This is a genomic window from Pseudarthrobacter sulfonivorans (assembly GCF_024391045.1).
Classification (GTDB): domain Bacteria; phylum Actinomycetota; class Actinomycetes; order Actinomycetales; family Micrococcaceae; genus Arthrobacter; species Arthrobacter sulfonivorans_B.
Map to the genome: position 1 here is coordinate 112,996 of NZ_JANFCZ010000005.1, position 57,671 is coordinate 170,666.

Annotated in this window: 44 protein-coding genes and 1 pseudogene (1 of these 45 running past the window's edge); 25 read left to right on the top strand and 20 right to left on the bottom strand. The window is 66.7% G+C overall.

What is annotated here, in order from left to right; translation table 11 throughout:
* Positions 1-24: 24 nt before the first annotated feature.
* Together NQJ30_RS05350 and NQJ30_RS05355 are read right to left on the bottom strand one after the other, a co-directional pair.
* Positions 25-3,528, bottom strand: coding sequence for a bifunctional proline dehydrogenase/L-glutamate gamma-semialdehyde dehydrogenase (locus NQJ30_RS05350; protein WP_255768717.1), 3,504 nt, complete (start codon positions 3,526-3,528; stop codon positions 25-27).
* 366 nt (positions 3,529-3,894) lie between these two features.
* Entirely contained in the window at positions 3,895-5,358 is a 1,464-nt protein-coding gene (locus NQJ30_RS05355; protein ID WP_255768718.1) for an amino acid permease, read from the bottom strand.
* 164 nt (positions 5,359-5,522) lie between these two features.
* Here NQJ30_RS05355 and NQJ30_RS05360 point away from each other — a divergent pair, with 164 nt between their 5' ends.
* From NQJ30_RS05360 to NQJ30_RS05375, 4 genes are all read left to right on the top strand, one after another.
* A complete protein-coding gene (locus tag NQJ30_RS05360) occupies positions 5,523-6,437 on the top strand; it encodes a LysR substrate-binding domain-containing protein (protein WP_255768719.1) in 915 nt (304 codons plus the stop codon).
* Between the two features lie 111 nt (positions 6,438-6,548).
* Complete coding sequence (panD, locus tag NQJ30_RS05365; protein ID WP_255768720.1) at positions 6,549-6,974, top strand: aspartate 1-decarboxylase; 426 nt, start codon at positions 6,549-6,551, stop codon at positions 6,972-6,974.
* A 51-nt stretch (positions 6,975-7,025) separates the two neighbouring features.
* Positions 7,026-7,952 (top strand): AEC family transporter, encoded by a 927-nt coding sequence (locus NQJ30_RS05370; protein ID WP_255768721.1) that lies wholly within the window; start codon positions 7,026-7,028, stop codon positions 7,950-7,952.
* A gap of 90 nt (positions 7,953-8,042) precedes the next feature.
* Positions 8,043-9,251, top strand: coding sequence for an FAD-dependent oxidoreductase (locus tag NQJ30_RS05375; RefSeq protein WP_255768722.1), 1,209 nt, complete (start codon positions 8,043-8,045; stop codon positions 9,249-9,251).
* 17 nt (positions 9,252-9,268) lie between these two features.
* Here NQJ30_RS05375 and NQJ30_RS05380 read toward each other — a convergent pair whose 3' ends face one another.
* Both NQJ30_RS05380 and NQJ30_RS05385 read right to left on the bottom strand, forming a co-directional pair.
* Complete coding sequence (locus NQJ30_RS05380; RefSeq protein WP_255768723.1) at positions 9,269-10,786, bottom strand: MDR family MFS transporter; 1,518 nt, start codon at positions 10,784-10,786, stop codon at positions 9,269-9,271.
* 79 nt (positions 10,787-10,865) lie between these two features.
* Positions 10,866-13,496 carry a trehalase-like domain-containing protein gene (locus NQJ30_RS05385; RefSeq protein ID WP_255768724.1) on the bottom strand — a complete coding sequence of 877 codons (2,631 nt, stop codon included), beginning with the start codon at positions 13,494-13,496 and terminating at the stop codon, positions 10,866-10,868.
* A 232-nt stretch (positions 13,497-13,728) separates the two neighbouring features.
* On the opposite strand from NQJ30_RS05385, the gene NQJ30_RS05390 reads away from it, so the two are divergent.
* From NQJ30_RS05390 to NQJ30_RS05425, 8 genes are all read left to right on the top strand, one after another.
* A complete protein-coding gene (locus NQJ30_RS05390; RefSeq protein ID WP_255768725.1) occupies positions 13,729-15,051 on the top strand; it encodes an ABC transporter substrate-binding protein in 1,323 nt (440 codons plus the stop codon).
* 45 nt (positions 15,052-15,096) lie between these two features.
* On the top strand, positions 15,097-16,050 hold the full coding sequence (locus tag NQJ30_RS05395) for a carbohydrate ABC transporter permease (protein ID WP_255768726.1): 954 nt from the start codon (positions 15,097-15,099) through the stop codon (positions 16,048-16,050).
* Entirely contained in the window at positions 16,047-16,994 is a 948-nt protein-coding gene (locus NQJ30_RS05400; protein ID WP_255768727.1) for a carbohydrate ABC transporter permease, read from the top strand. Before NQJ30_RS05395 ends, NQJ30_RS05400 begins: the two co-directional genes overlap by 4 nt.
* Before the next feature lie 2 nt (positions 16,995-16,996).
* Positions 16,997-19,129 (top strand): beta-galactosidase, encoded by a 2,133-nt coding sequence (locus tag NQJ30_RS05405; RefSeq protein ID WP_255768728.1) that lies wholly within the window; start codon positions 16,997-16,999, stop codon positions 19,127-19,129.
* A gap of 9 nt (positions 19,130-19,138) precedes the next feature.
* Positions 19,139-19,948, top strand: a complete 810-nt coding sequence (locus NQJ30_RS05410; RefSeq protein WP_255768729.1) for a DeoR/GlpR family DNA-binding transcription regulator — start codon at positions 19,139-19,141, stop codon at positions 19,946-19,948.
* A gap of 65 nt (positions 19,949-20,013) precedes the next feature.
* Positions 20,014-22,302: an alpha-galactosidase gene (locus NQJ30_RS05415; RefSeq protein ID WP_255768774.1), complete on the top strand. Its 2,289-nt coding sequence runs from the start codon at positions 20,014-20,016 to the stop codon at positions 22,300-22,302.
* A 1-nt stretch (position 22,303) separates the two neighbouring features.
* A complete protein-coding gene (gene galT, locus NQJ30_RS05420; RefSeq protein WP_255768730.1) occupies positions 22,304-23,494 on the top strand; it encodes a galactose-1-phosphate uridylyltransferase in 1,191 nt (396 codons plus the stop codon).
* An 80-nt stretch (positions 23,495-23,574) separates the two neighbouring features.
* Positions 23,575-24,600, top strand: a complete 1,026-nt coding sequence (locus NQJ30_RS05425; protein WP_255768731.1) for a DUF808 domain-containing protein — start codon at positions 23,575-23,577, stop codon at positions 24,598-24,600.
* Positions 24,601-24,626: 26 nt separating this feature from the next.
* On the opposite strand, the gene NQJ30_RS05430 is transcribed toward NQJ30_RS05425, so the two are convergent.
* Positions 24,627-25,616, bottom strand: coding sequence for an LLM class flavin-dependent oxidoreductase (locus NQJ30_RS05430; RefSeq protein ID WP_255768732.1), 990 nt, complete (start codon positions 25,614-25,616; stop codon positions 24,627-24,629).
* A 139-nt stretch (positions 25,617-25,755) separates the two neighbouring features.
* On the opposite strand from NQJ30_RS05430, the gene NQJ30_RS05435 reads away from it, so the two are divergent.
* Positions 25,756-26,625, top strand: a complete 870-nt coding sequence (locus NQJ30_RS05435) for an aldo/keto reductase (protein WP_255768733.1) — start codon at positions 25,756-25,758, stop codon at positions 26,623-26,625.
* Between the two features lie 46 nt (positions 26,626-26,671).
* Entirely contained in the window at positions 26,672-27,370 is a 699-nt protein-coding gene (locus tag NQJ30_RS05440) for a type 1 glutamine amidotransferase domain-containing protein (protein ID WP_255768734.1), read from the top strand.
* A gap of 98 nt (positions 27,371-27,468) precedes the next feature.
* Here the strand turns inward: NQJ30_RS05440 and NQJ30_RS05445 are convergent, their stop codons facing one another.
* Positions 27,469-29,802, bottom strand: coding sequence for a chromosome segregation ATPase (locus tag NQJ30_RS05445; protein WP_255768735.1), 2,334 nt, complete (start codon positions 29,800-29,802; stop codon positions 27,469-27,471).
* A 332-nt stretch (positions 29,803-30,134) separates the two neighbouring features.
* On the opposite strand from NQJ30_RS05445, the gene NQJ30_RS05450 reads away from it, so the two are divergent.
* Entirely contained in the window at positions 30,135-31,130 is a 996-nt protein-coding gene (locus NQJ30_RS05450; protein ID WP_255768736.1) for an ABC transporter substrate-binding protein, read from the top strand.
* A gap of 72 nt (positions 31,131-31,202) precedes the next feature.
* Here NQJ30_RS05450 and NQJ30_RS05455 read toward each other — a convergent pair whose 3' ends face one another.
* Positions 31,203-31,643 carry a MarR family winged helix-turn-helix transcriptional regulator gene (locus NQJ30_RS05455; protein WP_255768737.1) on the bottom strand — a complete coding sequence of 147 codons (441 nt, stop codon included), beginning with the start codon at positions 31,641-31,643 and terminating at the stop codon, positions 31,203-31,205.
* 76 nt (positions 31,644-31,719) lie between these two features.
* Between NQJ30_RS05455 and NQJ30_RS05460 the strand changes: the two genes are divergently transcribed.
* A complete protein-coding gene (locus tag NQJ30_RS05460) occupies positions 31,720-32,961 on the top strand; it encodes a multidrug effflux MFS transporter (protein WP_255768738.1) in 1,242 nt (413 codons plus the stop codon).
* Positions 32,962-32,973: 12 nt separating this feature from the next.
* On the opposite strand, the gene NQJ30_RS05465 is transcribed toward NQJ30_RS05460, so the two are convergent.
* Genes NQJ30_RS05465 through NQJ30_RS05495 form a run of 7 tightly spaced genes read right to left on the bottom strand, consistent with a single transcriptional unit; the run spans position 32,974 to position 39,380 of the window.
* Entirely contained in the window at positions 32,974-33,108 is a 135-nt protein-coding gene (locus NQJ30_RS05465; RefSeq protein ID WP_255768739.1) for a hypothetical protein, read from the bottom strand.
* Positions 33,108-34,496, bottom strand: coding sequence for an NtaA/DmoA family FMN-dependent monooxygenase (locus NQJ30_RS05470; RefSeq protein WP_255768740.1), 1,389 nt, complete (start codon positions 34,494-34,496; stop codon positions 33,108-33,110). Before NQJ30_RS05470 ends, NQJ30_RS05465 begins: the two co-directional genes overlap by 1 nt.
* Positions 34,493-35,590, bottom strand: a complete 1,098-nt coding sequence (locus tag NQJ30_RS05475; RefSeq protein ID WP_255768741.1) for an LLM class flavin-dependent oxidoreductase — start codon at positions 35,588-35,590, stop codon at positions 34,493-34,495. The genes NQJ30_RS05470 and NQJ30_RS05475 overlap by 4 nt, the downstream gene beginning before the upstream one ends.
* The gene (locus NQJ30_RS05480) at positions 35,587-36,420 is read right to left on the bottom strand and encodes a DUF1684 domain-containing protein (protein ID WP_255768742.1); all 834 of its coding nucleotides are present in this window, start codon (positions 36,418-36,420) and stop codon (positions 35,587-35,589) included. Before NQJ30_RS05480 ends, NQJ30_RS05475 begins: the two co-directional genes overlap by 4 nt.
* Complete coding sequence (locus tag NQJ30_RS05485) at positions 36,417-37,436, bottom strand: transporter substrate-binding domain-containing protein (RefSeq protein ID WP_255768743.1); 1,020 nt, start codon at positions 37,434-37,436, stop codon at positions 36,417-36,419. Before NQJ30_RS05485 ends, NQJ30_RS05480 begins: the two co-directional genes overlap by 4 nt.
* 10 nt (positions 37,437-37,446) lie before the next feature.
* On the bottom strand, positions 37,447-38,289 hold the full coding sequence (locus NQJ30_RS05490) for an amino acid ABC transporter ATP-binding protein (RefSeq protein ID WP_304663843.1): 843 nt from the start codon (positions 38,287-38,289) through the stop codon (positions 37,447-37,449).
* The gene (locus NQJ30_RS05495; RefSeq protein ID WP_255768744.1) at positions 38,286-39,380 is read right to left on the bottom strand and encodes an amino acid ABC transporter permease; all 1,095 of its coding nucleotides are present in this window, start codon (positions 39,378-39,380) and stop codon (positions 38,286-38,288) included. Before NQJ30_RS05495 ends, NQJ30_RS05490 begins: the two co-directional genes overlap by 4 nt.
* Before the next feature lie 266 nt (positions 39,381-39,646).
* Here NQJ30_RS05495 and NQJ30_RS05500 point away from each other — a divergent pair.
* Both NQJ30_RS05500 and NQJ30_RS05505 read left to right on the top strand, forming a co-directional pair.
* Positions 39,647-41,602, top strand: a pseudogene (locus NQJ30_RS05500) (FAD/NAD(P)-binding protein); the annotation flags it as partial.
* Positions 41,603-41,686: 84 nt separating this feature from the next.
* The gene (locus NQJ30_RS05505; RefSeq protein ID WP_255768776.1) at positions 41,687-42,163 is read left to right on the top strand and encodes a GNAT family N-acetyltransferase; all 477 of its coding nucleotides are present in this window, start codon (positions 41,687-41,689) and stop codon (positions 42,161-42,163) included.
* On the opposite strand, the gene NQJ30_RS05510 is transcribed toward NQJ30_RS05505, so the two are convergent.
* Positions 42,149-42,847 carry a maleylpyruvate isomerase family mycothiol-dependent enzyme gene (locus tag NQJ30_RS05510; protein ID WP_255768745.1) on the bottom strand — a complete coding sequence of 233 codons (699 nt, stop codon included), beginning with the start codon at positions 42,845-42,847 and terminating at the stop codon, positions 42,149-42,151. The genes NQJ30_RS05505 and NQJ30_RS05510 overlap by 15 nt on opposite strands.
* A 280-nt stretch (positions 42,848-43,127) precedes the next feature.
* Here NQJ30_RS05510 and NQJ30_RS05515 point away from each other — a divergent pair, with 280 nt between their 5' ends.
* From NQJ30_RS05515 to catC, 4 genes are all read left to right on the top strand, one after another.
* Entirely contained in the window at positions 43,128-44,513 is a 1,386-nt protein-coding gene (locus tag NQJ30_RS05515; RefSeq protein ID WP_255768746.1) for an MFS transporter, read from the top strand.
* A gap of 199 nt (positions 44,514-44,712) precedes the next feature.
* The gene (locus tag NQJ30_RS05520) at positions 44,713-45,669 is read left to right on the top strand and encodes a LysR family transcriptional regulator (protein WP_255768747.1); all 957 of its coding nucleotides are present in this window, start codon (positions 44,713-44,715) and stop codon (positions 45,667-45,669) included.
* The gene (locus NQJ30_RS05525; RefSeq protein WP_255768748.1) at positions 45,666-46,769 is read left to right on the top strand and encodes a mandelate racemase/muconate lactonizing enzyme family protein; all 1,104 of its coding nucleotides are present in this window, start codon (positions 45,666-45,668) and stop codon (positions 46,767-46,769) included. The genes NQJ30_RS05520 and NQJ30_RS05525 overlap by 4 nt, the downstream gene beginning before the upstream one ends.
* A 28-nt stretch (positions 46,770-46,797) precedes the next feature.
* Entirely contained in the window at positions 46,798-47,076 is a 279-nt protein-coding gene (gene catC / locus NQJ30_RS05530) for a muconolactone Delta-isomerase (protein ID WP_255768749.1), read from the top strand.
* Positions 47,077-47,130: 54 nt separating this feature from the next.
* Here the strand turns inward: catC and NQJ30_RS05535 are convergent, their stop codons facing one another.
* The 5 genes from NQJ30_RS05535 to benA form a co-directional block, all read right to left on the bottom strand.
* Positions 47,131-49,956, bottom strand: a complete 2,826-nt coding sequence (locus NQJ30_RS05535; protein WP_255768750.1) for an ATP-binding protein — start codon at positions 49,954-49,956, stop codon at positions 47,131-47,133.
* Positions 49,957-50,026: 70 nt separating this feature from the next.
* A complete protein-coding gene (locus NQJ30_RS05540; RefSeq protein ID WP_255768751.1) occupies positions 50,027-50,854 on the bottom strand; it encodes a 1,6-dihydroxycyclohexa-2,4-diene-1-carboxylate dehydrogenase in 828 nt (275 codons plus the stop codon).
* On the bottom strand, positions 50,854-52,425 hold the full coding sequence (gene benC, locus NQJ30_RS05545; RefSeq protein ID WP_255768753.1) for a benzoate 1,2-dioxygenase electron transfer component BenC: 1,572 nt from the start codon (positions 52,423-52,425) through the stop codon (positions 50,854-50,856). The genes NQJ30_RS05540 and benC overlap by 1 nt, the downstream gene beginning before the upstream one ends.
* A 139-nt stretch (positions 52,426-52,564) precedes the next feature.
* Positions 52,565-53,098, bottom strand: coding sequence for a benzoate 1,2-dioxygenase small subunit (benB, locus tag NQJ30_RS05550; protein WP_255768754.1), 534 nt, complete (start codon positions 53,096-53,098; stop codon positions 52,565-52,567).
* A gap of 35 nt (positions 53,099-53,133) precedes the next feature.
* Positions 53,134-54,516 (bottom strand): benzoate 1,2-dioxygenase large subunit, encoded by a 1,383-nt coding sequence (benA, locus tag NQJ30_RS05555; RefSeq protein WP_255768755.1) that lies wholly within the window; start codon positions 54,514-54,516, stop codon positions 53,134-53,136.
* Positions 54,517-54,834: 318 nt separating this feature from the next.
* Between benA and catA the strand changes: the two genes are divergently transcribed.
* The 3 genes from catA to NQJ30_RS05570 form a co-directional block, all read left to right on the top strand.
* Positions 54,835-55,731 carry a catechol 1,2-dioxygenase gene (gene catA, locus NQJ30_RS05560; RefSeq protein WP_255768756.1) on the top strand — a complete coding sequence of 299 codons (897 nt, stop codon included), beginning with the start codon at positions 54,835-54,837 and terminating at the stop codon, positions 55,729-55,731.
* A gap of 108 nt (positions 55,732-55,839) precedes the next feature.
* Positions 55,840-57,177 carry a benzoate/H(+) symporter BenE family transporter gene (locus NQJ30_RS05565; protein ID WP_255768757.1) on the top strand — a complete coding sequence of 446 codons (1,338 nt, stop codon included), beginning with the start codon at positions 55,840-55,842 and terminating at the stop codon, positions 57,175-57,177.
* Between the two features lie 9 nt (positions 57,178-57,186).
* Positions 57,187-57,671: the 5' portion of a helicase HerA-like domain-containing protein gene (locus tag NQJ30_RS05570; protein WP_255768758.1), read on the top strand. Its footprint extends 1,225 nt past the window's final position; the window shows 485 of its 1,710 coding nt (coding positions 1-485); the start codon lies at positions 57,187-57,189; its stop codon lies beyond the right edge, outside the window.

Here is a 57,671-nt window from a genome sequence, read left to right on the forward strand (position 1 = left end):
CGCGCCCGGCGGGCCGCCGGGGGCCTAGATCAGCCCGTCCGAAAGGTGGTTCGGGGTGCCGAACCGGTGGGCGGTGATGCTGATGGCCTGTTCGTGCAGGAACGGCAGCAGTTCCACGCGGCCGGCCTCGGTCACGGGGTGGGAGTAGACCGCCACGTCCGGGCGCCCGTCGATGGCCTCCGCGAGGGCGGTGGCGTCGCCGCCGATGAGCCGGATCCGCGCGCCGGACAGTTTGCCTGCCTTGGCGAGGCGGCCCGCCGAAGCCAGCCAGCCGGCGTCGGACTCTACAGCCACCTCGATGTCCAGCCCGGTGAAGACGGCGCGCAGCTGGGCGGGAAGCTCGACGGCGGTGGACACGGTGAGTGCCGAACCCGCCTGAATGCCGGCGGCCACAGTCCGGGCCAGGTGTGCCAGCGGGGCACCGTCGGAGAGACGGACAGTGACCGGAAGCGGACGGTAGCGGAAGATGTTCCGCTCGGCGGTCAGCCCGGTGACATCCTTGGCGGTGCCGAACTCGTCGGCCCAGGCCTGGGCGTCGGAGGCGAGCGAGCGCTGGAGGAACCTCAGTTCACCCGGCTGGAGGACGCCGGCGGCCGCATTCAGGACACGCCGCACGGCCGCGTTGCTGACCGTGGCAGTGGCCGAGCTTTCCTTGCTGGTCCAGTCGCCCAGCCCGGCCAGGTAGTTGGGTCCGCCCGCCTTGGTGCCGGCGCCTACGGCCGACTTCTTCCAGCCACCGAAGGGCTGGCGCTGCACGATGGCGCCGGTGATGCCGCGGTTCACGTAGAGGTTGCCGGCCTGGATGGAGTCCAGCCAGGTGCCGAGCTCGTCCGGGTTCAGGGAGTGCAGGCCGGCGGTGAGGCCGTACTCGATCTGGTTCTGGATGGCGATGGCCTCTTCGAGGGTCTCAGCGGTCATCACGCCCAGGACCGGGCCGAAGAACTCGGTGAGGTGGAAGTAGGATCCGCGGCGGACGCCGTAGCGCACACCCGGGCTCCACAGCCGGCCGGTTCCGTCCAGTTTCCGGGGCTCCACGGCCCAGCTCTCGCCGTCACCCAGCGTGGTGAGGGCGTTGAGGAGCTTGCCGCTCGCGGGCTCGATGATCGGGCCCATCTGGCTGGTGGGTTCCTGCGGGTAGCCCACCTTAAGCGAGGTGACGGCGTCGATCAGCTGGTTGTGGAAACGCTTTGACTTGGCCACGGAGCCCACCAGGATCACCAGCGAGGCGGCGGAGCACTTCTGGCCGGCGTGCCCGAACGCCGAGTAGGCCACGTCCTTGGCGGCCAGGTCCAGGTCGGCGCTGGGGGTGACGATAATGGCGTTTTTGCCGCTGGTTTCGGCCAGCAGCGGCAGGTCCTTGCGGAAGGACCGGAACAGTTCGGCGGTTTCGTAGCCGCCGGTGAGGATCACGCGGTCCACGGCCGGGTGGCTGATCAGCTGCTGGCCGAGCTCACGCTCACCCAGCTGCACCATGGTCAGCACGTCCTTCGGCACACCGGCTTCCCACAGCGCATCGATCATCACGGCGCCGCTGCGGCGGGCCTGCTTTGCTGGTTTGATGACGACGGCGGAGCCGGCGGCGAGTGCCGCGAGGGTGGACCCTGCCGGGATGGCGACCGGGAAGTTCCAGGGCGGGGTCACTACGGTGAGTTTCGCCGGAACGTACGTGGCGCCGTCGACCGTTTCCAGCTTGCGCGCCGATTCTGCGTAGTAGTGCGCAAAGTCCACGGCTTCGCTGACCTCGGGGTCGCCCTGGTCGATGGTCTTGCCGGTCTCGCTGGCCATGACCTCGAGCAGGTCCGCGCGGCGGGCTTCGAGGACCTCGCCGGCGCGGTGCAGGATTTCGGCGCGTTCGTCGCCGGACAGGGCACCCCAGGCCTTGCCCTTGTCGACGGCCGTTGTGATGACCTTGTCCAGGGTTTCGGCATCGGTGATGGTGGCGTTTTCCACCGCGGCGTTGCCCAGGGTGGAGGTGGGCACACGGTCCAGGATGGCCCGGCCCCAGGCACGGTTCGCGGGCAGTGACGGGTCGGTGTCCGGGGTGTCCTTGAACGAATCGTGCGGCAGGGGCTGCGGCGGGAGGCTGCGGTTCTGCTGCCGGTTGGCCGGTGGAATTTCGTCGTCGAGCTTGTCCAGGGAGGCGAGGAAGCGCTGCTTTTCGCGCTCGAACAGCTGCTCGTTCTCACTGAGCTCGAACACGGCGGACATGAAGTTGTCCTGGCTGGCGCCTTCTTCGAGGCGGCGGATCAGGTAGGCGATGGCGACGTCGAACTCGGCGGGGTGCACCACAGGAGTGTAGAGGAGCAGCGAGCCGACGTCCTTTTTGACGGCTTCGGCCTGCCCCTGCGCCATGCCCAGCAGCATCTCGAACTCGATACCCTGCTGCGCCGTATCCGCAATGCCGCGCTGCTTCGCGAGCAGCCAGGCAAAGGCGATGTCGAAGAGGTTGTGGCCGGCGACGCCGATGCGGACGTTCTTGATCCGGTCCGGGTGCAGGGCATAGTTGATGACCCGCTTGTAGTTGGTGTCCGAGTCCTGCTTGGTGTGCCAGGTGGCGAGCGGCCAGTCGTGGAGGGAGGCTTCCACCTGTTCCATCGGCAGGTTGGCGCCCTTGACCACGCGGACCTTGATGGCGGCGCCGCCGTTGGCACGGCGTTCGGCGGCCCACTTCTGCAGCCGGATCATGGCGGAGACGGCGTCCGGGAGGTAGGCCTGGAGCACGATGCCGGCTTCGAGGTCCTTGAATTCGGGCTTGTCCAGGATCCTGGTGAAGACCGCGATGGTCATGTCCAGATCCTTGTATTCCTCCATGTCCAGGTTGATGAACTTGGCCTTGCCGCCGGTGCTGCTTCCGGCGGCGGCGAATGAGTTGGCGCGCTGGAAGAGGGGCGTGAGCTTCTCGACGACGTGTTCCACGGCTTCGTCGAAGGCCCAGACGGAGTGCGGGGCAACGGTGGAGGAGACCTTAATGGAGACGTAGTCGACGTCGGGGCGGGCCAGCAGCGTGTGGGTGCCCTCGAGGCGGCGGGAGGCCTCATGCTCACCGAGGACGGCCTCGCCCAGCAGGTTGACGTTGAGCTTGATGCCGTCTTTCTTAATCTTCGCGATGGCCGGGCCCAGCTTGGCGTCGGTGGCGTCCACGATCAGGTGCCCCACCATTTCACGGAGTACCCTGCGGGCAACCGGGATGACAACCTGCGGCAGGACGGGGGCCATGGTGCCGCCGAGCGCTACCGCACGGCGCATGTACCAGGGCAGGAACGCCGGGACTTTGGGGGCGAGGGCGGCCAGGTTGCGGGCGGCGACGTTGAGGTCTTCGGGGCGGACCACGCCGTCGACGAATCCCACGGTGAATTCCAGACCGTTCGGGTCCTTCAGCACACCGGCGAGCTGCTGGGCCGAGGCGTCCACCGGAACCTTGGAGGCTTCGGTGAGCCACCGGCGGACCAGGGCGATGGTGTCCGCCGCGAGGGCACGGGCCTGCGGGACGTCGGTGTGCCCGGAGATTTCCGTTGCAGTGTGGGTCATGATTTCCCGATCTTTCCTGGGGTTGGGAGGGTCTTTCCACCAGTATGAGCTTCGGGTCACTTAAGATAAAGCGATCTTTTCTAAGCAATACAGATTAGAAAATCCAACGCTTCCGCACCCCCAAAAACCCTCTCGCACTCCCTGCACCTTTTCGGGCAACCCTCTCCCATTCCCTGCACGTTTCCCGGCAACCCTCTCGCACTCCCGCGCTGCGGTTCCGCGCCGCGGTTCCGCGCCGCGGTTCGGCGTCCAACGAACGAACCCTCCCCCACCGGCAGGTGAGAGAGGGTTCGCCAAAAAGCCACAGGATCTGCAAGAGCGTCCCGTTATTTGCTGCAGGTAGTGAGAGAGGGTGCCGGGGCGGGATCAGGTGAGGGGGCGGTGCATCTCCACAATCTCCTCGTGCCGCGGGCTGTTCGGGTTCATCAGCGAGTGCTTGCGGCCGTAGAAGAAATAGATCGCCAATCCCACGATGAGCCAGACGACGAACCGCACCCAGGTCTCCCACGGCAGCTGGGTCATGAGGAACCCGGAGGACAGGATGCCGAAGGCAGGGACCACGGGCATCAGCGGGAGCCGGAAGGTGCGCGGAGCGTCCGGCCTCTTGTAGCGGAAGATGATGACCGACAGGCAGACGACCACGAAGGCGGCCAGAATGCCGATGTTGGTCAGGTCGGCCACTTCCTTGATCGGGAAAACCCCGGCCAGGAACGCGGACGTGACGCCGGCGATCCAGGTGACGCGCTGCGGCGTGCCATGGCGGTCCGTCTTGGCGAACCAACCGGGGAGCAGCCCGTCGCGGCTCATGGAGAACCAGACGCGGGTGACACCCAGCAAGAAGGTCAGCATCACGGTGAGGATGGACAGGACGGCGAACACCGAAATGATGGTGGCGACCACCGGCAGGCCCACGGAGGTGAAAGCGGACGCGAAGCCGGCCTTGGGGTCGATGTCCTTGTAGTTCTGCATGCCGGTCAGCACCAGGGTGGCGGCAACATAGAGCAGCATGGCCACGATGAGCGAAAGCACGATCGCCTTGGGCATGTGCTTTTTGCCGTCGGTGGCTTCCTCCGCGGCGGTACTCATGGCGTCGTACCCGAACACGGCGAAGAACACGGTGGCCGAGCCTGCCACCACAGGACCGAAGCCGCTGGGCATAAACGGGTTGTAGTTGTTGGTGTCGATATAGAAGACGCCCAGCCCGATGATGAAGAGGATCAGCACCACCTTGATGGCGACGGCCACCAGCTCGAACCGGCCGAAGGCCTTGGTGCCGCGGGACAGGATCCAGGTCACCAGGAGGCAGACCAGGATGGCGGGGATGTTGACGATGCCGCCCTTGCCTTCGTCCACGGTGGAGGTCATCCACGCGGGCATGTGGATGCCAATTCCTGCGAGGAAGGCGTCAAGGTAGCCGGAAATGCCGATGGCCACCACCGCCACGATGGCGATGTATTCCAGCAGCAGGTCCCAGCCGATGAACCAGCCGATCACCTCGCCCAGCGCCACGTAGCCGTAGGTGTAGGCGGAGCCGGCGCGGGGAATCATGCCGGCGAACTCTGCATAGGAAAGCGCGGCTGCCGCGGATGCCAGGCCTGCGATCAGGAACGAGATCAGCACGGCTGGCCCCACTCCCGGGTTGTCTCCGCTGCCCGCGGCCACCAGCCCGGCGAGGGAGAAGATGCCGACGCCGATAATGCCGCCGACGCCGATGGCCGTGAGTTGCCACAATCCGAGGGACTTGAACAGTCCGCTGTGCTTGTTTTCTTCTTCGATATCGTCGATGGGCTTGCGCCGCATGATCGACTGGGTCATGTCTCTTGCGCTCATCAGGAACTCCTGCGTGGGGTGCGGCCCCCACACGGCGCCCTGGCGACTGGCTGCGGGGGGCTGTGACGGGGGTAACTCAGATATCCCAGTATGCAAGCGGGATTGCATTAGATAAAGTGACTACTTCTAACCAATATTCATTAGATTCATCAAGGAATGTGGCCATGCTCGACGTTCGGCGCCTCAGGCTGCTCCGCGAACTGAAAATCCGGGGGACGCTGGCGGAGGTCGCGGAGGCACTGCAGTACAGCCCGTCGTCGGTCTCGCAGCAACTGGCCCTGCTCGAAAAGGAAGTGGGCGTTGAGCTGCTCCGGAAGACCGGGCGCCGCGTCCAGCTGACGCCGCAGGCGGAAGTCCTGGTGGCCCATACCGCCCAGCTGCTCGAGACCCTGGAACAGGCCGAGGCGGACCTGGCGGCGTCGCTGACTACCGTCACGGGAACGGTGCGGATCGCCGTCTTCCAGTCCGCGGCGCTTGCCCTGATGCCGGAAACCCTGACGCGCATGACGGCGGAGTACCCGGAGGTCCGGATCGAAATGACGCAGCGGGAACCGGAAACTGCCCTGCACGAGACCTGGGCACGCGATTTCGACCTGGTGATTGCCGAGCAGTACCCTGGCCACGCCGCGCCGCGCTACCCGGAACTGGACCGCGTCAAACTGACCACCGACGCCATCCGCCTCGCCGTTCCGCCAACGCCCGACGGCGGTCCCGCCATCCGCGCGCTCGAGGACACTGCGGCGCTCCCCTGGGTCATGGAACCCCGCGGCGCCGCCTCCCGCCATTGGGCGGAGCAGGCCTGCCGGAGCGCGGGATTCGAGCCTGATGTGCGGTTCGAAACGGCCGACCTGCAGGCCCAGATCAGGCTGATCGAGTCCGGCAACGCGGTGGCCCTGATGCCGGACCTCGTCTGGACCGGCCGCGGCACCACCGCAAAGCTGCTGGATCTGCCCGGTGATCCGCACCGCACCGTGTTCACCTCGGTGCGCCGCTCCAGCGCGTCCCGGCCCGCCATCCTCGCCGCCCGGAAAACGCTGGCCGCCACCGCCGCGTCAGTCAGCGGACCGTCGGAGCGGTGACGAACGACGGCGGTGACGGACGACGGCGGTCCGGCAGCCGCCGTCGTACGCGCGTCCGTGTTTAGTACGTCACAGCGCAACGCGGGAGCCCGGCGATAGACTGGACTCCTTATGAATCGCACAATGTTCAAGTCCAAAATCCACCGGGCCACCGTCACGCACGCTGACCTCCACTACGTAGGTTCGGTCACCGTTGACCTGGACCTCCTTGAGGCTGCCGATATTCTGCCGGGCGAGCTCGTGGCAATCGTGGACGTCACGAACGGTGCGCGCCTGGAGACCTATACCATTGCGGGCGAGCGCGGCTCGGGCGTGATCGGCATCAACGGGGCGGCTGCGCACCTGATGCACGAGAACGACATCGTAATCCTGATCACGTATGCCCAGATGACGTCGGAGGAGGCCGCGGCCTATGATCCCAAGGTTGTCCATGTGGACAAGGACAACCGGATCGTCCAGATCGGCAACGATCCGGCAGAGGGCCACACCCCGGGCCTGATGCGCCCGCCGCACGCCCTGAATAACGCCGTCCTGTAACCGGAGCGTGAGTCCCGGCACACCCCGCCCCCGCACCCTCGGAGGCTGCCAGTGGTAGGCGTGCTGCAGGGCTTTTTTGTGGTCTGGGCCATCATCATGGTGGGCTGGTTTGCGGGCCGGCAGCGGATCCTGGGCGAGAACGCCCGCCAGGTCCTCAGCGCCCTCACGTTCTTCGTCGCCAGCCCGGCCCTCCTGTTCGAAACCCTGAGCAAGGCACAGCTGCGGGAGGTCTTCGCCGAGCCGCTGCTGGTGACCGCGGTGGCGGCCATCTCCAGCGCCCTGGTGTTCTTCAGCATCGTGAAGTTCGTCCTGAAGCGTGCCCTGCCGGAGGCGCTGATGTCCGCGATGGCGGCATCCCTGGCCAACTCCGCCAACCTGGGCATCCCCATTGCCGTCTATGTACTGGGCGACGCCAGTTACGTGGCGCCGCTGCTGATCTTCCAACTGGCCTTCTTCACCCCGCTTTTCCTGATGATCCTGGATGCCAGCACCAGCAGCCACCGCACTACGCTGGTGGGCTTTATCCTCATGATCCTCAGGAACCCGATGATTGTGGGGTCCGCGCTGGGCCTGCTGGTGGCCGGGATGAAGTGGCAGGTCCCTGCCCTCATTTTGGAACCCATCCACCTGATCGGCGGCGCGGCCATCCCTGCCATGCTGATCGCGTTCGGCATGAGCCTCCACGGCAGCAGGCCCCTGCAGGCCGCCGCCGCCAGGCGGCTGGACACCATCCTGGCCAGCATCTTCAAGCTGGTGGTGCAGCCGGCCATTGCCTACCTTTTTGCCCGCTTCGTGCTGGGCCTCGACGGCCACGCCCTGTTCGCGGTGGTAGTGGTTTCCTCCCTCCCCACGGCGCAGAACGTTTTTGTTGCCGCCAGCCGCTACTCCACCGGCCTCACCGTGGCCAAGGACACCGTCCTGATCACCACGGTGGTGGCCGTACCTGCCATGATCGGCGTGGCCCTGCTGCTGAACTGACCCGTGCTCCGAACTCTCTGAACTGACCTTGCTGAATTAACCCGCTGCGAACTGACCCCGCTGCCAACCGAACGGACCCTGAGGAGCCACATGGGAACAATGCTGGACACTGTTGTGATTGGCGGCGGCGCAATGGGCTCCGCGGCCGCCTGGGCGCTGGCCCGCCGCGGGCGGCAGGTCACCCTGCTGGAACAGTTCGGGCCGGGCCACCACAACGGGGCTTCACACGGCAGCACCAGGAACCTGAACCCGGGCTATCACCGGCCGGAGTATGTGGCCATGCTGGCCGAGGTGATTGCCCTCTGGGACGAACTTGAGCAGGACAGCGGCGAGCGCCTGCTTAACCGGACAGGGATCGTCAACCATGGTCCTGATCCGCGGCTTCCCCTGGTTCAGGCCGCACTCACGGAGGCGGGTATCCGGGCTGAGCCGCTCCGCCCGGAAGAGGCCGCCGAGCGGTGGCAGGGCATCCGCTTCGACCAGCAGGTGCTCCACATGCCCGACGGCGGCCAGTTGAACCCGGAGGCCGCGCTCCCCGCTTTCCAGCGGCTCGCCGCCGCCCGAGGAGCAGAGATCCGGCACCACACCAAGGTGCTGGACCTGGAAATTATGGACGACGGCGTGCGGCTCACGTTGGAGACCGCCGACGGCGGGATATCCGAGGGCGGGACGCGCGGGGCTGCGATGCCCGGCGTCGCGGACATGGTCCCCCCTGCCGCCGGCACCACCGAGGTGGTCACCGCCGCGCAGGCCATAGTGACCGCCGGTGCGTGGACGGAGAAACTGCTGTCCGGCGCCGCAGGCCGCCGGAAGCTGCGCATCCCCCGGCTCACGGTGACACAGGAACAGCCTGCACATTTCCAGATCGCAGATGAACTGGCCGTGTGGCCCGGCTTCAACCACACGCCCGGGCCCGGCGGCGCCTACCAGGACTGGTACTCACCGGTGTACGGGATGCAGACGCCCGGTGAAGGCATCAAGGCGGGCTGGCACGGGGTTGGCCCCGTGGTGGATCCGGACAGGCGGTCCTTCCTGCCGGAACCCGTCCAGCTCGCCGCGCTGCAGGAGTATGCGCGGACCTGGCTGCCCGGCGTCGACGCTGATTCCTTCGAGCCAATCAGCTGCACCTACACCACCACACCGGACGAGGACTTCATCCTTGACCGGATCGGCCCGGTGGTTATCGGCGCGGGTTTCTCCGGCCACGGATTCAAGTTCACCCCGGTGGTGGGGCGGATCCTCGCGGACCTTGCCACCGGCACCCGGCCGGCGCCCCAAATCTTCTCCGCCTCACGCTAGCGGGGCTGGGCGGCCGGTCAGGGCAAGCGGCGCCGGGCCCTATGCTCTTCGGCGTCCGTTTCGACGTGCGCTTCGGCATCCGCTCCGACGTCCTCCCCGACGTCCCCCTCGACATGGACCGTCGCATCGCGGGCTTGCATGCCGGCGGGCATCGCGATCACGGCAGCGACGGTCAGCACTGCACCGGCGAGCACCGTGAGGAAGACGGCACCGGACGCGACCACCACGGTGTGTTCATCGCCGTGCCCGCCGGCGCTGCCGGCATAGATGGCGTTGGCCACCGCGCCGAACACTGCCACGCCAAGCGCGCTGCCGATGGATCGGGCAAACAGGTTGGTGCTGGTCACCACCCCGCGTTGGTTCCACGGAACGCTTGACTGGGCAGCGATCAGGGTGGGTGTGGCCACCAGCCCCAGGCCAAGTCCCACCACGAAGCAACTGACGGCGATCAGCGCCACGTTGGGCGTGGCGGAGGTGAAGGTCAGAACAGCCAGCCCCACGACGGAGACAGCGATGCCGATCAGTGCGGTCGCCTTGAAGCCGATCCGCAGGTAGAAACGCCCGGCCTGTGATGCACTGATCGGCCAGCCGATCGTCAGCGCTGCGAGCGCCAGGCCGGCCACCAGCGGCGAAGTGGACAGCGCCCCGTCCAGGTAGGTGGGCACATAGGAGGTCAGCCCGATCATGATGGTTCCAACGCCGAAGGAAACCAGTGCAGTGCTGGCAAGGAGGCGCCGGGACACGACCCACGGCGGCAGGACCGGCTCCGCTGCACGCCGTTCAACCACAAGAAAGAGGACCAGGAGCACCCCGCCGATTCCGAAGGCCGCAACGCTGGGCGGCGAATTCCAGGCCCACGCCTGGCCGCCCTCCAGGGCTCCGAGGATGAGCAGGCCCAGTGAACCGGCCAACAGGGCTGCCCCCGGATAGTCCACCCGGTGCCGGGCGCGTTCGATGTTCTCGTGCAGCGCCCGGACCAGCATCCAGCCCGCCAGGACGCACAGCGGAACATTGACCAGGAAGATCCCGCGCCACAGGCCCAGGGACGCGAACATTCCGCCAAGGGTGGGCCCCACCACTGAGGAAACCGCCCAGACGCTTGCCAGGTAACCCTGGACCCTGGCGCGCTCCTCCAGGGAGTAGATGTCGCCGGCGATGGTGACGGCCACCGGAAGGACGGCCCCGGCCCCCAGGCCCTGCAGTGCACGGAACGCGATCAGGGCAGGCATGCTCCAGGCGATTCCGCAAAGCACCGAACCCAGCAGGAAGAGGCCGATGCCGGCCAGGATGATCGGTTTGCGGCCCACCATGTCTGACAGCTTCCCGTAAATGGGCACGGAGACGGCCTGTGCCAGAAGATACGCGGAGAAGAGCCAGGGAAATGAGGAGAACCCGCCGACGTCGGCCACGATGGAGGGGACTGCGGTGGCCACGATGGTGGCATCAATGGCAACGAGTCCCGTAGCGAGCATCAGGGCAATGAGAATGGGCCCCCGCTCGGAACGGAACCCCACTCCTTGTGCTTGGTCTGTCATCGCTCGGTCCCGTCCCGGTCTCGGTGTCCCTCGCAGGGGCCCTTATTATCTCCACTCTAAGGACCCTGCGCCGTGGCCACTACCTTCTCCCCTGGTGCCTGTCCAGGAGCCGGGCGCAACGAATGAAGCCCAGGTGCGAGTAGGCCTGCGGATGGTTCCCGAGGTGCGTTTCGCTGCTGGGGTCGTACTCCTCCGGGAGCAACCCGGTGGGACCGAAAAGGTTCACCAGCTGATCGAACAGGTCCCAGGCCTCCTCGATCCGGCCCACCGCAACGTACGCCTCAATGAGCCAGGTGGTGCAGATGTGGAAGCCGCCCTCCAGACCCGGCAGGCCGTCGTCGTACCTGTACCGGAACACGGTGGGCCCCACCCGGAGTTCGCGTTCCACGGCCGTGACCGTGTCCAGGAAGCGCTGGTCGTGGGTGTCCAGCAGCCCGGACAGCCCGATGTGCAGGACGGCCGCATCCAGGTCCGGGCTGTCGTAGGCAACCGTGTAGGAGCGCGCCGAGTCGTCCCAGCCCTCACGCAGCACCTCGTCACGGATGGCCTGCGCCGTGGGCTCCCACGCGGGCTCCGGCGTCCTGCCGAACCGGGCGGCAGTCCTAAGTGCCCGGTCCAGCGTCACCCAGCACATCACCTTGCTGTACACGTGGTGCCGCGGCGGGCGCCGGGCTTCCCAGATGCCGTGGTCCGCCTCATGCCAGCGGGCCAGCACGGCGGACGCCATCTTCACCATCAGTTCCCAGTGGTCATCCGCCAGGGTGCCGGTCCGCTCGCTGAGCGCGGCGATGAGTTCGGCCACCGGTCCAAAGACGTCCAGCTGGACCTGGTGGTCGGCGGCGTTCCCGATCCGGACCGGACGGGAGCCCGCGTAGCCGGGCAGGCTGTCGATGACAGCCTCGGTGGACAGCTGCGCGCCGGTGACCGAATACAGCGGATGCAGCCACTCCGGGCCGGGCGCGTGCTCCAGGATCCGGCCCAGCCAGGTCAGGAAGCCGAGGGCCTCCGCCGTTGAGCCCAGGTCCACCAGTGCGTTCACGGTCATGGAGCCGTCCCGCAGCCAGCAGTACCGGTAGTCCCAGTTCCGCGTCCCGCCGATCCCCTCCGGCAGGGATGTGGTGGGCGCGGCCAGCACGGCGCCTGTCGGCTCATGAACCAAGGCGCGCAACACGAGCGCGGAGCGTCGGACCAGCGACGGCTTCACGGCCGGCAGTTCCAGGTCCTGGACCCAGCGGCGGGAGTCCAGGGCCACCCCTGCACGCCGGCCCACCTCTCCGTCCGGGTCCGCGGCACTGGGTTCCGTGTCCCCGCAGCGGAGGTTGAGGATTCTTGGCCCGTCCTGCAGGTTCACTGTGGCCGTGGCCGTCGCATGGCGTCCGTCGGAGCTGATCACAAAGCTGACGCCCGGCGCGGAAAGGACAATGGGATCAGCCGTGCCCACAATATGCAGTTCGTCGCCGCGGGCCTCCATGCTGAACGGCACATTGGCGTAATCCGGCCGCGGCGCAAAGACAATCCTGGCGGCGCCGGTTCCGGAAAGGACCCGGACCAGGCTGGTAATTCCTTCGGGGGCCGGTTCCAGGTAGTCCGTGACGGTCACGTCCGCCCACCGGGTTTCCACGATCATGGTGCTGTCCACATACCGCTGGCCCAGCACCGGCGATCCCTTGACCGGTTCCACGGAGAAGTGCCCGGCGGCATCGCCGCCAAGGATGTGGGCGAAAAGCGAACCCGAATCCGGCAGTGGGTGGCTCATCCAGCAGATTTTCGCGTCCGGGGTGAGCAGCGCAGTGGAGGATCCGTTGCCCATCAAGGTGTGCCGCTCGAGGCCCACAGCGTCTTCACCGAACAGCCACGCGCGCCTGAGCTCGAACAGGATGGCCAGGACCCGGGCAAACGATTCCGGGTCACGGAGCCGGTGTTCGGCGCGGGTATCCCCCGGCCCGACGTGCACGCCCAGGTCAGGGCCGCGGAGGGTGGCGATGGCCAATTCATCACTGTAGGCATCGCCGGCGTACAGTGCAGCGCTGGCGCCAAGCCGGGACCGGAGGCTTTCCAGGGCGTCGGCCTTCGACGGCTCCACCACGGAGAGGTCCAGCACCGACCCGTCCACGATGAAGAACAGGCCGTTGTCCCGCGCGATGTCCCGGGCAGTGTCCGTCACGGCCTCCACAACATCCGGCGCCGCCGGACGGGTGTGCACGGAGACCGCAACCGGCTTGCGTTCAATCCAGACACCTTCCTGGAAGCCCACGGCTTCGGACAGGGCGGTGCTGACTTTCTGGAGGATCATCTCAGTGGCCAGCGGCTGGATGTGGGCGAACTGCATGTCAGCTTCGGCACCGTGCGAGCCCACCAGATGGACTTCCGCGGGGAGGCGGGAGACGGCGGCGAGATCACGCAGCGAGCGCCCCGAGATGACGGCGGCATGGGTGTTGGGGAGGGCGGCCAGGGCGCGAAGCGCGATCGCGGCGCTGCCCAACGGCAGGGTTTCGGTTGAGATTCCTTCGGCATCGCACAGGGTGCCGCCGTAGTTGCAGGCCACCAGCAACCCGGGGACCCGCGCCAGGACTTTGAGTTCTGCCAGCAGCGTGGGGGTGAGCCCTTCGTCTGCGGCATCTGACTGGACGAATGCGCGGAGCAGGCCCAGTGGCAGGGACTTGGTCAGGAGCGCGGTATCCGCCACGCTCTGGTTGAACGGAGTAGGCATTTGCATAACCCTTCCAGCGGAAACGGCCGGGACTGCAGCCGCTCTCCCAATTCTCCGCCGTCCCGGTTTCCCGCAAAAGTCCCCGTGATTGCGTCTTTGTAAATCCGTAGTCGGCTCCACTGCACCTTTCCATAATGTTCGGCTTTGCCTCTTGACGTTCCTTATTGTGCGTTTATGATAGATATCACTGTGAGATGCTTCACACCACCCGCACTGTTTCGAAGGAGAAATCATGACCATGCACGAGGACGCATTGCGCAGGGCTTCCAGCCAGGGCGGGTGGGACAGGCGGACGCTGCTGAAGACGTTTGGCGCAGGCGCCTTTGCCATTGCCAGCGCCCCGATGCTGGCGGCGTGCACCGGTGGTAGCGGCCCCTCGGGCGGGGGCACCGGCAGCAAGACGGTATCTTTCGGGTCGGGTTCTTCGGATGAAGTGCCCAAGGCGGCCTATAAGGCGGTCACGGATGCGTTCACCAAGAAGTCCGGCGTCACCGTCAACACCAACGTGGTGCCCCACAATGACTTCCAGAACAAGATCAACACCTACCTCCAGGGCAGCCCGGACGATACCTTCACCTGGTTTGCCGGCTACCGCATGCAGTACTACGCCGGCAAAGGCCTCCTGGCCCCGATCGACGACGTGTGGGAAAAGATCGGCGGCAACTACTCCGATGCCATGAAGAAGGCATCCACCGGCGCCGACGGCAAGATGTACTTCGTCCCCAACTACAACTACCCCTGGGGCTTCTTCTACCGGAAGAGCCTCTGGGCCGACAAGGGCTATGAGGTTCCCACCACCTTCGATGCCCTGACGGCGCTGGCCAAGAAAATGCAGGCAGACGGCCTTATCCCGATCGAATTTGCCGACAAGGACGGCTGGCCGGCGATGGGCACCTTCGACTACCTAAACATGCGTTTGAACGGTTACCAGTTCCATATGGACCTCACGGCGCACAAGGAATCCTGGGACCAGAAGAAGGTCAGCGATGTCTTCGACACCTGGAAGGCGCTCCTCCCCTTCCAGAACCCCAACGCCCTCGGCATGACCTGGCAGGACTCCGCCAAGAACCTCGGCGACAAAAAATCCGGGATGTACCTGCTGGGGTCCTTCCTCACCCAGCAGTTCACCGACAAGGCCGTGGCCGACGACATCGATTTCTTCCCGTTCCCGGAAGTGGCAATGGAAGGCCGGGACGCCGTCGAGGCCCCTATCGATGGTCTCCTGCTGTCCAAGAAGGGCGGCGAGAACCAGTCCGCCAGGGACTTCCTGGCGTTCCTCGGCACGCCCGAGGGGCAGGATGCCTATGCAGCCGTGGACAGCTCGAACATTGCCACCGCCAAGGGAGCCGATACGTCCAAGTTCACGCCCCTGAGCAAGAAAATGGCCGACGTCATCACCAATGCCAAGAGCATCAGCCAGTTCTTCGACCGGGACGCCCTGCCCGCCATGGCAAACAACGTCATGATCCCGGCGCTGCAGTCGTTCATCAAGGACGGCAGCGTTGACGTCAAGAACCTGGAAGCCCAGGCCAAGTCGCTTTACGCGGCCCAGTAGCGGACGCCCAGGCCACCACGATCCGGCACTAAGGAATATCTTCCCGTGAGTACACTTTCCAAAACGAGCCCCGGCGGGGTGCGGCGCACAGCCGCCCCCCGCACTGGGCGGGTCCGGCGGCTTTCCCGCCGCGATAAGTGGGTCCTGGGTTTCATGGTGGGCCTGCCCACCCTGATCCAACTGGTCCTGGTCTGGATCCCCACGCTGCTCTCGGCGGCGTTGTCCTTCACCCGGTGGAACGGCCTGAGCCTGGACGACATCAAGCCCGCCGGGACCAGCAACTACGAGTTCATCGCCGAGAACTACCCGCCGTTCTGGCCCGCCGTGCAGCACAACGTGCTGTGGCTGCTGTTCCTCGCCGTGATCGCGACGCCGCTGGGACTCCTGCTGGCCATCCTGCTGGACCAGAACATCCGCGGCACCAGGATCTATCAGAGCATCTTCTTCACCCCGGTGATGCTCTCCCTGGCACTGATCGGCGTCATCTGGCAGCTCTTCTACAACCGCGACAGCGGGCTCCTGAACTTCCTGCTCGGCACGGCGGGTACGCCGCACGCCGTGGACTGGTTCGGCGATTCCGGCGTCAACATCTGGGCCGCGCTCATCGCCGCGACCTGGCGGCACGCAGGCTACGTCATGATCCTGTACCTGGCCGGCCTCAAGGGCGTGGACCCCACCCTGCGCGAAGCGGCGCAGATTGACGGCGCCAACGCCGTGCAGACCTTCTTCCGGGTAATCTTCCCGGCCATGCGCCCCGTCAACGTCATCATCATCGTGATCACTGTGATCGAGTCCCTCCGGGCCTTCGACATCGTCTACGTCATCAACCGCGGCACCAACGGCCTGGAACTCATCAGCGCCCTGGTCATCCAAAACCTGGTGGGCGAAGGCCAGGTGATCGGCGTCGGGTCGGCGCTGGCCGTCATCCTCCTTGTCATTTCCCTGGTACCCATCACGTTCTACCTGTCCCGGGCGTTCGGAAAGGACAAAGAAGCATGAGCATCGTACAGCCCATGGATGCCCCCGCTGCGGACGGTTCGCCCACCGGGCACCCAACCCGCAGCGGGTCCGGCCAGCCGGCCGGCGCCAAGCGCGGCAAGCCCCGCTACGGCCTCCACCTGTTCCTTATTGTGCTCGCCGCGATGTGGCTCATCCCCCTGGTCTGGACCATCTTCACCGCCCTGCGGCCGAAGGCGGACACGGACAAATACGGCTACTTCAGTTTCGGAGGGTCCTTCAACTTCGACAACTTCAGCCAGGCGTGGACCCAGGGCGGGTTCGCCCAGTACGCGTGGAACTCCGCCCTGATCACCGTCCCGTCCGTCATCCTGGTGCTGTTCTTCGCGTCGATGATGGCGTTCGCCGTGAGCCGGGTCAATTGGAAGTTCAACATCACGCTGCTGATCATGTTCACCGCCGGCAACCTCCTGCCGCCGCAGGTCCTCGCCGCACCGCTGTTCGAAATGTTCAAACTGCTGCCGCTGCCCTACAGCGTCAGCGATTCCGGGAGCCTGCTCAACACGTACATCAGCGTCATCGCCGTGGACACGGCGTTCCAGATCGGCTTCGTGACGTTCGTCCTCTCCAACTACATGAAGGCGCTGTCCCCTGAGCTCACCGAGGCTGCCCTGGTGGACGGGGCCGGGATCTGGCGCCAGTACTGGAGCATCATCATGCCGCTGTGCCGGCCCGCCCTGGCCGCCATGGGCACCCTTGAAGTCATCTTCATCTACAACGACTTCTTCTGGCCGCTGCTCTTCCTGCAGAGCGGCGACCGGCTCCCGCTCACCACGGCCGTCAACAACCTCCAGGGCCAGTTCCTGTCCAACTACAACCTCATCGCCGCCGGCGCCATGATCACGGCGATCCCGGCACTGGTCATCTACCTCCTGCTCCAGCGACACTTCGTAGCCGGTCTGACGCTCGGCTCCAGCAAAGGATAAACGTGGACAACCCCACCAACCACCACAACGCTTCCATGGATTACATCACCGCCCGCCTCGGCTCCGAAGGCTCACCGATGCTGGCCTTCGGCGGCGACTACAACCCCGAACAGTGGCCCGAGGAGACGTGGGAAGAGGACGTCCGGCTGATGCGCGAGGCCGGCGTCAACCTGGTCAGCGTGGGAATCTTCAGCTGGTCGCTGCTGGAACCCTCCGAAGGCGTCTACGAGTTCGGCTGGCTGGACCGGATCCTGGACCTGCTGCACGCCAACGGCGTGCGGGTAGACCTGGCGAACGCCACCGCCTCACCGCCGCCGTGGTTCAGCCACAAGTACCCGAAGTCGCTGCCGGTAACGGCCGACGGCGTGAGGCACAGTTACGGTTCCCGGCAGGCCTTCGCTGCCTCCAGCGCCGACTACCGGCGGGCAGCCGCGGCCCTCACCGAACAGATCGCCAACCGCTACAAGGACCATCCCGCCGTCGTGATGTGGCACGTCCACAACGAGTACGGCTGCCACAACCAGCCGGACTTCTCCGACGGCGCGGCCGCCGGTTTCCGCCGCTGGCTGGAGCGTCGATATGGAAGCCTCGACGCCCTCAATGCCGCCTGGGGCACCGCGTTCTGGTCCCAGCGGTACTCGGCGTGGGAGGAAGTCATTCCCCCGCGCACCTCCGGGACGTGGGTCAACCCGACGCAGCAGCTGGATTTCGCCCGCTACTCTTCCGACGAATTACTTGAATGCTACAAAGCCGAGGCGGCCATCATTCGCTCGCACTCCGGGCACCCGGTCACCACCAACTTCATGGGTTTCAACATGGGCCTGCACCAGCCGGTGGACTACTGGCGCTGGTCGGAGGAGATGGATGTGGTCTCCAACGACCACTACCTCATCGCCGAAGACCTGCGGAACTTCCAGGAGCTGGCAGCGACGGCGGACCTCACCCGCGGCTGGGCCAAGGGCAAACCGTGGCTGCTGATGGAACATTCGACGTCGGCCGTGAACTGGCAGCCGCGCAACATCGCCAAAGCTCCCGGCGAGATGCTGCGCAATTCGCTGCAGCACGTTGCCCGCGGGGCGGACGGGGCGCTCTTCTTCCAGTGGCGGGCCTCGCGTGCCGGCGCCGAGAAGTTCCACTCCGGTCTGCTGCCCCACGCAGGCACCGAGACCAAGGTGTGGCGCGAAGTGGTGCAGCTTGGCCAGGCGCTGCGCAGCCTGGCCGAAGTCAGCGGCTCGGTGGTCACCGGCGCCTCCGGCCGCGTGGACGTCGCCATCCTGCACGACACCGACGCCCGCTGGGCCTCCGAGCTGGACTCGCACCCGAGCGTGGATGCCTCGAACATCGCCGAAACCCGGCGCTGGCATGATGCGTTCTACCGCGCCGGCATTCCCACGGACTTCGTCCGGAGCACCGACGACCTTTCCGGCTACCGGCTGGTGGTGGCCCCCATGCAGTACCTGCTCACCGCTGCGGGTGTGGCCAACCTGGACGGGTATGTACGCTCGGGCGGCCATCTGGTGGTGACCTATTTCTCCGGAATCGTGGACGAAAACGACCACATCAGGCTCGGCGGCTACCCCGGAGCCTTCAGCGGCCTGCTGGGCGTGCAGATGGAGGAGTTCTTTCCGCTGCGGGCCGGGGAAAACGTCCTGCTCAGCGGCTTCGGTGCGGGCAACTGCTGGAACGAACTCGGCAGCGCCACCACCGCCGAGGTCCTCGCGGCCGTGGCGGAGGGGCCGACGGCGGGTTCCCCGGCTGTGACCCGCAACAGCGCCGGAAGCGGCCGCGCCTACTATGTGGCCACCTCGCTTGCGCCGGATGGCCTGGGCGAACTGGTCACCCTCATCTGTGCGGACGCGGGGGTGCAGCCGCTGGTTCCGGACCTGCCGGCGGATGTCGAAGTTGTCCGGCGCAGCAAGGACGGGACCGACTGGACGTTCTGCATCAACCATGGAAGTGCGGACGTTCGGCTGCCGCTGGAAGGTGTTGATGTCCTGACGGGTGCTGAGCTCAGCGGCGGGCTGGGGCTCGCGGCCGGTGGCGTCGCCGTCGTCCGTTCTGCTGCCGTCCAGCTGGTGGGCACCGCCGCAAGCCCGTCGGCACAGTCAAGCCAATCGAACCAGTCAAGCCGGTAGGGACTGCACATGCTCGCCGCGGCCCGTCACTCAGCCATCCTCGCCGAGGTCCAGCGTGAGCGGATCGTCCGCGTTGCGGACCTGGCGAGGATGCTGGGGGTTTCCCTGATGACGGTGCGGCGGGACATCGACGCCCTTGACGTGGCAGGCGCCGTGGAGAAAATCCACGGCGGGGCCAAACTGCCGGGCGGAGCAAGTACCCACGAGCCGGGTTTTGAGCTGAAGGTGACCCAGCTCAAGGACGAAAAGATGGCCATTGCGCGGGAGGCTGCCGCCCAGGTGCGCGAGGGAATGGCGGTGGGGCTCAGCGCGGGCACCACCACCTGGGCACTCGCCCAGCTGTTGTCCGCCGGTCCACGGATCACGGTGGTCACCAACTCGGTGCGGATTGCGAGCGTGTTCCACCAGGGGTCTTCGCCGTCCACTGTGATCCTGACCGGCGGCGAGCGCACGCCCTCGGACGCGCTGGTGGGCCCGCTGGCCACATCCTCCCTCAGGCAGCTGCACCTGGACGTGCTGTACCTGGGCGTGCACGGAGTGGATGCCGACGCCGGGTTCACCACTCCGAACGTGCTGGAGGCCGAAACCGACCGGGCGTTCGTGGCGGCGGCCCGTCGCGTGGTGGTGCTGGCCGACCATACCAAGTGGGGCACGCTCGGCATCAGCACCATCGCCGCCCTTGAGGAGGCCGATGAACTCATCAGCGACGACCTGCTCGGCGGCGAAGCCAGGCGCATCCTCGGCGAGCGCGTGGGCAGGCTGCGGCTGGCCCCGACCGCCGCCCGGCCCGCTACAACAGCCAGTGCCGCAACCGGCTGACCGATGGCCCCTTTCGATGCCAACCGCCCCCAACAACGCCTGGAGCTGCAGTGAATCACCCGGACCTGGACCTCGCCAAGGAACCCGCTACCGCTGGAACCGCCGTACGGCCGGCACCCCTGTACCTGCGGCGCGCGGGCACGGCGCTGCTCATTGATTTCAACACCGGCGAGCCTGCCTTGCTGCACTTCGGCGCCGATCTCGGCCCGGACCTGCCGGACCTTGCGCAGCTGCGTGACCCCGTGCCGCACTCCGCGCTGGACACCCCGGTGATCCTGGGCCTGATCCCCCAGGCTTCCTCCGGCTGGCGCGGCCGTCCCGGGCTCCGTGGCCACCGTAACGGCGGGTCGTTCTCCCCCAGGCTGCGGCTTGCGGCTGCCGAAGCAGGCCCGGATGGCCCCGGTTCCGCCGTGATCACCCAGACAGACCCCGACGCCGGCATCACGGTCCGGACGGAGCTCCGGATCAACGACGGCGGCCTGCTCCAGCTCCGCCACTCCCTGGTGAACGACGGGCCGGACACCTACGTCGTCGAGGAACTGGCTGCGGTGCTGCCCGTGGGCCGGGCGGCAACGGAAATTCTTGACCTGACCGGCCGCTGGTGCCGGGAGTCCCACCCCCAGCGCCTGCCGCTGCACCAGGGCACCTGGGTCCGCTCGGGCCGGCACGGCCGGACCGGCCATGATGCATCACTGTTGCTGGCCGCCGGCACGGCCGGGTTCGGGTACCGTCACGGCCAGGTGTGGGCAGTCCACCTGGGCTGGAGCGGCAACCACGAGAGTTTCGTCGACACCGCCGGAGACGGCCGGACTGTCATCGGCGCGGCGGAGTTGCTCGGGTCCGCGGAAATCACCTTGGCACCCGAGGAACGGTACGAGACGCCGTGGTTGTTTGCCGCTTACTCCGACGCCGGCCTGGACAGCATCACGGAAGCTTTCTACTCGTGGTTCCGCAGCCGGCCGCACCACCCTGGCACGGCATCGGGCAAACCCCGCCCTGTGGTCCTCAACGTCTGGGAGGCTGTCTACTTCGACCACCGGCTTCCGGCGCTGCTGGATCTTGCCGAGACCGCGGCCGGGCTGGGCGTTGAACGCTACGTGCTCGACGACGGATGGTTCCGGGGCCGCCGCAACGACACCGCAGGCCTCGGCGACTGGTACGTCGATGAGCAGGTCTGGCCCGACGGCCTCACACCGCTGATCGATGCGGTGAGCGGCCACGGCATGGAATTTGGCCTGTGGGTGGAACCGGAGATGGTCAACGAGGACTCGGACCTTGCCCGGGCGCACCCGGACTGGATCTCCGGGCCCGCCCCGCGGCCGGCGGATGGTACCGGCAGTTCTCCCGGTTCGCCCGGCTCTCCCGGGCGCCTGCCGGAACGGTGGCGGCACCAGCAGGTGCTGGACCTGGTCAACCCCGACGCCTGGCAGTACATTTTCGACCGCCTCGATGCCCTGCTCCGTGAGAACCGCATCAGTTACCTCAAGTGGGATCAAAACCGGGACCTGACCGAGATGGGCCATGCCGGCCGGCCTTCGGTCCATGCCCAGACCCATGCCGTCTATCGGCTCCTGGACGAACTTCGCAGGGCCCATCCCGGCGTCGAAATTGAAAGCTGTTCTTCTGGCGGCGCCCGGGTGGACCTGGGCATCCTGGAACGCACGGACAGGGTCTGGGGATCGGACTGCAACGACGCCCTGGAACGCCAGACCATCCAGCGCTGGACCGGAATGGTGGTGCCGCCGGAACTCGTCGGTTCACACATCGGGCCCACCACGAGCCACACCACCGGCCGCACCCACGATCTTTCGTTCCGGGCGATCACAGCAATGTTTGGCCACTTCGGGCTGGAATGGGACCTCCGGCAACTCAACCCCGCCGAGCGTGAGGAGCTTGGGCGGGCCATCTCGCTGTTCAAGGAGTACCGGGGCCTGCTGCACAGCGGCACCATGGTGCGTGCGGATGAGCCCGATCCCGCCCTGCGACTGCACGGCGTGGTGGCCCAAGACGGCAGCGAGGCGCTGTACGCGCTGGTGTCCGTGGCGACCTCGTTTGCCGAAATCCCCGGCCGGGTCTGCCTGCCCGCGCTGGACCCCGAAGCCCGTTACCGAGTGGAGGCCATCTATCCGGCGCCCGACGACCGGCATGCCTATATCCAGACGGTACCCCCGGCCTGGCTCAGCACCGGTGTCGAGGCCAGCGGAGCGTATCTGGCGGCGGCCGGCCTGCCGATGCCCGTCCTCAACCCCGAGCACGGTTTGCTCCTGGCTGTCCGCCGGGCAGATCACGCCGCGGCCGGGCCTGCTGCCGGCCCGGACGACAGCTCCGGCAGCCGCCCCGTAAGGAATTCCTAGCATGGGCCAGATCACCAAGCGGGCCTACAAGCTCTCCGACGGCCGGGACCTGATCTACTTCGACGACGCCGACACGGCCCTCCCGCCGGACCGCGGACCGGACCTCCGTGAGCCCGCCGTACGGCCGCCCACGGCCACCATGCGGCAGGATGTCCTGACCGGCGAGTGGATCTCGATCGCGGCTGCCCGGCAGAACCGGGTGGTTCTCCCGCCCTCGCATTTGGATCCGCTGGCCCCGGCGTCCCCGGACAACCCCTCGGAAATCCCCAGCCCTTACGACGTGGCTGTCTTCGAAAACAAGTCCCCGTCCTTCGGCCCCGGGCTGGCTGGCGTCGCGGCACAGGGAGGCGCAGCACGGGAAGGCGCCGCGGCACCGGAAAGCCCCGAGGCCCCAACCGGCCTCGCCGACCTGGCATGGATCGGGCTCGGACGCAGCCGGCAATCAGTGGGCCGCTGCGAAGTGGTGTGCTTCTCGCCCGAACACACCGGTTCCCTCGCCGGCGTATCCCTGTCCCGGATGCGGACGGTGGTGGAGGCCTGGGCCGACCGGACGGCGGCACTGTCCGCGCTGCCCGGCGTCGAACAGGTCTTTCCCTTCGAAAACCGCGGCGAGGCAATCGGCGTGACACTGCACCACCCGCACGGCCAGATCTACGCGTACCCGTACGTCACCCCGCGCACGGCCCAGCTGATCCGCACCATCGGGACGTACGGCGGCACCCTGTTCGAGGACATCCTTGATTTCGAGCAGAAGTCCGAGCGCGTGCTGCTCCGCGGCGAGCACTGGACGGCATTCGTCCCCTTCGCCGCCCGCTGGCCGCTGGAGGTGCACATCCTTCCCCACCGGCATGTCCCGGATCTGGCGGCGACGACGGACGAAGAACGGGACGAGTTCTCCCGGCTGTACGGCCAGCTCCTGCGCGGCGTGGACGCCCTCTACTCGACGCCGACACCCTACATCTCCGCCTGGCACCAGGCCCCCGTCAACGCCCACCGGGACGACGTCCGGCTGATGCTGCAGCTGACGTCTCCCCGGCGGGAGGAGAACAAACTCAAGTACCTGGCCGGCTCCGAAGCCGCGATGGGGGCGTTCATCGCCGACATCCCGCCCGAGACCGCCGCGGCCCGGCTGCGGGCCGCCATTCCCGCCTCCACCGGCGGGCATTTTTCGGCGGGTAGCCCGCCGTCGTAAACTCCGAGCATGCCAATCATGCATCCCGACCAAGCCACCCACGCACGAGCGTCTGCTCTTAAGACCTGCGGGGACGGGCTATGAGCGGCGGCCTGGTCGCCCTGCTGGACGACATCGCGGCGCTGGCCCGCATCGCCGCCGCCTCGGTGGACGACATCGCCGCGGGAGCCGCGAAGGCAGGCGCAAAGGCCGCGGGCGTGGTGATCGACGACGCCGCCGTCACTCCCCAGTACGTCTCCGGGAGGGACCCGTCCCGCGAACTGCCGATGATCAAGAAGATCTTCTGGGGCTCGTTGCGGAACAAGCTGCTGATCATCCTGCCTGCGCTGCTGCTCGTCAGCGCCTTTGTCCCCTGGGCCATCCCCTTCATCCTGATGCTCGGCGGCACGTACCTGTGCTACGAGGGTGCCGAAAAGGTCTGGCACAAGCTCCGCGGCCAGCACACCGCGGACGAAGATGAGCCGGCCGTCGACCGGGGCCCGGGTGCGGAAGCCAAGGTGGTCAAGGGCGCCATCACCACCGACTTCATCCTGTCCTGCGAGATCATGGTCATCGCGATGAATGAGGTGACCGGTGAGTCCCTGTGGGTCCGGGCGTTCATCCTGGTCATCGTGGCGCTCCTGATCACGGTGCTGGTGTACGGCGCCGTCGCCCTCATCGTCAAGATGGACGACGTCGGCCTGCACCTGGCAGCCAAGGACTCCGCAGGCTCGCAGCGCGTCGGCGAACTCCTCGTCAGGGGCATGCCCTCGGTGCTGGCCACCATCACGTTCATCGGGACCATCGCCATGCTGTGGGTTGGCGGCCACATTATGCTGCAGGGAGCCCACGACCTTGGCTGGCACGGACCGTATGACGTGGTCCATGCCCTCGAGACTCCCGTCGCCGGGATCCCGGTAGCGGGTGCCCTGCTCGCCTGGCTCGTCAACACATTGTGCTCGGCCGTGCTGGGGCTTGCCTGGGGCCTCGTCGTCATGTCTGTCGTGGGTCCGCTGCTCAAGGTGCTGCCGTTCGGCAAAAAGAAGAGCGGCCACGATGACGGCGCCGTCAGCGCCGCAGCCGCCGGCCAGCAGTCCGGCCACAGGGGCGTCGAACCACCCGCGTAGCTCCTGCCGGCGCGGGCCGGCGGGAATTAGACCCGGGCCAGCCCGGCGACCTCCGCGAGCAGCTCAACGGAACGCAGCCGCGCTTCGGTGCCGGTGTTCTGGTGCGCCACGATGAGTTCATCGGCGTCGGAGTGCTTGCCGAAGCCGTCCAGGTACTCGGCCACAGCATCCGGGGTGCCGACGGCCGAATACGTCATCATCTGCGAGACGTGCTGGCCCTGCGGGGAGTCCAGGACCATGTCCGCTTCGTCATCGGTAAACTCGCGGCCGCCGCCGAAGAACAGTCCCACCCGGGCGCGCAAGGTGGCCCGGAAGGCTGCCTGTGCCTCGGCCGCGGAATCGGCGGCAATCACGTTGACGCCGGCGATGACGTGGGGTGCGTCCAACTGGGCCGACGGTTTGAATTCGCGGCGGTACAGAGCCACGGCATCCTGCAAGGCGTTGGGCGCGAAGTGCGAAGCGAACGCGTAGGGCAGGCCCAGCTGGGCGGCAAGCCGCGCGCCGAACAGTGAGGAGCCCAGGATGTAGAGCGGCACGTTGGTGCCCTTGCCGGGGGTTGCCTCGACACCCTGGATGCGGGTGGGTCCGGTGAGGTAGCCCTGCAGTTCCAGGACATCCTGCGGGAAGCTGTCGGCGGACATCGGGTCCCGGCGCAGCGCGCGCATGGTGTTCTGGTCGCTGCCGGGAGCGCGGCCGAGGCCCAGGTCGATCCGGCCCGGGTGCAGTGTTTCCAGGGTGCCGAACTGCTCGGCGATGGTCAGCGGCGAGTGGTTGGGCAGCATGATCCCGCCGGCGCCGAGCCGGATGGTTTTGGTGTGTGCGGCCACGTGGGCGATCAGCACGCTGGTGGCGGACGAGGCGATGGCGGACATGTTGTGGTGCTCGGCGTACCAGATCCGCCGGTAGCCAAGCTTCTCCGCACGCTGCGCCATGGCCACGCTCCCTGCGAAACTTTCCGCCGCCGTCTGGCCTTTGCCGATGGTTGCCAGGTCAAGGATGGAGAGGGGAAGCGTCACGTCGGTGCCGGCCTTTCGAATGCGTTGCGTGGGAGTGGCACGCCGGGTCGCGGCGGGCACACTGTGGACAACGACGGCGGTGCGCGGGTTATTTCATCCGCCACGGAATACTCAGCATGCTGAGGAGGTTGCCGCCCCTATGAGCCACGACATGAACCAACTGGAACTGTCCGCAACCATCGACCTCAAGGATCTCGGAACCGTGCACCGCCTCGGCTTCGGTGCCATGCGCATCGTCGGCGACGGGGTGTGGGGCGAACCCGCTGACCGCCGGGCGGCCATCGCAGTGGTGCGCCGCGCCGTCGAACTCGGGGTGGACTTTATCGACACCGCAGATTCCTACGGGCCCAACATCAGCGAAGAGATCATCGCCGAGGCCCTGCACCCGTACAGGGAAGGGCTGAAAATCGCCACGAAGGTGGGCTTCACCCGGACCGGCCCCAACAAATGGGTCCCGGTGGGCCGGCCCGAATACCTGCGCCAGCAGACCGAACTGAGCCTGCGCAAGCTGAAGGTGGACACCCTGGACCTGCTCCAGCTGCACCGGATCGACCCGAAGGTGGACGCCGAGGAGCAATTCGGCGTGCTCCGCGAACTGCAGGACGAAGGCAAGGTCAGGGCGCTGGGCCTGTCCCAGGTGGGCGTGGCCGAACTGGAGGCGGCCGGAAAACACTTCACGGTATCCACGGTCCAGAACCGCTACAACCTGACCGACCGCAGCTCGGAGGGCGTGCTCGAGTATGCGGAGGCGAACGGCATCGGCTTCATCCCGTGGGCGCCCATCTCGGCCGGCGAACTCGCGCAGCCCGGCGGCCCGCTGGACGAGGCCGCCAAACGGCTGGGTGCCACCACTTCGCAGGTGGCGCTGGCCTGGCTGCTGCGCCGCTCCCCCGTCATGATGCCGATTCCGGGCACCGGCTCCGTGGAGCACCTCGAAGAGAATATGGCCGCCGCAGGTATCACGCTCGACGACGCCACGTACGCTGGGCTTGAAGCAGCCGGCAAGTAGCAAGCGGCTTCCAGCCACTCACGTCACCAAAGACAGGAGAATCACGTTGGCAAACATTCTGATGGTCGTCTCGGCCGCTGACTCATTGACCATGAAGGACGGCAGCGAACACCCCACCGGATACTGGGCGGAGGAACTGGTGGTGTCACACCAGATTCTGACCGGCGCTGGCAACACGGTCCACATCGCCACCCCCGCCGGCAGGAAGCCCACCGTGGACCAGGTAAGCCTGGCAGCGGAATCGGCAGGTGGCGAGGACCGGGCGCAGGGATTCAAGGACTACCTGGCCAGGATCGATGGCGAGCTTGCCCACCCGCTGGTCCTGGCCGACGTCGACATTGCCGCCTATGACGCCGTGGTGATGCCCGGCGGGCACGGTCCCATGAGCGACCTGTACAAGGACGCCGACCTTGGCCGCCTGCTTGTGGCCGCCGACAAGGACGGAAAGGTGATCGCACCGTTCTGCCACGGTCCCGCCGGGCTGCTGAGCGCAACGCTCGACGACGGGTCCTTCGCCTTCGCGGGCCGCCGCCTCACCGTCTTCACCAACGAAGAGGAACTGAACGGGGGAACCGGCGAGAACACCCCGTGGCTGGTGGAGGACGCGCTGAAGGAGAAGGGCGCCGTGGTTGAGAACGCGGCCGCGTGGAGTTCCCACGTGGTCCGCGACCGCAACCTCATCACCGGGCAGAACCCGCAGTCCAGCGAGGACGTGGCCAAGGCAGTCCTCGCTGCGCTGTCGTGACCAGTCAGCGCCGGCCGTGACGCACTAAAGAGGGGACCAGTTCGTTGAGCTGGTCCCCTCCCTGCGGCGCACGTCTCTGGGCGCCGGCCTCTCACCGATTAGACGGCGCAGCCTCCGTTCGTGATGGTGGGATCGATGGCAGCGATCTGATTCTGGATGTCAGCCAGCTGCGCCTGAAGGCTGGACACCATCAGTTTCTGTGCCTCGACCGCGTCCTTGCTCGGCTTCTTCTGGTTCTGCAGGTCCCGGAGTTTCGTCTGGGCGGCAGTTAGCTGGCTGTCCACCGTGGTCAGCTGGCTCTGCAGGGCTGCGAGGCTTGCTTGCGCCGCGCTGATGTCGTTGTTGAGGCCATTGAGCTGGTCCAGCAACGGCTTGACCCGTCCCTGCAGGTCGAGGACGTTGGCTTCCGCGGCCGCAATCTGGCCGTTGAGCGCCGAGATCCGGGCTACCAAGTCGTCGCCCAGTTGGTTGAGCGAAGCGATCTCTCCTGTCTTATTGGCCACGGCAGTGTTGGCCGCATCCAGGGTGGCCTGCAGAGCCGGAAGCTGGGCCTGCAGCGCTGAAATCTCGGCGTTCTTGCCGTCCACCGCGCTCTTGGCCGCCGCCAGCGCATCCTTTGCTTGGGCCAGGGTGCCATTCAAAGCGTCGAGGATTGCCCTCTGGTCTGTGATGGCCTGCTGGGCCTGCGCAACGTTTTCGGTGAGGGTGGGCAGGGCCGCTTCGAGGCCCGCCACCACCTGCTGCTGGGCCGTCACCGCGTCAGCAGCATCCCTCGCTGCCTGCTCCAGGGCCGGAAGTTGGCCCTGGAGCGTGGTGAGCTCCTCCTGTTTGGTGGTGACAGCCGCATTGGCCTGGTTCACGGCATCCTGGAGTGCCGGCACCTGGGCCTTAAGGGTGGCAATGTCGTTCTGTTTTGCTGCCACCGCTGCATTGGCTGCATCCAGTGCTGCCTGCAGCGGCGCAGCGTTCTGCTGCAGGGTGCTGCTTTCCTGCTGTTTGGCCAGCAGCTGGGAGTTCAGGCCGTCCACCTGCTTCTGGAGGGTAGCCAGGTCGCCCTGAAGGCCGGAGATGGTGGCGCTCTTATCGGCGATCTGGCTGTTCACGCCATTCAACTGGGTTTGGAGGCCGTCGCGCTGGGCGATCAGGTCGCGCTTCGCTTTCGAGTTGCCGTTGATTGCATCGATTTGTTTGGTCAGGTCCGCGATCTGCGCAGTCAAGGTGTTCTTCTGCATTGTCAGCGCGGCGAGGTCCGTTTCGGCCTGCGTCAGCTGGGCCTGCTTGGCCGAAATCTGGCCGTTCGCTGTGGCGATCTGGTTCTGGAGGCTGGTGATGTCGGCATTCGCCGCAGAGATACTGGCGGTGTTGTCGCTGACCGCCTTTGCTGCTGCCGCGGCGGTGGCTTGGAGGGTCTGCAGGTCCGTCTGGGCCTTTGTGATCTCGGCGTTCTTGGCGTCGAGCGCCGCCTTTGCGGTGGCGGCCGCGGACTGCAGGGCCGTGAGGTCGGCCTGTGCGGCGGTGATTTGATCCTGCTTTGCGGTCACGGCCGTGTTGGCGGCCGTGACCGCGTCCTGCAGTGTGGCCAGTGTGGCTTTGGCAGAGTCCACCTTATCCTGCTGCGCCTGAAGCGCCTCAGAAGCGGTGGTACCCGCTGCCTCAAGCGTCTTCAGCTGAGTTTCGGCGTCAGTGACGGCCGTCTGCGCAGCCTTAACGGCATCTGCCGCCTGCTGGGCTTGCGCAGTCAGACCCGCCAGCTGGTCCTGGGCCTGCTGGATCTGGATTCCCTTGGCAGCGAGGTCGGAAGCAGCCTTGTCCGCCTCCTGCTGCAGCGTACCGAGCTCCGTCTTCGCGACCGCGATGGCCTGGCTGTTGGACACCAGTTCTGCGGCCAACTTGTCAGCCTGGTCCTTAAGGACTGCGGTGGCATCCTGGGCCGTGGTGAGTTCATCCTGCAGTGGCGCCAGCTGGCCAGCCACGCTTGCCTGCTGGCCCTGAAGGTCGGTGACGGCGGCCTTCGCGGCATCAATCCGCGAGTTTAGGATTGCCTGCTCGGCCGTCAGCTTGTCCTGCTCTGCCTGGGCAGCAGTCTCCTGGGCGGCCAGTTGGTTCTCCTGGGCAGTGAGGTCATCGAGTGCTTTTTGGGCTGCGGCCACGTCGCCGGTCAGCCCATCAGCCTGGGCCTGGAGCTTTGCCCTGTCCGCCTGCAGCGCCGCGATGGCGGCAGCGTTCTTTTTGACTGCAGCCTTCATCAGGTTTTCCTGGACGAAGCCCCGGTGCGCCAACTGGTTGACCACGCCGTTGCATATACCGGTTGCCGAGCCTGGAGCGGCCGTGGCGGGCTGGACCAGGACCAGGCTGCTGGTCAGCAGACCCGGCAGGACAACCGCGGCTGCGAGGCGACGGGCTAGGACGGATTTGGACGCTGCAGTAACCATAAAAGAAACTCCCCATTGAGACCGGAGACCGGTGGCGCGGCCCCCTGGCCGCTCATTACCCCACCGTAAAGGGCTTGCCGAACGTGCACACGCGTAGTCACCACCCGTCTTTTTTCGGTCAGTACTCACATTCGCAGCCGCCACCCAGTGAACTACTTGGTTTGTGACGGCCCCTGACGCCCGGTTAAGGGCCATTACCCCTCGTATCGCACCGTTTCGGCGGGCTTTGATCCCGCAATGCCCCTCCCGGATAGTTACTGCAACGCCGCGGATTTCCGCCGCATCATCACCAACTTTTAGCCGCATCGTCACCAACTTTCAAAGGGGCACCCATGATCAGGTTCAAGACCAAACAGGCTGCCGGGGCAGCTCTCGCGCTGACGTCGCTGCTGGCGCTGGCCGCCTGCTCGGACCCGGGCGCGACGGCGGCGGCAGCACCGTCGTCGGCTGCCGTTGCCGCGGACGGCGGCACCGCGGGCGGGAAGACCTTCAACCTGGCTCCGGATCAGAACCGCGTCAAGGTGGCTGTCGATGCCCAGGCCGCCGCCCTGGTGCCGGAGGCCATCAAGGCGGACGGCAAACTCACCGTGGTCACCACCGGCGGCTCCGCCCCGCTGACGCTGTTCGCCACGGACAACAAAACGCTCATCGGCAGCGAAGTGGACATCGCCTACGCGGTGGGCGCGGCCCTGGGCCTGGACGTCGAGGTACTCCCCGTGGCCTGGGCCGACTGGCCGCTTGGCGTCGAATCCGGAAAGTACGAGGCAGTCCTGTCCAACGTCACCGTCACCGAGGCGCGGAAGGAGAAATTCGACTTCGCAACGTACCGCAACGACCTCCTGGGCTTCTACGCCAAGTCCGACTCCGCCATCGGCACCATCAAGGAAGCCAGGGACGTCGCGGGCAAGCGCATCATCGTCGGCTCCGGCACCAACCAGGAAGCCATCCTGGTGAAGTGGGACGAAGAGAACAGGGCGAAGGGCCTCGAGCCGGTCGCCTTCCAGTATTACGACGACGATTCCGCCTCCACGCTGGCGCTCCAGTCCGGCCGTGCGGACCTGACGTTCGGCCCGAATGCGTCGGCTGCCTACAAGGCCGCCAAGGATGGCAAGACCAAGGAAGTGGGCACGCTGAACGGCGGCTGGCCGCTGACGGCCGAGATCGCCTTCACCACCCGGAAGGGCAACGGCCTGGCCGTCGCAGCCCAGGCCGCCCTGAACCGGCTCATTGAGGACGGCACCTACACCGGGATCCTGGACCGCTGGGGCCTGACGTCCGAGGCCGTGGCCAAGTCCGAATTGAACCCGGCAGGCCTGCCCAAGACGTAGGGCACCTGCCGACGACGGATCCCCGCCGGAACTGCTGACATGCAGCGTCCGGCGGGGATTCTTTGTGCCGGGCTACCTGTCCGCAGTGCGCAGGCGGAGAACGACGTCGCCGAGGGCATCAAGAGAGGCATAGAGAGCTTCCCGATGTTCGGGTGAGAGCTGCTCGAGCGCTTCCTGCAGCGACCCGGTCACCGCCGCGTCAATGCTGCTCTTGTTCCGGCGCGCTTCATCCGTCAGGGACAGCAACGACTTTCGCTTGTCGTCCGGATCCGTAACCCTTTCCACCAGTCCCCGGGTACCGAGTTCACGAACGGCTGCGGAAACGTTCGACGGCTTAATGTCCAGCGCTGCCCCCACCTCGGTGACGCCGGACCGCTCATGATCCTCCAAATAACCGAGGATGACCCGCTCGGTGGCAGGCAAGGGTTCGAATCCTGCCCGCATCGGTCCTTTGCGCTGCACCCACCACGCCAACTCCAGGAGCGCCTTTGCCGCCTCATGCACTTTTTCCATTCTACAATTTTGTTATGCGGACATACATATGTCAACATAACGAAGTCGCCGAAATGAAAGTGAACCGATCCATCACATGACCACGACCTCAAAAGCATCAGCCGCCCTGATGACCATGCTGGCACTGCTCAGCGCTCTGGGACCCTTTGCCATCGACATGTACTTGCCCGCCTTCCCGCAAATGATGCTGGACCTGAACACCACCGCAGCCTCCATCCAACTGACGCTGACCACCTTTATGCTCGGCATGGCCGTCGGCCAGCTGGTCATCGGCCCGTTGTCGGACCAGTTCGGACGGCGCAAGCCGCTGCTGATCGGCACCTTCGTCTGCCTGGCGGCCAGTGTGCTCTGCGCCCTGGCACCCAACATTGAGACCCTGATCGGGATGCGCTTCCTCCAAGGGTTCGCCGGCGCTGCCGGCGTGGTCCTGGCCCGTGCCATCGTTTCCGACTCGGCCCGCGGCGTGCACGCCGCAAAGCAGTTCGGCGTCCTCATGGCCGTCGGCGGCATCGCACCCGTCCTCTCGCCACTGGCCGGCGGCGGCGTTATGGGCTTCGCCGGCTGGCGCGGTGTGTTCTGGGCACTGGCGGTCCTGAACCTGCTGATGGTGGTCGGTTCCCTCATCATTGTGAAGGAAAGCCTGCCGCGCGAAGGCCGCAGCAAGGGAGGCGTGAAGGAGCTGTTTGCCAGCACCGGCCGCGTGCTGGGCAACCGGCGCTACCTTGGTTTCACGTTCGCTTTCGCGTTCTCCATGGCGGCCATGTTCGGCTACATCTCGGCCTCGCCCTTTGTCTACCAAAACATCCTGGGGCTGGACCCCACCGCGTTCTCGCTGCTCTTCGCACTGAACGCACTGGGCATCACCATTACCAGCATCGTGGGGGTCAAACTGGTTGGCACCCTCAGCCCGCTCCGCATGACGTACATCGGCGTTTCGGGACTGGTGGTCTTCAGCGCCGGCCTGCTGGCAGTGGTCACGGCCGGGAACACGCCGTTGTTTCCGACGCTCGTGCTGGTCTTCCTGGCGATCTCCTCGCTGGGCTTCATCTTCGGCAATGCCGCGGCCTTGGCGACGGACCAGGTCAAGAAGTACGCGGGCACCGGATCCGCGGTCATGGGCGCGCTCCAGTTCACCCTCGCCGCCATCGCGTCACCGCTGGTGGGTCTCGCGGGAGAAGGCAGCGCCGGGCCCATGGCGATCGTGATGCTCGTCGCGGGCAGCATTGCCCTCCTGAGCCTGGTCACCCTCACGCGCGGTGGTGCCGCCCTGCCGGCCGTCGCGCCGGCGGAGCTGCAGTTGGAAACCGCAGCCCACTGAGCGGCCGCTGCGCTAAATTGCCTGTTCCCACACCGTCAGCTGCAGCCTGACGGTGCCGCAGGCAGCAGCACCCTCAGGGGAAGGTTCGACGGCGGCGCTCTCCTCGCCGCCGTCGTCGTCCCTTCCGCTGGCGCCCGGACCGCGCATCAGGCGCGCACCGTCTCCGCCGTCTGGTCCGCGGTGCGGACCGGCGTTTCGAGGCCGAGGTTCTCGCGCAGCGTGGTGCCGGCATATTCAGTGGGGTAGACGCCCCGAGCCTGGAGTTCCGGCACCAGGTGGTTCACGATGTCGTCCAGGCCGGTGGGGATCAGCCAGGGCGAGATGTTGAAACCGTCCACGGCGCCAACCCGGGCGTAGTCCGCGAGTTGGTCCGCCACGGCCGAGTATGACCCCGTGAAGGTGGAATCGATGCGGGCGGTCTTGGACGTGACGAACTGCCGGATGGAGAGGCCCTTGTCCTTGGCCTCGGCCCGCCACTGGTCGGTGAGCTGCCGGGCTTTGGCTCCATGGAAGCCGCTGCCGCGGGTCTCGGAAGTCTCCTCGACCACGGGGTCGATCTCGGGCAGTGGGCCGTCCGGATCGTACTCGGAGAGCTCGCGGCCCCAGAACTGTTCCAGGTAGGCCACGGCCTGCTGTGGGCCGATCTGCAGGCTCCGCACCCACTCCTTCTTGGCCGCCGCTTCCTTCGCCGTGGAGGCGAGGATGAATTCGCTGGCCGGCATGATCTGCACCGCGTTGGCGCCCCTGCCTGCGGCCACGGAGCGCGCCACGAGATCCTTGCGGAACTCCACGGCCGCCTCGAACTTGGGGTGGGCCGAGAAGATCACGTCAGCCTGGCGTGCTGCGAAGTCCCGGCCCTCCGGGGAGTCGCCGGCCTGGAAGAGCACCGGCCGGTACTGGGCGCTGCGCGGCAGCCGCGGGGTCACGTCCACCGTGTAGTGCTGGCCTTCGTGCAGCACCCGGCGGGCGGGGCCGTCCGGGGTTTCCCAGGAATCCCAGATGCGCTTGGCCGTCTCCACGAATGCCTCGGCGTGCTTGTACCGGTCCGCGTGGTCCAGGTAGGCGCCGCGGCGGAAGTTGGCGCCGGTCCAGGCGTTGTCCGTGGTCACGATGTTCCACGCGGCACGGCCGCCGGAGATCAGGTCAAGCGAGGCCAGCCGGTGCGCCAGGTCCGCGGGGTCGTTGTAAGTAGTGTTCTGGGTAGCCACGAGGCCGATGTTCTTCGTGACCGAAGCCAGGGCCGCCAGCATGGTCTGCGCGTCCGGCCGGCCCACCACGTCCAGCGCATGCGGCCGCCCCAGGTGCTCGCGCAGGCGCAGCCCCTCGCCTAAGAAGAAGGCCGCGAACAACCCGCGCTCTGCGGTTTGGGCGATGCGGCGGAAGGACTCGAAGTCGGTCTGCGAGCCGGATTCCTCGGCCTTCCAGATGGTGCCGGAGTTCACGCCCTGGAAGAAGATGCCGAACTGGATCTGCCCTGAAGGCGTGAACCCATCCGGCGTGAAGGCGTCGGATTTAGCACGGTTATGCTGTGTCATGGTGCGTTCCTACTTTCGGCGGCGGGTGAGGTATCGGCTGTTGGGATGGCGGCATAGCGGCTGGCGGGGCGGCCGAGGCCCAGCAGTTCCCGGAAGGTGCCGTCCTGCGCCACGGGGCGGAGTACGCCCCTGCGGCGAAGTTCGGGCAGGACCAGCCGCGCGAGTTCCCCGAGGTCAAGGGCGAGCGACGCCGGGTGGAGACGGACGCCGTCGGCCTCTGCCAGCAGCTGCTCGAGGAAGTCGGTGAGGCCGGCGGCAGAACCTGCAAAAGCCGCCCGGCCACCGTCGGCAGGAGCCAACCCAGCCACGCGCTCTGCCGCGGCCTGCCCGCGTGAGTCGAGAGCGACGTCGAGCTCTGCAATCACGGCAACAGAAGCACCCACCCGGGCACGGATGTTGCGGACTTCGCCGGCGAGCAGTTCCGGCGTCGGCGCGGACACCAGCACGCCGTCCACTGAGTCCGGCGAAACCTGGCCGCCCCCGAGCAAAGGGGAAGGAACCAGCACGGGCAGCTGCCCCTGCAGGGGCCTCGGGATGATGGACGGGCCCTTGACCGAGTAGGCGGGGCCGGTGAAGTCCGCCGGCGTTTCAAAATCGGCGTAGTGCAATTTGTCCACATCGATGTACCGGCCGGTGGCGACGTCGCGGATCACGGCGTCGTCCTCCCAGGAGTCCCACAGCCGCCGGGACACCTCGATGGAGGCGGCGGCTTCCTCCCCCAGCGCTGCTCCGGTCACGGACGAACGGCCGACGGCGGCAGCTGCGTCGGGCGACTCCGCTGCGGTGGCGATCCACCCCGCGCGGCCGCCGGAGATGTAGTCGAGGCTGGCCAGCTGGGTGGAAACGTGGAACGGCTCCGTATAAACAGTGTCCACCTCGGGCACCAGCGCGATGGTCCGGGAAACGGGTCCGGCGAGCGCCGCCCGCTGCAGCGCGTTCGACCGGCCCGGAGCGGGCGCATCGTTGAACGTGGCGGCGTGGAATCCCGCGGACTCGGCGGCCAGGACAGCGGCCGCGAGGTCCGCGCCGGCCCAGCCTGCGCCGTCGAGCTCGATGGCAAGGAACCCGGCTGGGCGTGCAGTGGGGGTGCTCATGCGCGGTCCTGTCGTTCGTAGGGAATCTTCTCGCCGGCCTCGATGGCCACGGGCAGCCGGTTTTCGGCCGGCGGCAGCGGGCAGGTGGCCAGGTCCGTGTAGGCGCAGGGCAGGTTCACGGCCCGGTTGAAATCCAGGTGCACGGAACCGTCAGGGGCCGGCACCACCGAGAGCGAGCGGTTTGCCTCGTAGGTGGTGGCCCCTGAAGTCTGGTCCGTGAAGAGCACGGACAGCGAACCCGGCGCGTGGCCGTTGAACGCGGTCAGCGCAAGCTCCTGGCCGGCCAGCTTGAACCGGATCTCGCCGGGCGATTCATAGACGTGCTGGATGCCTTCGACGGCGGCACCCACCGTGGTGGTCCGCGGCTCGTCGAACGGCACGAACGTTCCGGCGACGGCGAAGGCGGCGTTGGGTGTGTAGGCGGGCGTCCCCTGGTAGTCCTGCAGCAGCGGGTTGGCCGGGTTGCGCGGGCGGACAATGTACTCGCCGCCGCGCTTAGCCACCTCGATCACCGTGTCGCCTGATGCCAGGTTGATGCCGCCGCGCTCCTCGAGGGGGCCAAACTGGAGCGTGGTGCCTGATGCGGAGTTCAGTTCCTGGCCGTCCCGCTGCAGGCTCTCGCCCGGCTGGAGGGTGACGCGGACGACGTCGTTCTCCACGCTCCAGGTGCCCGGGGCGCCGTCCAGCGGGGTGGCTTCGTTGCCCAGCCAGTGCAGGTGGGTCACCGCGAGGAAGCCGTGCGGGTGGGCCCGGTTGCGCTCGTGCGCGGCGTGCCAGTCCTGCCAGTCGGCGTCGAAGGTTTCAAGGGCGGTCTCGGTGAACTTGGTCATTTCGCAGCTCCAAAGTTTTCGGCGGTGATGGTCTTCGACTCCGGCAGGGCTTCCTCCGACAGGCCCCAGCGGTCCAGGACCTTGGCGTAGGACCCGTCCTTGATGGCGGAGTTCAGGGCGCCGGTGAGCACGGGCGCGAGGCCGTTGCCGCGGAGGGTGGTGGCGGCCACGAGCGTTTCGGAGGGCCAGCCGGCGTTGACCTTGCCCACCACCTTGAGGTCGTCGCGGGTGTTTTCGCGGTACACGGTGGACGGGTACGGGGCGATGTTGAGGTCGGTCCGGCCGGAGGAGAGCGCCAGGATGGTGTCCGCGTCCGAGGAGTAGTACTGCAAGGTGGCCGGCGCCTTGCCCTTGCCCTCGAGCTCCTTGTTCCAGGCCAGCAGGATCTTTTCCTGGTTGGTGCCCGAGCCCACGGAGACCTTCAGCCCGGAGATGTCGTCCGCGCCCTTGATGTCGTAAGTGGCGGACTTCCTGGCTTCGAATCCCATGTAGGCGGCCCGGTAGGTGGCGAAGTCGAACAGCTTCACGCGGTCCGCGTTGACGCCCACGTTGGAGAACACAGCCTCGAAGTCGCCTGACTGGGTCTTCAGCGGCCAGTTCTCCCAGGATGTCACCTGCACGTCCAGCTCCAGCCCCAGCTTGTCCGCCACCAGCTGCGCGAGGTCCAGTTCAACGCCGATGGGCGTCTTGTCGTCCGTGGCGTGGAAGCTCAGCGGGATGGAGCCGGCCGTGGTGGCCACTGTCAGCTTGCCGTCCTTGCCGATCAGCTCCGGGACTTTGCCGGCGAGCGCCGCGTCCTTCGCGGCCCGGATACGCGGCTGGTCCGGCGAGGTGTTGTACACCACGCCGTTGCGTGCCGCCGTCGTGCTTTGCGCGCTACCGGACGCGCCGGCGGCGGAGGCACCTGGATCAGCGCACCCTGCCAGCGCGGCAGTGCCAAGAAGGACGACGGCGGGGAGTGCCGCCAAGGAGCGCACGCGGCCTGGGCGGCGGGTGGGGCCAGTGAAGTTTGCCATGGTGGATCCTTTAGATGTTGAAAGCCGGTTCAAGCACTTTGGAGAAGAAGCTCCGGGTGCGGGGTTCCTGTGGGTTGGCGAAAATCTGTTCGGGGCTGCCCTGTTCCACAATCTGGCCCTCGTCCATGAACACCACAGTGTCCGCCACGTCGCGGGCGAAGCCCATCTCGTGCGTGACGATGATCAGGGTGGTGCCGCACTTCGCCAGTTCGCGGATGACGTCAAGCACTTCGTTGACCAGCTCGGGGTCAAGGGCGGACGTCGGCTCGTCGAACAGCAGGATCTTGGGGTCCAGGGCAAGTGCTCGGGCAATGGCCACGCGCTGCTGCTGGCCGCCGGAAAGCTGCCGGGGATAGGCACCGGCACGGTCCTTGAGGCCTACCCTGTCCAGCAGTTCCAGGCCTCGTTTCCGGGCTTCCTCCTTGGTGCTGCGGGGTTTCCCGGTTCGGGGGGCCACCACCGGTGCTTCGGTGACGTTTTCCAGGGCGGTGAGGTGCGGGAAGAGGTTGAAGTTCTGGAACACCATGCCGATTTCGGTGCGCTGCTTCAGGATGTCCTTCTCGCGCAGCTCGTGCAGCCGGCGGCCGCGCACCTCGTAGCCCACCAGTGTTCCGTCGATGGCGATGTGGCCGGCGTCCACTTTTTCGAGGTGGTTTATGGTGCGCAGCAGGGTGGACTTGCCGGAGCCGGAGGGACCTACGATCACGGCCACTCCCCCGGGTTCGACTGTCAGGGTGATGCCTTTGAGCACTTTGGTGGCGCCGAACGATTTGTGGACGTTGGTGATCTCCACCAGGCCGCGGGTGGCAGCTGCGTTTCGGGTGGCAGCTGGTGCAGCGAGCGTGTCAGTCATCGGGTGCCCCTTTCTCGGCCGGGTGCCGCGGCGCGCGTGGCGAAGAATTTCCGGGCCTTCTGGAGGGGTGTCAGCGGCAGGTTCCGCAGGGCGCCCTTCGAGTAGTGCCGTTCGATGTAGTACTGGAAAACGCTGAGAACGGATGTGATCACCACGTACCAAAGCGTGGCCACCAGGAGCAGCGGCAGGACCTGCTGGGTGCGGTTGTAGATGACCTGGACGGTGTAAAACAGCTCCGAGTAGGCCAGGACGTACACAATGGACGTGCCCTTGACCAGGCCGATGATCTCGTTGAAGGCCGTGGGCAGGATGGCCCGCATGGCCTGCGGCAGGACAATCCGGGTGGACCGGCGCCAGGCGGGAATGCCCAGGGCCGCCGCGGCTTCGAGCTGGCCCTGGTCCACGGACAGGATGCCGCCCCGGATGATCTCCGCCGAGTAGGCCGCCTGGTTGAGGGTCAGCCCCAGCACTGCTGCCGCGAACTGGCTGATCAGGGTGGTGGTTTGCACCTCGAAGAAGCGGACGTCAGTGAACGGGACGCCCAGGCTGATCTTTTCGTACAGGTAGCCCAGGTTGTACCAGAGCAGCATCTGGACCAGCAGCGGTGTGGACCGGAAGATCCAGGAGAAGGTCCAGGACACCGAGACCAGCAGCGGCGAGGCGGAGAGCCGCATCAGCGCCAGGATGAACCCCAGGACAAACCCCAGGATGCCGGAGATGGCGGTCAGCTTCAGCGTCTCCACGAGCCCGTTGACCACGGACTGGGCCGTGAACCACTGCGCCACCACACCCCATTCCCAGCGAGGGTTGGTGGCCAGTGACCATGCAACCGCAAGGACACCGAGCGCCACCACGGCGGTCCCCACCCAGCGCCAGGGATGCTTCGAAGCCACCAGGGGATAGCCCGAATAGTCGGTGGCGGGGCCGCGGCCGCCGGCAGCGGGGCCGGCCGGACCCGAAGCTCCCGGACCGGGCGTTCCCGGGAGGCCTCTTTCGACCCCTGAGGTTCGCGCCCCGGCGGCCGGGCCGCCGGCCGGCTGTACTGATCCTGAATCTGCCGGCCGGTCCACTGTGGTTCCTGCTGAACTCATGCGCCACCTCGTTCCTGATGCGTCGGAGTGTGCTTCCGGAACGGCTTGTCCCGGTGCGTTGGCTGCCAATCTAGGGCGGCCGCGAAAGGGGCGGCAAGGCGCCAGGTTGCATTAGTTCACGGGGCTTAGCGAGGCGTCATGAGACGGTTCTTTGCGCCGTTTGACCTGCGGTGACGCGGAGTTAACGGGCGTGACCGGGCCCTCGACCGGCGTCGGACGCGCTGCCTAGCATGGGCACTCAGCCAGCGTCACGAATCAGGAGCCCCATGCCAGAGCACACACCTTCGGTTGTCTTCATCGGCGGCGGACCGCGGACGGCCGGGGTGCTGGAACGGATGGCGGCAAACCGGGACCAGGTCTTCGCGGGGCCGCTGGATATCCACGTGGTGGAACCCTTCGAACCGGGCTCCGGCCGGATCTGGCGGTACCACCAGCACCCCGGCCTGATGCTCAACTCCGCCGCTGCGGACATCACCATGTTCACCGATGCCTCCGTGGCCTGCAGCGGACCCGCCGTCGACGGCCCGGGGCTCGCCGAGTGGACGGCGGGCGTGCTGGACGGGTCCATCATCGACGTCCCGGACTTTCCCGCCGCCCTCCGCGAGCAGCTACGCACCCTCACCGGCGCCACGTTCCCCACACGGCAGCTCCAAAGCCAATACCTGGAGTGGTTCTTCCGCCGCGCCGTGACCAATCTCGGCGGGAGCGTCACCGTCCACCGCACCACGGCCATCGCGGTGGAGCGCGCCGGAGTCCCCGCCGCCCCCACAGACGGAACGTACGACGCCGGCAAGCACCTGGTGCGGCTGGCAAACGGCGGGACGCTGCCCGCCGACGTCGTGGTAACCGCGCTGGGGCACACGGACTCGCAGCCGGGCGCCGCGTCCGCCGCGTGGTCCGGCTTTGCCGCCCGGCACGGCGGGTTCCACGCGGCACCCGGCTACACCACCGACGTCGACTATTCAGCCCTCGCCCCCGGCCAGGACGTCATTGTTGCCGGGATGGGGCTGGCGTTCGTTGACCTGCTGGTGCTGCTGATGGAGGGCCGGGGCGGGCGGTTCGAGGAAACGCACCACGGCGGCCTCCGGTACCGGGCGTCCGGCAGGGAACCGCGGCTGTGGGCGGGATCGCGGCGGGGCGTGCCCTACCACTCCAAGATTTCCGCCTCGCTACGCGGTGAGGCTCCCGGCGACCTGCGCTTCTTTACCGCCGCCGCCGTGGACGTGCTGCTGGAACGGCACGCCGAACTCGATTTCCGGGCGCACTTGTGGCCGCTCATCGCCAAGGAAGCCGGGTACGGCTATTACCGGGAGCTGTTCACCGGCAGTCCGGACCGGGTCAGCACAGGGTGGGCCGAATTTTCCGCCGGATTCGCGGGGTTGGACTGGTACAGCGGCGCACGCGAGGAACTGGTGGCGGCAGCGGTCCCCGACCCTGCCCTGCGACTGGACTTGGAAGCCCTGGACCGGCCGTTCGCCGGTCAGCGGTTCGAGGGTTCCGCCGACGTCCAGGCGGCTGTGGCACGCTACATCGAGCACGATCTGGAACTGCGGGACGGTCCGGACCACCCCGAGACGATGGCCCTCTTTGTGGCACTCCTGAAGGTTTATATGGATCTTGGCCGGCTGGTCCCTGCCGGGCGGCTCAATGCCCGGTCCCAGCAGACGGTCCACGGCTGGTGGCACGGGTTCTTCAGCTTCGTGGACTCCGGGCCGCCCCCGCGCCGGCTGCGCGAGATGCTGGCCCTGCATCACGCCGGACTGCTGCGCTTCCTGGGGCCGGGCGTGGAGGTTACGGCGGACGAATCCACCGGGGAGTTTGTGGCCGGCTCGCCGCAGTTCGGGTTCAGTGTCCGGGCCAGTGCGTTCATTGAAGCGCGGTTGCCGGCACCATCCGTGGCCCGCTCGCTCAACCCGTTGCTGGCCTCGCTCCACTCCTCGGGGCTGGGAAGCGAACAGCAGCTGCTCACGGCCGACGCCATCCATTCGACCGGAAAGCTGCTCGTCTCGGACCGGTATGAGCTCCTGGGCGCGGACGGCCGGGCGAACGGGCGGCTCTTCGGCATCGGCCCGGGAACGTCCGGCTGGGGCGCCGGCGCCTTCGCCAGGCCGCACACCAACGCCGCCCCGTTCCGTGAGAACGATGCCCTGGCCAGGGCCATCCTGGAAGTGGCAGCGGGCCTGGAACCCCGGGCCCTTAGCTCGGCGGAACCGGACCCTGCGGCACTTAAGTCGGCGGCGCTGCACCCCCCAGCCCTGCACCCCGCGGCCCTTGACCCCGCATCCCTGCAGGTCCTGCTCCTTCCCATGCATGATCCGCGGGTCCGGCCCCTCCTGGACGAGCTGGCGGTGGAGTACGACACCCGCTACGGCGACCGTCTTGGCCGCGGTGCCGCCGCCGAGGAACTCAACCGCTATCCGGCGTCGGAGTTCGAGGGGCAGGGCGGTGCGCTGCTGGTGATCCAGGAGCGCGGCCAGTCAGTGGCCGGCGGGGCCTTCCGCCGGTACGACGCGGACACGGCGGAGTTCAAGCGGATCTGGACCCATTCGGAGCACCGTCGACGCGGCCTGGCCCGGCTGGTGCTGGCAGAACTGGAGGCGCTGGCCACGCGGCGGGGCTACCGGCGTGTTTATCTCACCACCGGTCCGCGCCAGCCCGAAGCCAAGCACCTGTACCTCGCCGCAGGCTACGAGGCACAGTTCGATCTGGAGCAGGATCCCGAACTCATCGGGTCCCTTGCATTCGTCAAGAAGCTCCCGGCTCCGGTCTCACCAGGCCGGTAGGGCCGGCACCGGCCCGTCAACCTCCACATGTTCGGCGTCCCCGCGTGCCAGCCACTGGAGCAGACCCTCACGGTCGGACATAACCCGCAATCCGCCGTCGCCGATAACCCATTCGTCACGCTCTTCCGTCACCAGCGTCATGCCGGGAGCGCCCTTGGCACGCAAGGACCGCACCACGGCTTCGAGTGCGTTCAGCAGCGAGTCCGGGTCGGCTTCCTCGATGGTCCAGGCGGTGTCGAGATCGTGGTGGTGCACCACCACCTCGGCAATCCGGAGCGCCACGATGGACGTCGCAGGGATGGTCTTGCCGCCCACCTGCACTTCGGTCGCCATGAGTTCCCCGCTGAGCCGCTGGGCCTGCTCCGCAAAGTTCCGGGCAGACTCCCGCACCTCCGCAATGAGCTCCTCCCGCGGCAGGGCCGCCAAGGCGGCGATCTCCTGGGAACGGGCCTCGGGTGAGGGGTACAGGGAACGTTCCTCGCCGGAGGTTGCCCAGTCAATGAGCTTGACCAGCGCGCGGCCGCTGGATGCGACGTGGGCAATGACATCGGCCCGGCTCCACCCCTCGCATAGCGATGGCACGGCCATCTCGTCATCGGCCAGGGACTCAACGGTGGCCAGGAACATGTCCGTTTCCCGGCCGAGGCGGGACAGGTCCGAGTACAGGCGTGCAGGGTTGATCATTGGGCCAGCCTACCCACGGGCCGGTCTTCAAACCACCGTTCCCGCACCGCTGTTCCATATCCAGATCGTCTCGACTGAGACGTACAGCACTGCCGCGGATTTACCTCCCCAAAGCGGCCCTTTGAGACCAGCAGCATATGAATACCCCCCGGGCGGAAAGCCGGGCATTTCCCTCCTATGTCGCGCGTCACACCTCTGTCAGGCTGAAAACGCTCGGAGAGTGGCGCCCGGATTCTCCGGCGCCGCACGCCTCCACTTAAGTCAGAGAGGACTTGGGTCCATGTCACAACCGCAATCCGTTATAGCCGAAAATCCCCAGAAGGAGGCGCGCACCGCCAATTGGGTGGCCTTCATCATCTGCGCAGCCCTTTTGTTCGACGGCTACGATCTCGTCATTTACGGCACCGTCCTGCCGGGACTGCTCGCGGACCCGGGCCAGATCGGAGCGTTTGATGCGGTCACCGCCGGCCTCCTCGGCTCCTGGGCCCTGATCGGGGTGCTGGTGGGCTCCCTGGCCTGCGGCGCCGTGGGTGACTTCTTTGGCCGGCGCCGGCTGATGCTCCTGGGCATCGCCTGGTTCTCCGTCGGCATGTTCGCCACGGCCTTTGCCACCAGCGTCCCGGCCTTCGGCGCCCTGCGGTTTGCCACCGGACTGGGCCTGGGCATCGTCATCGCCAGCGCCGGTGCCACCATGGCCGAATTCGCCCCGGCGGGCAAGCGGCAGTTCTACAACGCCATCGTTTATTCGGGCATCCCGGCCGGCGGCGTCCTGGCCTCCATCCTGGGCATCCTTTTCCTCGACAGCATCGGCTGGCGCGGGCTGTTCATCATCGGCTCACTGCCGCTGGTCATCCTCCTGCCCATTGCGTGGCGCAAGCTCCCTGAATCACCGCGCTGGCTGCTGTCCCGGGGCCGCGAACAGGAGGCCCTCGCCGCCGCACAACGCACCGGCGTCCCGCTCATCGAGGAGCAGATCATCCTGCAGGCCGGAGCAGCGCCGCAGAAGTCAGGCTTCGCGGCCGTGTTTTCCCGCCAGTTCGCCGGGGCAGCGATTCTTCTGGGCCTGATGTCCTTCTGCGGCCTGCTGCTGACCTACGGGTTGAACACGTGGCTGCCCAAAATCATGGAGGGCTACGGCTACGGGCGGACCTACTCCCTGTTCTTCCCGCTGGCACTGAACCTCGGCGCTGTGGCAGGCGGACTGCTCGCGTCCCGGCTTGCGGACAAGAGCGGCCCGCAACGGGTCATCGCAGCCACCTTCGCGCTGGCCACCATATCGCTGGCTTTGATGACATTCAGCTTTCCCCTGCCGCTGCTTTTTGCCTTCATCGCCCTCGCCGGCATTGGCACGCTGGGCACCCAGGTGCTGGTCTACGGGTTCCAGTCCAACTACTTCACCACCAACGCCCGGGCCGCGGGCGTGGCCTGGTGCGCAAGCGTGGGACGGCTGGGCGGGGTCCTCGGTCCGATCATCGGTGGCTGGCTGGCCGCCGCGGGCATCGGCGGATCAACCGCCTTCTACCTCTACGGGGCAGTCGCTCTGGTTGGCGCCGTGGTCACCGTGCTGGTGCCGCGGCAGCGCAAGCTGGAGGAGGCCGGGCACACGGTCGAGGAAATCGTCGAAGGCCGGGCAGAAGACAGCGTTCCCGCAGGGCAGCTCAGGTAATCCACCGCCTGCCCGCCCGTGAACCCGGGGCAGGCACCGGGCGGGGGCCCGGGGCGGGAGCGGCGGCGCCCCGCCCCACCCCGCCTCGGCAATATTAAGCCGCCAAAATATCCTAGTAGGGCTTATTATGGTTATTCTTTGAATCAATCATGAGCCCCTGCAACGGAACGGGGACGGTTAGCGGAAGGACGGGACCACCTTGGACATCCGCCAACTGAACTATTTCATCGCCGTTGCCGAGGAGCGGCACTTCGGCCGGGCCGCCAAGCGCCTGCACATGGCGCAGCCGCCCCTCTCGCAGCAGATCCGCCAGTTGGAGGAGCTGCTCGGAGTCAAGCTCCTCAACCGGACCACCCGCAGGGTGGACCTCACCGCGGCGGGTCAGCTCCTGCTGGACCGCGGACGGCAGATCGTCAACGAGGTCGCCACCCTTCAGGCTGATGTCTACCAGGTGGGCCGCGGCGCAACCGGGGTCCTGCGGGTGGGCTTCTCGGGATCGGCAACCTACGGCGTTATGCCCCGGATCGCCCGCCTGGCCAAACAGGTCCTGCCGGGCCTGTCCCTGGCGCTGCACGGCGAAATGCTCACGCCGTCAATGGAAGCCGGCCTGCGGGACGGCACGCTGGACGCCGCGTTGCTGCGGCCCCCGGTAGCCTCGCAGGATATCGACTACCGGACAGTGACCCGCGAGCCGCTCGTCGTCGCGCTTCCGTCCTTCAGCGCCCTGGCCGTGGACCGGCCGGTGGCCATGCACGAACTGCAGGACCAGGACTTCATCGCTTACGGCCCCGAGTCCGTGCTTTACCGCACCACAGCAGACCTGTGCCGCCAGGCCGGTTTCCAGCCGCGCATCACGCAGATGGTCGGGGAGACGTCAACGATGCTGGCGTTCGTCGCCGCGGGCGGCGGGGTGGCCATCATGCCGTCCAGCGTGCAGGCCTTCCAGCTTGAAGGCGTGGCCTACCGGGAGATCGAAAACGTCCCCGAAGTGGAGCTCGCTGTCGCCTGGCTGCGGGGGCATCACTCTGCGCTGCTGCACAACTTCCTGGAGGTCGTGGTGACCGCCACCGCGGACGCCGGGGCGGCTGCCCCTGCTCCCGGCACTGCGCCCGGCCCTGCGCCGTCCAACCCTGATGAAAGGCCTTCCCCCGCATGAAGATCGCAGCCATAGAGGCGATTCCCTACTCAATCCCGTACCTTCACCCCCTGCACTTCGCGTCGGGTTCCGTGCACGAGGCAGACCACGTGCTCATCAGGCTTCGCACCGATGAAGGTGTGGTGGGCATCGCCGACACCCCGCCGCGCCCCTACACGTACGGCGAGACGCAGAAGTCCATCGTGGCGGTGGTGGCGGACATCTTCGCTCCGCAGCTGATCGGCGTCGACATTTTTGACCGGGAGAAGGTCCAGTCGATCCTGTACCGGACGGTGCACAACCAGACTGCGAAGGGGGCTGTGGACATCGCCCTCTGGGATGTCATCGGCAAGACCCTCGGCCAGCCGGTGACCAAACTGCTGGGCGGGTACACCGACTCGCTCCGTGTCTCCCACATGCTCGGCTTCAAACCGGCCCAGGAGTTGCTCGGCTTGGCCTTGGAGTTCCGCGAGACCTACGGCATCAACACGTTCAAGCTCAAAACCGGCCGCCGCCCGCTCCACCTCGACATCGAGGCCGCCCGGGTATTGCGGGAGGGCCTGGGTGAGGATGCCGAGCTCTACATGGACGCCAACCGCGGCTGGTCAGCCAACGAGGCAGCCGAGGTGCTGCGCCGCACGGCGGACCTGGGCCTGCAGTTCCTTGAAGAACCCGACGACGCCCGCGAAGTCCTGGGCCGCCGCCGCCTGGTGGAGAACTCCCCCATCCCCATCGCGGCAGACGAATCCGCTCCCAATCTCGGTGAGGCCGCCCGGGAAATCCTCACCGGCGGCGCCAACCTCCTGGCAGTGAAGACCGCACGGTCCGGATTCACCGAGGCGGCCAAGATCGTCGGAATGGCCGAGGGCATGGGCATCGACGTCTACATCGGCAACCAGATCGACACCCAGGTGGGCACGGCCGCCTCGGTGACCTTCGGCGCCGCGTTCGCCCACACGGCCAAACGCGCAGCGGAACTTTCCAACTACCTGGACATGGCCGACGACCTGCTGGCTGAGCCGCTGGCCATCACCGGCGGACGCATCCACGTTCCGGAGGGCCCCGGCGTGGGCACCGCCGTTGACGAGGACAAGCTCTCCCTCTACCGCACAGACCGCTAAACAACCACTCCTACCGAAGGGACACCTCATGAAGTACCTGGTCCACATGGACGTCAACCTGCCCGCCGACCTTCCGGCCGATCAAGCCGCCGAGATCAAAGCCACGGAGAAGGCCTACTCCCAGGAGCTGCAACGCTCCGGCAAGTGGCCGGAAATCTGGCGGGTCGTGGGCGAATACGCCAACTACTCGATCTTCGACGTCGACTCGAACGACGAACTGCATGAGATCCTGCAGAACCTGCCGCTGTTCCCCTACATGGACATCTCGGTGGTGCCGCTGGCCAAACACCCTTCGGACGTCAAATAGGCGCCGGCGCCACGTAAATATACGCCCACGAGCGGCCAGCAGCGGCGTTTCGGGTCAGTCCTTGGCCCGGAACGCGGCCGCGAGCTCACTGCGGGAGCGGATCCCCATCTTCCGGTAAAGCCGGGTCAGGTGGTACTGCACGGTCTTCTCCGCCAGGAACAGCGCACGGGCCGCTTCCTTGTTGGTGGCGCCGCCCGCCACCAACTCGGCAACCGCCCGTTCCTGCGCTGTGAGCTGGAGGTGGTGGTTGCTAACGGCGGTCAGCACGGGGTCGGCAGGATCCGGGACGTTTCCGACGTCGAGCCCTGTTGCCTTAAGCTCACGGTCGCACCGTTCCACGTAGGTGGCCGCGCCCAGGGAGTCGTATAAGTCGCGGGCGGCGCGCAGTACGGTCGAGGCCAGGCGCCGCTTGCCCGCCCGGCGCATGCTCTGCCCGAAGGCAAAACTCACCCGGGCCCGCAGATACGGCCGGTTGAGCCCCCTAAGGTGGCCCAGGGCCGCCTCAAAATGTTCCCTGGCGGTGTCCGGGTCTCCCTGCGCCGCCACGAGCCGGCCCCTCGCCCACGCAATCCGCGCCATGTCCGACGGGATTTCCCGCTCGCGCGGCACCCGCTCGAACGCCGTGAGGAACGAGTCGGCGGCGTCGAGCTGGTCCGTCATCACAAGGGCGTTGACGTAGGTGTCCTGCCAGGGCCAAAAGGACACCCGGTGCTCTGTCCACGGGTCCAGCTCCGTGAGCGGCTGCAGGACAGCCAATGCACCTTCGTAGTCCGCCCTCGCCTCATGGAAGCGGGCCCGGGCGAGGCTTGCCGGCACCTGCATGGCCCGGTATGTCCCGGGCTGCACGGCGGCCTGCGAAACGTAGTACCGGGCCCGCTCCCAGTCTCCGCGCATGGACCACAGCTCCGCCGCAGTCCAGTACAGCAGCGGCCGGATCAGCGGCATGCGCGAGGTCTCAAGGCGCACGGAGGCGCGCGCCACGGTGGCAGCCGCCGCATCCCAATTGCCGAGCACCAGGTGCGTGCGTGCCAGCCATGCCTCCGCCCACAGGGAAATCCGCATTGAACCACCCCGGTATTCAGTGGGGGCCGCGGACTCGAAGTTCACCAGCGCCGTCTCAACGTTGTCCAGGCGCAGCGCCAGCCAGCCGGCCCCCATCTGGACCCGTTGCTTCTGGGCGTTCTCGGCCGCGTGTTCGAAGGCACGGTGGTAGGAGGCCTCAGCCTCCGAAACACGGCCCTGCGCGTACAGGCCCAGTCCGTAAATGGCCTCCGATTCAATGTGGGCCGGGGATCCAGGCTGCGTAAGTTCCATGGCCCGTTCCGCCCAGGTGGTAATCATCGGGCCGTCCCAGGACGCCACCCCGTGCAGGACGAAGCGCTGCGCAACCTGCGCGGCGGCAGACGGATCATGCTGCGGGTTGGAGGTGCGCCAGGCCATCTCCAACTGCGTCTGCGCACTGTCGTTCTGTCCCGACGCGGTGGAGAGGTAGCCCAGGACGGAGGAGCGCAGCGGCGACGGCGGCAGGGCGTCCACTGCCGCCGTCCACATCTGGGCCTGGGCAATGTTGCCGGAACCCACCAGTGCATCCACCGCCCTCAGGAGCCTGTCATTCCGGGAACGGATGTCCAGGGAGAGCCGGGACGCGGAGAACAACGCCGTGGAGGCGTCCTGCCACGCTCCCACCCGGGCCTGGCGCCGGGCGAATTCCTCCAGCTCCTCCGCCAGGGGTTCGTCCGCGCCGGGTGTGGCCGCGACGCGGTGCCCCAGCCGTTCGCCCTCGGCCTGCACCGCCTCAGCCGCCACCCGGTGAAGCGCAATGCGCCGGCTGGGAACCATCCGTTCGTAGATGGCCTCCGCGGTGCCCGGTTCAGGGAAGACGACGGCGGAACGGGCCTGGTCAACGGCCAACCCCAGAAGCCCGGCACGGTGTCCCTCATCGAGGGCGTCCATGACTGCTCCCACCCCGCTGACCCGGGACACTTCTGCCATGCCGGCGGCGTTTCCGAGCACTGACGCGGCCTCCGCGACAGCAACCAGGTCCGGGGACGCTGCGGCCAGGGCGCTCTGCACCCGGGCGCGCACGCGGGACGTCGGGGGGAGGGAAGGGAACCACGACTGCCAGGTTTCCGCCGGCAGCTCATGGAGCAGCTCCACGATCGGTTGCGCAAGCCCGCCGGTGTGGCGCACCAGGCCGTGGGCCGCCGTCGCGCTCAGGTCGACGCCGAGCATCCTCCTTGCGAGGTCCTGCACCTGCCGGGGGGTGAGGGGATCCAGCGGGATGGTGGCCACCTGGTGACCGGTCAGGAAGTCCAGCGCGCCGGTGGGCACGCGAAAAGCGTCATCAGGGTTGAAGGTAAGCAGGAACAGAATCCGTTTTCCGTGCAGCCGGCGCATGACGAAAGTGAGGATGCGCAGGCTCTCGACGTCGAGTTTGTGGACGTCGTCCACGGCGACAACCACGCTGCCATGGGACTGCAGCCCTTCCAGGTGGGTGCTGAGGGTGGAAGCATAATTGACCACCTGGGCGGGGGTGAGGGCCGCGAAGGCAGGCAGGGACGGTCCGCCGTCGTAATCCTTTGCCGAACGCAGCGGCGAGGTGAGCATGAGCTGCGAGTAGCCGGCGAGGGGAAACTGCGCCTCCCACTCATCGCCCATGGCGGACAGCACCCGGACACCGCGGGCGCCTGTGCGGCAGTGCTCAAGAAAGTACTCCAGCACCGCGGTTTTCCCGGACCCGGACGGGCCCGAAAGCACCACGGCACCCACCTTGCCTTTGCGGACGGTCCGGAAAATCTCCAGCAGCTCTTCATAGACGCGCAAGCGGCCAACCAGCGGTAAATCCTCCGCCGTTTCACCGTGTAGGGAGGCCGCCGTCATGGCCGCAACTCTACCGGAGCCGCCCTCCCGCACCCGGCGGACGGGGCGGCGGCCATCCGTCACGGTGTCCTCAGCCCAGGTCCCCGCCGGCGACCGGAAGGATGCTGCCCGTGACGTAGGACGCTTCGTCCGATGCGAGGAACACGATGGGTGCGGCCTGTTCGTCCAACGTCCCGTAGCGCTTCAGGAAGGATGAGTCCACGGTCTGGTCAACGATCACCTGGTACCAGGCCTTTTCCGTGGCGGATTCGGCTTCGGGACCGCGCTTGACCTGGCGGGGCGGCGCCTCGGTGCCGCCGGGGGCTGCCGCCACCACACGGATGCCGCGGCCGCCCACCTCCATCGCCAGCGACTGGGTCAGGGCGTTGACCCCGCCCTTCGCTGCCGCGTACGGAACACGGTGCATGCCGCGGGTGGCCACCGAGGAAACGTTGACGATGGTGCCCGAGCCCTGTTCCAGCATGGCCGGCAGCACGGCGCGGCAGGACCAAAGGGTGGGGAAGAGCGAGCGGCGGATCTCCTTCTCGATTTTGTCCTCGTCATACTCTTCATACGGGCGGGCCCAGATGGTGCCGCCGACGTTGTTGACGAGGACGTCCACCCGACCGTGGGCGGCGAGCGCCGCCGCCACGGCCTGCTGCGCTCCTGCGAAGGTCTCCAGGTCTGCGGTCACCGCGGTGGCCGAGCCTCCTGAACCCGAAGCATCCGCGGTTTCCTGGATCCCCCGCGCCACCTCATGGACCAGCTCCGCCCGGTCTACAAGGACGACGGCGCCGCCCTCGGCTCCGATGCGCTCGGCCACCTTCCGGCCAATGCCCTGGGCGGAACCGGTCACCACGGCCACTTTGCCGGCGTACCTGCCGGGGGTGACGAACGTCCCGGCGTACGGCTGCGTCATCAGTGGGCCGCCTTGGCGTCGATCGCGCCCGCCATGGTTTCCTTGGCGTCCTGTGCGTGGGCCATGATGACTTCCCGCACCCGTGCTTTGTCCTGGCGCTCAAACGCCTCCACCACGTCAAGATGGTCCTGGGTGACCCGCTCAAAGATGGGGGTTCCCGCCTCGAAGGCCGCAGCCATCTGGGCGTGGACGTCGAGCCGGCGGTAGGACTCGAGCAGCATGGGGTTGTTGCAGACCACAAAGAGGTATTCGTGGAACTCCTCGTTGGTGCGGGCGAACTCGTCGGGTTCTTGGATGGTGCCGGCGGAGACCGAGCAGGTGGTGGCTTCGGCGAGCCGCCGGAACTGCTGCAGCTGTTCATCGCTGAGTCGGCCGAGCATCAGCTCGCTCACGGCGAGTTCCAGGCCCATGCGGGCGTCCAGCTGGGCGAAGCTGTCCTCCTTGCGGAAGTCGAGCCGGCCGGTCTCCAGGGAGGAGACGGCTTCGCTCCGGCTCATCGTGTCGCCTTCCGCGGCGATCTTCTCCGCGGGTGCCGGCGCCCCTGTTTCGGCGTCACCACCGGTGGTTTCCTTCGGAGCAAAACGCTCGAAGTAGAAGTTGGCGGGCTGGATGCCTTCAGAATCCAGCCACTTGGACACGGCGTTGACCATGGGGGGCGGACCGCACAGGTAGATGTCGACGTCGCCGTCGTTCAGGTGCTTAGGCTCGATGATCTGGGTGACGTAGCCGGTATGGGGAGCAGACGTGCCCGGTTCGGAGGCAATGTAGTCCCACGTGAAGTCGGGCAGTTTGGCTTCATATTCGCGCAGCCAGTCCAGGCCGACGATGTCCGCCTCCCGGGTCAAACCGTAGATGAGGTGGACGGGGGTGGCCGGCGGGTTCTCGGAAAGCTTTTCGAGGATGGACAGGAGCGGCGCCAGGCCCGTACCGCCCGCCAGGAGCAGGAGGGGCCGCTTGGGCTCGCGCAGGAAGAACGACCCGTACGGCCCGGTGAACTCGATGGTGTCGCCCACCGCGGCCCGGTCGCGCAGGTATTCGGACATTGCACCTTGTGGTGTCACGCGAACCATGAACGATGCGTCCTTCACCTCGGGGCCGCTGCTGAATGAATAGGAGCGCTCGGCGTCCGTTCCGGGGACCTTGATGTTGACGTACTGCCCGGGCAGGAAGGCCAGTGCGTCCCGGTTTTCGACGTCCAGGCCGAAGGACACTGTCGTTTCCGAGTGCCTGTTGAGCTCCTTCACGGTGGAGGTGAAGGTGGTGGCCGAGGTCTTCGCGGATTCCGAGGTGGCAGGGATCTGAATGGCCAGGTCCGATTCCGGTACCGCCTGGCAGGTCAGCAGATAGCCCTTTTCGAGCTCCGCTTCCGTCATCGCGTCGTCAATGTAGTCGCCCGGATCGAAGGACCCGGAATCGCAGAAGGCCTTGCAGGTGCCGCATGCGCCGTCCCGGCAGTCCGACGGGATGTTGATGCGCGCCTTGTACGCGGCGTCCATCACGGTCTCGTAGTCGCCGACCTTGATGACCTTGGTGACGCCGTCCTCGAAGCTGAGGGCTACTTTATGGCCCATGGTTTCCTCCTGGCTGGGGGCGCATCGACGCGACCCGGGTAGTGCGGATGTGCCCTCCGGGCACGGGTTGTGAAACGGCCAAGGCCGGTGCCGGACAAAGTCCTATGCCGGACAGAGGCCGGGCACCGGCAGGGTGCCGTCAGATCATGTAGACGTCCACCACGTGGTGGATGTAGTCGTTCTTGAGGACAACCTTCTTCTTCAGGATGACCGGCTCGGCGCCGCTGAGGTCGACCGTGTAGAAGCTGGTCCCGAAGTACGTGTCCGTGGTGTTGTACCGGAAGTACAGCGTGAACCAGTTGAAGCGCACCTTCACCTGGTCGCCGTCGCGCTCCATGATTTCGACGTCGGTGATGTTGTGGCCCGTGCGGGGCTCCGGGAGGGAGGTGGCTGAGGAACGGTCCGTCTTGATCCGGAAGACGCGGTCCTCGATGCCTCCGCGGTTGTCGTAGTAGATGAGGGAGATCTCGTTCTGCGGGTCCTCGGTCAGCCTGTCATCGACGTCCCATGCGGGCATCCAGAACTCGGAGTCCGGGTGGTAGCACTGAAGCCACTCGTCGAACTGGCGGTCGTCCAGCAGGCGGGCCTCCTTGTAGAGGAAGGCGCGGACGGTTTCGAGGGTGGCGATCTCCTCGGCGCTCTTGAGCACCGCGGGCTGTGTCAGGTTGGTCATGGGTTCTGCACTCTCTTCGGTTCCACAGGGACGGGTCAGGCGGTGACTGGAACAGCGTCCAACGCGGACGTCTCTTCCTCCGCGAGGGCCCGGTCCATGACTTCCTTCCAGTACCCGTGCTGGATGGGGTAAAGCCCCTCGTCCTCGGTGCGAACCCCGGAGGCGATGACTTTGGTCATGCCCAGCGCCCGGGCCTGCTCATCCGGTCCGGTGATCTCGTGGGTAGAGCCGCGGGTCATGTCATTCCACGGGGCGCTGGTGGCCCAGTAGGTCTTGTTGCAGGACCGGAATTCCTCCAGGTCGTCAGGGGTGGCCATGCCCGTGGCGTTGAAGAAATCCTCGTACTGGCGGATCCGCTTGGACCGGTTCTCCTGCGATTCGCCCTTCGGCGCGATGCAGTAGATGGTCACCTCGGTCTGGTCCGCCGAGATGGGCCGGAAATGGCGGATCTGCGAGGAGAACTGGTCCATGATGTAGACATTCGGGTACAGGCAGAGGTTCCGCGAGATGTTGATCATGAAGTTGGCCATCTCCTCGCCGTACTTGACAACGAGCTCGTCGCGGCGGTCCCACAGCGGGCGGTCCTGCGGGTTGGTCCATTCCTGCCACAGCAGCAGGTGGCCGTGGTCGTAGGAGTAGAAACCGCCTTTGACCTTGCCCCACTTGCCGGCGTCCATGGCCTTGGTCGTGTTGGCGGAATCACCGGCGCTGCGGCGGGCCGTGGTGGCCGCATAGTTCCAGTGCACGGCGGTGACGTGGTAGCCGTCCGCGCCGTTCTCGGCCTGGACCTTCCAGTTGCCGTCGTAGGTGTAGGTGGACGCCCCGCGCAGCACCTCGAGTCCTTCCGGGGACTGGTCCACGATCGAGTCGATCACCTTGGTGGCGTCGCCCAGGTGTTCCTCAAGCGGGAGCACGTCAGCCTTCAGGGAGCCGAAGAGGAAACCGCGGTAGGACTCGAAGCGGGCCACTTTGGTGAGATCGTGCGAGCCCTCTTTGTTGAAGGTCTCCGGGTAGCCTGCGTTTCGCGAGTCCTTCACCTTCAGGAGCTCGCCGGAGTTCTTGAACGTCCAGCCGTGGAACGGGCAGGTGAAGGTGGTGCGGTTGTCCGTCTTGCGGCGGCACAGCATGGCGCCCCGGTGCGAACAGGCGTTGACGATGCAGTTAAGGTTTTCGTCCTTGTCGCGGGTGATCATCACGGGAGTGCGGCCGATGTTGGTGGTGAAGTAGTCCCCCACGTTGGGGATCTGGGATTCGTGGGCGAGGTAGACCCAGTTGCCTTCGAAGATGTGCTTCATCTCCAGTTCGAAGATCTCCTCATCGGTGAATATTTCGCGCTTGGCGCGGATGACTCCGTTCTCACGGTCGTCGATCACGGCGTCGGCAAGGACGTCGCGGACATGGGCCAGGTTCTCGGTCATGGCGTGCTCCTTCATTGGAGGGTGCTGGACGGATGGGCGGGAGGTCCGGGCCAACCCGCGGTGCCCAGGGGGACGTTGTCACGCCAGTCTTCCCTACCGTGATCGCTCTCACATCAGGCAAACCCCTAGGTTCGGCCAAGGGTGTCTTTATGTCTGGTTCATGACAGAAAACCGGCCAAATCGATATTTGTAGCGTCCTTATTTCAGGCCTACGATGAGACGGACATCACGCGAGCTGCCTCGCAACAGGAACAGACCCTTCCCGCCCGGTTTGTACCGGGTTCAGGACCGGTTCCTGCCCCCTATTCAAAGAGGAGTATGGACATCACCATGACCGAGACCCAAGCAGACACCCGCCAAGAGGACGAGGGCACCGCAGTCGAAGCAGGCTCCAAGGCCACGGAACGCTTCGCCGCCTCCGGCAAGCTCTCGCATGTGGACGTGCCCAAGGAAAGAGTGAGCCTGCTGGCAGGGGCCCTCATCAAGGCCGCCAATGACATCGTCACCGAGCACCAGGTCACCTATGAGGAATACAACGCGCTGAAAGCGTGGCTCATCAAGGTAGGAACTGATGGAGAATGGCCGCTGTTCCTGGACGTGTGGCTGGAACACTCGGTGGAGGACGTCAACTCCCAGGACCGCCCCGGCACCGTGGGCACCATCGAGGGACCGTACTACGTGCCGGGCTCTCCCGTGTTCCAGACCCCCGGCACGGTCGAAATGCGCGAGAACGAGGAGGGCACCCCGCTGCGCTTCACCGGCCGCTTCACCGATACGGACGGCAACGCGATCCAGAACGCCCAGATCGAAATCTGGCACGCCGACAACGCCGGGTTTTACTCCCAGTACGCGCCGGGGCTGCCCGAGTGGCTCCTCCGGGGCACCATCAAGGCAGCCGACGACGGCCGCTTCGAAATCAACACGATGCGCCCGGCGCCCTACCAGATTCCGACAGACGGAGCCTGCGGGCAGCTGATCAGCGCGGCAGGCTGGCACGCCTGGCGCCCGGCGCATATCCACATCAAGGTCTCGGCGCCCGGCTTCCAGCCCGTCACCCAGCAGCTGTACTTCCCCGGCGACCCGCACAACGCGGACGACATCGCCTCGGCCGTGAAGCCTGAACTGATGCTGGATCCCAAGCCGCGCACAGATGGCGGCACCGGCGAAGAAGTGGTCTACAACTACGTCCTGGCCAAAGAGGGCCAGCACAAGTAAGAATCACAGCTGACAATCGGTGCCGGCGCCTCGGCCCGGCACCTAAGGCGCCCCGGAGTGCAGACTCCGGGGCGCCTGTATTTTTTGCCGCCGTTGCCAGGAGCCAGAATGCAGCCATCCCGTCAGGACCCGCCCGCCGTTCCACCAACGGAAACCGTTGCAGCCAATCTGTCCCAGCCCCTGCTGGAACGCCCCGGTGTCCGGCCCGCAGGAGTTCGCCAGGTCTTCCGGGACCTGGCGCTGCCGTATGTTTCCAACGGGGTGATCGGCCTCATCTTCTCCGCTTCGGGCCCCATAGCCGTGACCCTGGCCGTGGGAGCTGCGGGAGGACTGACCGAAGCCCAACTCGCCTCGTGGGTGTTTGGCATCCTGTTCTCAGGCGGCGCAGCCACACTGGTCATGTCGCTCCTCTACCGGCAGCCGCTGGGCTTCGCCTGGTCCATTCCCGGCACAGTACTCCTGGGCCCCTCCCTGCAGCACCTGTCCTTTCCGGAAGTGGTGGGAGCCTTCTTCACCTCCGGAATGCTGGTCCTCGCGCTGGGCGCCACCGGAGTGGTGCGGCGGATCATGTCAGTCATTCCGATGCCGATTGTCATGTCCATGGTGGCGGCCGTCTTCCTGAAGTTCGGCACCGACATCGTCGCCTCCACCCAGGCGAACCCCGTGGTGGCCGCCCCCATGGTGGTCGCCTTCCTGGTCCTCACCGCCGTGCCCGCCCTTGGCCGGTTCCTTCCGCCGGTGCTCGGCACCCTGGTGGTGGGTTGCGTGGCCGTGGCGGCAAGCGGCCAGTTCGCCTTTCACGGAGGGGGCCCGATCCTGGCCACCCCGGTCTTCACCGTTCCTGAGTTCACGTGGGCCGCCCAGCTGGAGCTTGTTGTTCCGCTGGCGCTCACCGTGCTGTTTGTTCAGAACGGCCAAGGCATCGCTGTTCTCCGTGCTGCCGGCCATAACCCGCCGGTCAACGTCTTCGCCATCGTGTCGGGCGCGTTTTCATTGCTCAATGCGGGCTGCGGCGCCGTCTCAGCGTGCGTGACCGGTCCCACCAACGCCCTGATGACCTCCTCCGGGACCAGGCAGCGCCAGTACACCGCTGCCGTGGTGTTCGGCGTCCTCGCGCTGGGCTGCGCCCTCCTGGCTCCGGCCCTCACCCGGCTCATGCTTGCCACGCCTACGGAATTCATCCTGGCCCTTGGCGGCATCGCCATGCTGCGGGCTCTCCAGCAAGCATTTGTGACCGCTTTCGCGACGACGTTCACTTTGGGATCGTTGGTGACGTTTGTGGTGACCATGTCCGGCATGAGCCTTTTCAACATCCATCCGGCGTTCTGGGGCCTGGTCATCGGCTTTGCGGTCTCCCGGGTGCTTGAACACTCGGACCATGCCGGCCCCAACACCCGGCTAAAAAGCAGCACGCCTGCACCACATCTGGAGGCCTCTGCCAACTAAGCTAGCGCCATGGCCAACAAAACCACTGCAGAAAAGCTCGCCACCATCCAGAAGGGCTACACGCTGGAGGGTGCCACCATCGAGCTGGGTGCCGCGATTGTCGACGGCGAACTTCACAAGGAAGCCCAGGTCCGGCTGCCGCTGTCGATGATGAACAGGCACGGCCTGGTGGCCGGCGCGACCGGCACCGGCAAGACCGTCACGCTGCACATGATGGCGGAGCAGCTCTCGGCAGCCGGGGTTCCGGTGTTCCTCGCCGATATCAAGGGCGACCTCTCCGGGCTGGCGACGGCGGCGGCGGGCAGCGAGAAGCTGAAGGCCCGCACTGACAGCATCGGCCAGCCCTGGGCCGGGAAGACGTACCCTGTGGAGTTCCTTGCCCTGGGCGGTGACGGCAACGGCATTCCGGTCCGCGCCACTGTCACGTCCTTTGGCCCCATCCTGCTCTCCCGCGTCATGGAACTCAACGACACCCAGGAGTCCAGCCTGCAGCT

Coding starts and splice junctions, on each gene's coding strand:
- NQJ30_RS05400 (WP_255768727.1), top strand. CDS start 16,047: ATGAGCATCGTACAGCCCATGGATGCCCCCGCTGCGGACGGTTCGCCC.
- NQJ30_RS05445 (WP_255768735.1), bottom strand. CDS start 29,802: ATGGTTACTGCAGCGTCCAAATCCGTCCTAGCCCGTCGCCTCGCAGCC.
- NQJ30_RS05410 (WP_255768729.1), top strand. CDS start 19,139: ATGCTCGCCGCGGCCCGTCACTCAGCCATCCTCGCCGAGGTCCAGCGT.
- NQJ30_RS05375 (WP_255768722.1), top strand. CDS start 8,043: ATGGGAACAATGCTGGACACTGTTGTGATTGGCGGCGGCGCAATGGGC.
- NQJ30_RS05480 (WP_255768742.1), bottom strand. CDS start 36,420: ATGACCAAGTTCACCGAGACCGCCCTTGAAACCTTCGACGCCGACTGG.
- NQJ30_RS05380 (WP_255768723.1), bottom strand. CDS start 10,786: ATGACAGACCAAGCACAAGGAGTGGGGTTCCGTTCCGAGCGGGGGCCC.
- NQJ30_RS05540 (WP_255768751.1), bottom strand. CDS start 50,854: ATGACGCAGCCGTACGCCGGGACGTTCGTCACCCCCGGCAGGTACGCC.
- NQJ30_RS05490 (WP_304663843.1), bottom strand. CDS start 38,289: ATGACTGACACGCTCGCTGCACCAGCTGCCACCCGAAACGCAGCTGCC.
- NQJ30_RS05485 (WP_255768743.1), bottom strand. CDS start 37,436: ATGGCAAACTTCACTGGCCCCACCCGCCGCCCAGGCCGCGTGCGCTCC.
- NQJ30_RS05435 (WP_255768733.1), top strand. CDS start 25,756: ATGAGCCACGACATGAACCAACTGGAACTGTCCGCAACCATCGACCTC.
- NQJ30_RS05535 (WP_255768750.1), bottom strand. CDS start 49,956: ATGACGGCGGCCTCCCTACACGGTGAAACGGCGGAGGATTTACCGCTG.
- NQJ30_RS05565 (WP_255768757.1), top strand. CDS start 55,840: ATGCAGCCATCCCGTCAGGACCCGCCCGCCGTTCCACCAACGGAAACC.
- benA (WP_255768755.1), bottom strand. CDS start 54,516: ATGACCGAGAACCTGGCCCATGTCCGCGACGTCCTTGCCGACGCCGTG.
- NQJ30_RS05390 (WP_255768725.1), top strand. CDS start 13,729: ATGACCATGCACGAGGACGCATTGCGCAGGGCTTCCAGCCAGGGCGGG.
- NQJ30_RS05450 (WP_255768736.1), top strand. CDS start 30,135: ATGATCAGGTTCAAGACCAAACAGGCTGCCGGGGCAGCTCTCGCGCTG.
- benC (WP_255768753.1), bottom strand. CDS start 52,425: ATGGGCCATAAAGTAGCCCTCAGCTTCGAGGACGGCGTCACCAAGGTC.
- NQJ30_RS05350 (WP_255768717.1), bottom strand. CDS start 3,528: ATGACCCACACTGCAACGGAAATCTCCGGGCACACCGACGTCCCGCAG.
- NQJ30_RS05515 (WP_255768746.1), top strand. CDS start 43,128: ATGTCACAACCGCAATCCGTTATAGCCGAAAATCCCCAGAAGGAGGCG.
- benB (WP_255768754.1), bottom strand. CDS start 53,098: ATGACCAACCTGACACAGCCCGCGGTGCTCAAGAGCGCCGAGGAGATC.
- NQJ30_RS05510 (WP_255768745.1), bottom strand. CDS start 42,847: ATGATCAACCCTGCACGCCTGTACTCGGACCTGTCCCGCCTCGGCCGG.
- catA (WP_255768756.1), top strand. CDS start 54,835: ATGGACATCACCATGACCGAGACCCAAGCAGACACCCGCCAAGAGGAC.
- NQJ30_RS05495 (WP_255768744.1), bottom strand. CDS start 39,380: ATGAGTTCAGCAGGAACCACAGTGGACCGGCCGGCAGATTCAGGATCA.
- NQJ30_RS05460 (WP_255768738.1), top strand. CDS start 31,720: ATGACCACGACCTCAAAAGCATCAGCCGCCCTGATGACCATGCTGGCA.
- NQJ30_RS05475 (WP_255768741.1), bottom strand. CDS start 35,590: ATGAGCACCCCCACTGCACGCCCAGCCGGGTTCCTTGCCATCGAGCTC.
- NQJ30_RS05505 (WP_255768776.1), top strand. CDS start 41,687: ATGCATGATCCGCGGGTCCGGCCCCTCCTGGACGAGCTGGCGGTGGAG.
- NQJ30_RS05385 (WP_255768724.1), bottom strand. CDS start 13,496: ATGCCTACTCCGTTCAACCAGAGCGTGGCGGATACCGCGCTCCTGACC.
- NQJ30_RS05465 (WP_255768739.1), bottom strand. CDS start 33,108: ATGCGCGGTCCGGGCGCCAGCGGAAGGGACGACGACGGCGGCGAGGAG.
- NQJ30_RS05470 (WP_255768740.1), bottom strand. CDS start 34,496: ATGACACAGCATAACCGTGCTAAATCCGACGCCTTCACGCCGGATGGG.
- galT (WP_255768730.1), top strand. CDS start 22,304: ATGGGCCAGATCACCAAGCGGGCCTACAAGCTCTCCGACGGCCGGGAC.
- NQJ30_RS05360 (WP_255768719.1), top strand. CDS start 5,523: ATGCTCGACGTTCGGCGCCTCAGGCTGCTCCGCGAACTGAAAATCCGG.
- NQJ30_RS05425 (WP_255768731.1), top strand. CDS start 23,575: ATGAGCGGCGGCCTGGTCGCCCTGCTGGACGACATCGCGGCGCTGGCC.
- NQJ30_RS05355 (WP_255768718.1), bottom strand. CDS start 5,358: ATGAGCGCAAGAGACATGACCCAGTCGATCATGCGGCGCAAGCCCATC.
- panD (WP_255768720.1), top strand. CDS start 6,549: ATGAATCGCACAATGTTCAAGTCCAAAATCCACCGGGCCACCGTCACG.
- NQJ30_RS05525 (WP_255768748.1), top strand. CDS start 45,666: ATGAAGATCGCAGCCATAGAGGCGATTCCCTACTCAATCCCGTACCTT.
- NQJ30_RS05455 (WP_255768737.1), bottom strand. CDS start 31,643: ATGGAAAAAGTGCATGAGGCGGCAAAGGCGCTCCTGGAGTTGGCGTGG.
- catC (WP_255768749.1), top strand. CDS start 46,798: ATGAAGTACCTGGTCCACATGGACGTCAACCTGCCCGCCGACCTTCCG.